The sequence below is a fragment of the Brasilonema octagenarum UFV-OR1 genome, from assembly GCF_963888615.1.
Lineage (GTDB): Bacteria > Cyanobacteriota > Cyanobacteriia > Cyanobacteriales > Nostocaceae > Brasilonema > Brasilonema sennae.
Map to the genome: position 1 here is coordinate 1 of NZ_CAWPKW010000189.1, position 57,671 is coordinate 57,671.

Genomic DNA, 57,671 nt, shown 5'->3' on the forward strand with positions numbered 1-57,671 from the left:
TAGGCATCTGGCGAACCCGATAGCCGTAAGGCGTGGCGTTAGCCATAGGGTGAACAGTGACCAGTGACCAATGACCAGTGGTAACTGGTAACTGGTAACTGGTAACTGATAACTGATTTATTGATGTTTGCTAGCTGAAAATATTGATGTTTCCAACAGCAAACTTGCTTTCATCAAGAGGGCTACTAGGTAAAGCTTGTTGGTCTGCTTTATTACGCATTGACTCGACTCTATCTGCTTCCCGGATAGCAAGCGGGTTAATTTGGCGGCGTTCTTCGAGTAGTGCTTCAATTGTTAATTCTAGAGGCGGGAGTTTGCTTTGTGAGTAAGTATCTTCTATTACTGTCTGACAGAATATGGTGCTAGCAGCACGTTCTACAATTGTCTGAATTTCAGCACCCACACACCTATTGGTGGCTTTAAGAAGTCTGCGCCACTGTTCTTCGTCCCAAGGATCGCCACCATTGCGGAAGCGTTCGTCAAATCGGGCAGCGTGCAGTTTGAAGATAGTATATCTTTCCCCGTTGTTGGGTAGGTCTACCTTGAAGAGGTAGTCAAACCGTCCGGCGCGGGTGAGTTCGGGTGGTAGCCACTCCATTCGGTTGACTGAAGCAATAACTAATACATCAGACTGTCTTTCTTGCATCCAGGTCAAAAGCTTACCAGCTAGGCGTTTAGCTAAATCATCATCTCCGGCAAAAGCTTTATCAAAATCATCAAAATAAAGTATTATTTGTGACAATTTATCAGCGAGTTTTAGCAGGCGTTCAAGCTTAATTTCAGCTTGGTTCCCGAAACTGCGGAAGTTCCCCCAATCTACCATGATGAGGGGAATACCCATGTTTTGGGAACAGGCTTTGGCGGAGTGAGATTTACCTGTTCCTGGTGGTCCCACTAACATGATACCTTTGGGCACCTTGAGGTTATATTGTTTGGCGCGAGGGGTGAGGAGGCGCTTGAATTTTTTAAATGACTCTTGCATGAGTTCTAACCCACCTAGTTGGACTTTGGGTGGAGGTAGAAACTCAATATCGTAGAGGCGGTTGAGCAGTTGGATTTTTTGTTTGAGCAGAGATTGTGCTACGAATTCGGAGTTATTGAAATCGGTGGTTTTTCTAACCTCCTTGAGTAGGTTTATGATGTCAGATATGTACAACCCCATCCCAGCATTCGCCACTGTGAGATAGTCTGTGTTTGTATATTCTGGGAGTAGGAGGCTGGTTTGAGTGAGAGAGTTGATGATTTCGCTAACATCAGGTAAATCTTGTTTCCAGATAGGAATCTCGGCGGAGATATCGCTACTAATATCAGCAGTTGCTCCTAGGAGTAGGGCAACTTTCCCAGTATTTTGGTTATAAAGTTTCAGGTTGAGTAGTGAAGATTTCATCCACTCTGACACCAGTAAATCTTCAGTTTTTTTTGGGCTATTTTCCTGAATCCAGGGATATATATTCTCGATAATTAGTATCCCATTTTCTTGATATTCTTTCCAAAAATTGAGGATATGAAAATAATCTTCTTTATTTTGTCTTGGTTTAGGAATATAGTCTTGAAATTCTCCAATCACTAATTTTGAATTTTCAACTGTCAGTTCCTTGATTGTTTCCTCTCCTAGGTTCCACAGGTAGCACCTTTTTCTGGTGGTTTGGCAGAACTGACTGATATGAGTGAGTAGGCGCAGTCTTTCTTGGAGGGGAGATTCGCAGGCGATGACGGGATATTCTTCTTGAATCAGTCCTGAGAGTATCTGGAAGCTGTACATACCTTGTCCGAAGTGCTTTTAGCGTATTTTCTTCCATGTGACTGACAATTGGCATCCAATTTTAGTTGTAAAAAATATGCAACATCTGTTGGTTTCAATAATATTGGTGTACTTGTAAAACTGGGTGTAATGGGGAACCAGATCATGTTCATTTGATTATCAGCTACCCACCATATGTTGAAGTAAGCAAACTAGTCAATAACCTTAAAACCGTTTCTAGCCGTTTAATCCGCAAGGAGTTTCATGAACACGTCAACCAGTTTTATAACAAACCCGTATTTTGGACAGGTGCGTACTTCGTTGCGTCCTGTGGCAGTGTCACACTTTCTGAACTTAGATCCTACGTTGAGAAACAAAGTAGTCCTGGCAATTGAGGGGGTTCAATACCCTCTTAATTGCCCCGCAATTCCCCATCCCCGCCAACCGTTCCAGTGTGGCGGGAGTACCCAAAGGGAGATCTAGATGGCGAAATCAGCATTACCAGTTCCATCTTTTCCTCAAATATTTGTCCCGCAGTTGGTTCGAGATAAGAAATTTGCTCCCGTGACTGCACCTTCGGGTACGGGTGATGCCCCTGTGGGGGCGAGTGAGAATCTATTTGGGAATGTCTTGAAGCATTATTTTGGTGAAGGGGTTGTTTTACCCCAACAGAAGATGTTACCTCCAGGGCACGATTTACATTACACAGCTGATTTTCTGATTGTGGAACCCACTACTGGGCTACACCTAGATGTTGAAGTGGATGAGCCTATCTCATTTGCAACGGGAAAACCTACCCACTGTATTGGGGAGGATAACTACAGAAACAAGTGCTTTGTTGATGCTAACTGGGTGGTGGTGCGCTTTGCGGAGGAACAGGTTTCTAGCCAACCGGAGCGTTGTGCGCTTGTCATAGCTGGTGCGATCGCAAAACTGACCGGCAATACTACTTATGAACAGAAGTTGCGCCATGCAGGTAGGGTAGACGCTATTAAGCAGTGGACACCTCGTCAGGCTACGAAGCTGAAGAAAAGTAATTACCGTCAGGGGTATTTGGCATCTAGGAACTAGTAAAGTTTTTCAGCTATTTAGCCTAGAGCGCTGGGCTACTACTGGTGGTATTTTCGAGAAAAAATTAGGGAGTTTCTCAAGATGAGCAAGTGTGTTACATATTATACGCAGACGAATCAAATTGACCAACTTGTCGAGTCTTTCGGCACAACACTAGAGAAACTTACCCTAGCTGATAAGCTTGCATTGCGGGTAACATTAACATATTGGTTATTCCACTGCGAAGTTGCTGATTTAGGTGAGTATACTTTAAATCATGCCTTAGAGGATATGATGCAAGGATATTCAGAAGACTGTCAAATTAATCTCAAAGAAGCGATTGCGATTTTAGGAGGTATTGGCAAGGATGAAGCAGAAGGGTTAATTGAATCACTTACAGCTCAACTGCGCTATTTGTAAAAAATATTGAACTAACGGCTTTGGCGCTAAGTAGGAAAGCACAAATAAACACAACTATGTTCAGAAAGATTAAGGTATTGAAATCCTCTTCCCTTGAGCTCCGGCTGCCTTGTCTCAACGACAAATATTTGTGCTGACCTATTTATCATACGGGAATTAGTTTAAGTTCTTTTAATCGTTCCTGAATATCTACTACCTCAACTTCCCAAAATTTTTCAGATGGTTGCACGAAGAGCCGCTATCTGGTGGTTCCCAATAGCTCAATACGCTTGGTGTTAAGACATTTATTCGTTGAGACAGCAGGGGAGATGGGGAGATGGGGAGCGCTTGGGTGATGAAGAGTTAACGTCCATTACCATTAGCGGGACTTAAACATTTTTGAGGCAGAAATAAGCCCCAAACCTATGCAGGACAAGAGAAATACACCAAAGACTCAAAAATGCCTGAAACCCAGATATATCAAGAAACTAGGCAAAACGATGTCAAACTCGCTCTATATATAGATTTGAGGTTAAATTCTTGCTACTTTTTGTCTAAGTCCCATTAGTTCTTTCGCCTCTGCTCCTCTGCTCCTCTGCTCCTCTGCCCCCCTGCCTGCCTCAACAGATTAATTTCCTTAACTGAACTGTATTGCCCAATAGCTAGCTGCTAGAATTATCCCGTGTATGGATGTGCTTGCAATTGAAGCAGCTTTTCGGTTGTGTCACTATGCGAATCCTTTTCCTGCCTTAATACAAACCCACTTGTTAGTATCCTGCCTTTCCCAGATTGCTTCCCATAAAGGCGCTTCCATTATTAATTTCCAATTTCCTGGTTCTTGTTGGGCAATTTCCTCAAACTCAGCAAGTGTTTTTGGTTGACCTACTTCAGTCTCGCCGTCGTAGTAAGTTTGTCTGTTTTTGGTTATCTTAGCCGTTCCAAATCCTACTTGAACTACTATGTCTAGAGGGCAAATACTGCCGATTGGATTGCGAGAAGTACCAGTTGTATTGAGATGATAGCTCATTATAAAGAATCCATAAATATTTCTTTCTAATGAGCATTAGCTATTGATTGTAGTCTAATTATTTTTAGCTTTTCTTTATAACTTTTTAGCCAAACGATACGGATATTACTCATTTTTTTCTCTGACTGGTAGCAGTTGATGACTGAATGATTGAATGTGGTTATGCGCGGTGTAACCTGACATATGGTTGGCGAATGCAGTTTGCATATCTAATATGAATACCAGAATAAACAAGCTGCTAAATCCATAGATAAGGATGTAGAGTAAGTTGTCGATAAAATGAACTAAACTTTCCATTTGCAGTTGCCTTATAAAACTGAATTGTTGTTGCTTTGATGAAGAAATTTAGGCAATTTATTCTAATATTATTCAGCGAAGCTGCTGTGGTGTATATTTTCGGATATTTTTATTCTTTATCCTTATAAGTACAGTATGTAAGAGTTAATAAAAAAATGGTTGAGTAAAATCTCAACCATGATGGTAATATTTCTGATAGGGAATTTGTTTTATCGAGCTTGGCTTCTGCCATCATCTGTGGTTTTTATTGTTGCGATTTTTTCCACTTGATTGTACTTTAAACCGTACCTGCTTACCGATAGTTACCTCAGCAACATTGTTGATATCTTGACCCGATTTGTAAGCTTCGATAATTGCCTTATTATTAGCTTGGTACTTGATAGTTCTAAACTCATTCGGAAAATCTTCATCATCTACTTCTAATAGTAAGTTAGCCACTTTAGGCGGGTTATCTCTAATTTCAATCACCCTTTCCTTACCGATATTTTTGTCATTGATTAATCCAATCTCGTATAAATGGATGAGGGTGCGCTTGATTTGTTCAAGTTGAGTTTTGCGGCGTGAAATTACCTGGTCGTGGAGTTCGACTACTCGTCCTTTTCTTTCCTCCCAGGTTCCAAGGTCAAGATTTAACTGGTCAACTACCCAGGCGATGGCATCGATTTTGGTTTCGATACCATCCTGAATAGTCATAAGTTCTTGTACAAGTTCCTCTACTTTACCCTCAGAGCCTAATTCGCTTGCTTCTTCTATTTGTGACCACAGTTTAGCTGCATCCAGGCTTAACTCCTGGAGGGTAAGTTGGTTAATTTCGCGTTCAATTGCTTGAGTCATGATTTTTTCCTAATATGAAAAACCAGTAGTATTTAGCTACTGGTTGTTGACTATCAAGAGTGATGGTTGGAGGTAAATTGAGCTTAGTAGCTGTACTGTAAGTGAAAATAGTCTGCTTTATCCTCTGTTAAATTAGCAACGGTGTTGTAGTAATCTGCCTCATTCATAGGGGTATTAACCTGTTGAATTTTTGGTATGAGTTTGGCTGATTTATGATGGGTTTTTGAGTTAGAATTAGCAGTAGTAGTTTTCATCTCTATACAACTTCAATTCATGAGCGTGAAGTTTTTGCGTCAGCATTTGTTGTGATGTTGATTTTAAAAGGGGAGATTATTTTATTCTCCTGATGATAATTAATTACTATTGATTTGTCTTAAATTATTGGTTTTGTTACCATAAAGAGAGTTGCCCTGGTGATATGTTTCCCCGTCGCCGCGTATGGAATAGCATGTGGCACGCACTGCATAAAGCCGCAAGATTTTCGTTTCGATTGTCCTCGGGCGTGTAATTCCAGTGGTGGACAACTAATGTTTTGATGCTACGTTCCCTACGAGATAATCCTTCTTTTTTATCAGTTGGTCTCAGACATTGCATCCCGCAGCGCGTACATCGCCAGTCGGATTTTGATTTAATTTCAAGCGCGATAGTATCCCAGTTTGAAGGATACCGACTGCGGTTTTTGCTAGCCATTAATTAGTTCCTTTTGGGTTGCACAAAACTAATTGTGATTATATCGGTAATAATAGTTCTCACGCCTCGCACGTAGTTTTTACCACTGGTTAGTACAACCCGTCACAGAAGTGTATTTTCAGCCAAATCCTATTGGAGCGCGGGAATCTTCTTGATGTTGAACTGCAAATTACCTGATGATATATCTATCCTTACTTGATTGGGTGATGAAAACCTAATTTGCGTAAAAATTATTAATAGACTGCCCCCATCAGCATTTTTCCATGAGCTATTAGTCTTATAATGACCATTACTAGTCGATGAGAACTAGTTCATGGTTAGGCTATATCGATTTGTAAAAAGACTAGCTTCGGTAGAACACGGTCATCCTTTTATAGTCTACGTCGGTTACTCGTTTTGAATGAATAGTGAAAAAAAACCGCAAGCCTGTTCAATTGCTTACGGTTTTTGTGGATTTGTAGATGTAGATTTAGACGTAATAGTGGTAGCCTAACCACCCTTCATATTCCCAGCTATCAGGGTATCCCCGTTTCTCATCGCCTTCGATGTATTTTCCTAGATAGCGAGCAATATGTTCACTGTTCCAGTACCAACTACCATCAGTTCGACGACAAATCTTGGTTTCTAACCAGTTGTTTGTACGAACGAGACAACCTCCATCTTTAAACTGGATAGCTGGTTTGAAACAGTTTCCGGAGGCGTTAGATACCCAGATACCAAAAACTTGAAAGTGGAATTGCATAGTCGAAGCGTGCATGTTAAGTGACTTCTACTTTTCCTGGCGTAAGCCTCCGTTGATTAGACATCTGGTGAAAAATGCCAATACCACTCTCTAATTGGCTTTCAACAGGCGATAAGCCTCTGGCTTGACGCGCGCGTCAAGCCAATTTCAAACATCAGCTAGTCTCCACGCAAAAATAAGACTTTGAGACAGTTACTGTTGATAATAAGGCAAAAATAAGTATCTTTACACATCAATTTTTAGCTGGTTAAGTCGCGCCATCCGGATAGATTTAGTTCAAAGGGATGGGGTTAAGAACTAATGCTCTTTGGTTTTTAGTATATGTACGCATAAAACTTTATATAAAGTTAAGTTAACACATAAACTATGCACGTATTTAATGAGCAGCATTCTCTGCAATTTCTTCTCTATCAGAATCAGTAAGAAGTACTGCAAGTAGTGATTTGAGGGCTTTGCGGTTAGATATAAACTCTTCACCGTATAAATCATCTTGCAAAGCAATAGCTTCGGGCGTAAGGTATTAATTCAGAAGAAGGAGATAGCAACCGCTACGCGCGTTGTGCGCGATAAGCCAGAGGCTTATCGCATGTGCGTATCGCCTAATTACGATCAACATGAATCTGATAACCCGCAACGCCGGGTTAATAGTTGCTGATTGTGCGCTTTATACAGAATCAAATATTAAATCAATGTCTGCTCGGATTGTAAAAACAGATAAAATATTATTAATTACGTCAAATAAATTTTCCATCAATCAAATTGAATGACCCGATTTATTCATGACCAATTCGCCAAGGATTATCTGGAAGAATTATTAAAACCTTATGGAGAAGTACAAGCACCCAGTCGTGTAGCAGGAGAAGTTCGAGAAATCGATGTTTTATTTTCTCCTTCGATAGAACAACAAAGCGCCAATTTAGAAACACTAGGGTTATTAGGAAGATTTGCAGCCAATCCTGCTATCTTTGAACCCTTACGGGTTCGCCAGTCGCTCATGGGGGAAACCAACGCCAGGTCCCTACGGAGGGAAACCCTCCTGCAGGACTGGCTCCCCAAGACCGCGCTGGCGAACCATTCCGCTTCGGCTGCATCTAAAGAAGAAATTTGTGATTGTCTCCTGAAATTATTAGAAGTTAGGGGCGCATTACAACGGGAAGCTAATAAAAATAAAACTCCCATTCAAGAATTAGAAATTCCCAAATTATGGATACTCACGCCAACAGCATCCACAACGCTGTTATCAGGATTTGGTGCTACTCAAGCAGAAGAGTGGTTGCCTGGAGTACACTTTCTGGCAGAGTATTTGCGGACAGCCATCGTAGCCATCCATCAGCTACCGCAAACCTCAGAAACACTGTGGTTGAGAATCCTCGGTAGAGGAAGGATACAAGAGCAGGCAATTAATGAGTTAAAAGCACTACCATCAAATCACCCATTCCAGAAAGCGGCGTTAGAATTAATCTACAACCTGCGCTCCTATCTTGAGAGTAAATCAAGATTTAGAAGAAGATGATAGGGAGTTAATTATGCAGTTAGAACCACTTTACCAGCAAGACCGAGAACAAGCCAAACAAGAAGGGATTCAACAAGGTGAACGTCTTGTAGTGGAAAATTTACTACAAGTTCGTTTTGGTTCATTAGATAAAGAATTAAGCGCAATTCTTGAACCAGTATTAGCATTATCACCTGAAGAATTTACCCCATTACTCATGCAATTGTCACGCGAGGAATTGATTACTAGATTTGGCAGACAATATAGGAGCAACAGATAAATCTCGGAGAATGAGATACTGGTATGGAGAAACGCTTAAAATTGAAGAAATGATGGCGAAATATCCGATGGAAGTTTAAGGTGAATAGTCAACAAGCCAAAGTATCAGAGTGGATTGCTATGTAACGGTCTGCTCATGCTTTATCCTGCTATGTAAGAGTTAATTCGGTTTTCGAGAACAGCGATATCTTCGGGACAGAGTTGGCGAATTCGGCTGTATCGTCGCGCTGCTTCTTCTGCTAGTAACTTTCGTCCTTCACCAGGAGCATCTAAAACATTTCGTTGTGCAGCAAAAGGAAGAAAGTAGGTTTCTTTAGGATTAATTTCATTGCGGATGAATTGCCAATTCCAATCAGCAGGTAAATCATGACCTGCTAAAACCCAAACCTCAATTTCCTGCCAAGCATTCTCTGCTAAAAGTAACCTATTACCAGTTAAAATATTTGCAGCTTGTTGCGAAATATTATCAAGCATCCCTCTTCTTCCTTCTTTTCCATCCCGGTCTACGCAAAGTAGGAATAAGTTAACCATACCTTTGTAACGCTCAATAATTTCTGAAATCCGTTCCCATTTGAGAGCTTCATTAATGCCTCCTAAAAGTGGGTCTTGACAAACTCTGACCTTGGTTTTTGGTTTTCCTAATGCTTCCATCATTGCCGTAATTATCGGCTTAAGCATATATTGGTCTTTACGAAAATCTTCTGGAATCACAAGTACATTCATTCGTTTGTTTCCTCGTCTTCCAGAAATTCCACAGCATCTTCCAACCATCCAGATTCATGGAGACGTGCCAAGTCTTGCTCATTGATAACACGTCGTGCTTCTGGAATGTCAACAATGCGTTTTATATGTGCATCAGGTTTATCCCAAAAGCGATAGGTTAATGAAGCATATTCTAATGATTGCGGACTTAAAAGTCTGAGCAACTGTGGTGAATGAGTAGTTGCTACAATTTGGATTGTTCCTTGAGAAACTTTGCGCTCGATAAGTTCGAGAAGTAGGTGTAAGCGGGTGGGGTGAATGCCGTTGTCCAGTTCTTCAAAAAAATAGAATCTTGCTGGTTCTTGTCCTAGTAAAGCAGCTATCATTGCTAGAAAACGTAACGTCCCATCTGATGCACTAATAACAGATGTTTTTTGACCATTTTCTTCAATTAATTGAAGTAATATTTTTCCAGTAAAATCAGCAGGAAACTCAAAATCTTTAGCATCCATTGGGGTTAGTTCTTGTACCCATTGGAGAAGTGCTTGTTTACTTTCAGGGTTTTCACAAATTTCTTGCAATACAGAAGATAGGTTTTCACCCCTGTCTCCCAGGACTGTTTGTCCTGGCAAGGAAGGTAGTCGCATGGCATCTGGGCTTAAATCTAAAAACCGCATTGAACTTAGGGCGGACATTGCAGCTAGGGCTGTTTCTCTCACTGATGGTGATGGTGCAATCGCTGCAATTTGTGAAAGCACAGGACGAGAATTGGTATAAGATAAAATTGGATCATAAGGAGTTACACCGCCTACTTTCACAGAGAAATTATTCTGCCCTGACTCCTGATGAGATTGCGCTTCAAAAACGCTATCAGATTGCCCTGCAATTGTGAGACTTTCGGCAATAACAGTAGGGGCTTTACCACTTGCACCAGGATTCACCTCAATCCGATAAGTTGCTTCTTGTGAGGAATCATTTTTTGCCAAGGTAAATGAAACTGCTAGTGCAAAAGTTGATTCATTGATAAAAGTGACTTCTCGCGTTCCGCCACGAATACCCCGCCATTGAAGAACGCCTCCTTCAATCCATTTTTCACCAAAAATTTCAGCTAGGTTGTAATTACGAGAAATGCCATGAAGAAAGCGAAAGGCATCCCGAATATTGCTTTTTCCAGAGGCATTTGTCCCTACTAAAAGGGTCAAAGCACCGAGAATGAGTTCGGCATCTTTGAAATTTTTGAATCGTTCCAGACGCAGTTTTGTAAGCATGACTACTGCTCTTGCTGCTGTTGACGTTCTGCTGCTATTTCTCGTTTCACCTCTTGTACAAGGTGAATAATTTTATCCCTGGAATCATAGCCAGCCTCGGTTTTGGGTGCTGAGATAACTCCTTTGGCGCTTGGCAGATTTTTCATATGCCTACGGCACGCCTGACGGCTATCGTTGTGAACCAACCGTCGCAAATTGTGTTGATATGTAACAAGTTTGAGAAATCTGGACACAATTAATACTCAGTCAATTACTGTATTCCGCCAAACCTTTTATAATCAGCTTGTCGATATCAATAATGATATCAAATGCCAGACCAAAAATCCCCACCAAGCGAGATGATTCGTGTGCCCGTTCCACTCATTGGGGTGGTTCGGCGACTATCAAAGTTACACAGGCAGGGTCATACAATTGCCTTGCTGCAAGCCTTAGAGGAATTGCTACTCCGATTTGATATCAAGAATGATATCGATGTAACAGCAGGCAATAAATCAGTCAAACCGTTAGAAGAAAAGCTCTTGAAACTGGAATCCCATCTTGTTGCTCAAGGCTCCTCGGTGGAGACAAAACTAGAAGTTATCACTAAGAAGCTAGAGTTAATCGAACGGGCAATTGCCTCTGGGAGATTAAGTCACAACACTAAACCGCGAAGACTTGCTTACCCGTACCAACAAACACAAGTTGAACTACAGCCTAGGACAAACGAAAGCCTTGCCCAAAGACTTGGTGTCACTTCCCAAGGCCTCGTCGCTGAAAGAGAAAACAAGAGCGCTAAAGAATTTTTGAGTTGGTCCCGGAACCGCGATCCTATGAGTATTGCTTGGGAATGGAAAACTTCGGACGGACTGTACCACCCCCAACGCTAGTAAGCTAATACGCATTTAACTTGGCCTTTATCAATTTTGGAGAAAAAGCGTTAATCCTTCTCCCCTGCCCCTGGAGCCCCTCTGCTCCTCTGCTGTCTAAATGTGTAAATTAGGTGCTTAACAGCTTACTCGACCAACCCAAAATTGCCGGGTTAGGGCAAGCGCTTGGGAGCAGGGGAGCACCCGGTGCAGGGGGAGAAAGAGATTTTTCTGCTGTTAAAGAGTGCAAAGCAACCTTCGGTTCGCTAGCCGTTTCATTAAAACCGGAAAAATCTGCGGTGCCCTATGCCTACGGCACGGCTGCGCCTATCGGGGAGAACCTCCGGTTCCGCTAGCCCCAAAGGGGCGCGGCGCTAACGCGCTCCGGTGGATGGAATCTTTCACCCAGCAGGCAGACTTTGCGCGCCCGGTTGCCCAGATAAAGAGCGAAAAAATGAAACCCCAATAATTACAAAGAAATGCAAACTATTACTTGACTAATAGCAATTTTAATGCATTCAGTTGTGCCAAAAACCAAAGTGAGTGCTACTCGTGGTCAAATTGCTTGTATACTATATTTCCGGAAAATATATCCGCACGTAAAATTTCTTATGTTGCGTCGCTCTTAACAAATTTAATTAGCATATTTTTATAGTACCAAAAAGCGGGACAATAAAAATCAGACATCTTAACATCAGACCAAACTGTAATTTAGTCTTGTTTGTTAGAAAGTAGGAAATATGACCAAATCATGCAGGGGGGCAGAGGAGCAGGGGGGCAGAGGAGCGGAGGAGATGGCAAGAGAACTTATAAAAAGTCACAAACAGTTAGAGGTATATCAAATGGCTTTTGATACAGCTATGAAAATTTTTGAATTTTCAAAAAAGTTTCCTATAGAAGAGAAGTATTCGTTGACTGACCAAATTCGGCGTTCGTCGCGTTCTGTTTGTGCTAATTTGGCGGAAGCTTGGCGTAAACGTCGTTATGAAGCAGCATTTGTCGCGAAATTGAATGATTGTGAATCAGAAGCTGCTGAAACTCAAACTTGGATTGAATTTGCTGTCAAATGCAATTACATGGATGTAGAAGCAGGGCGAGAACTTTACGGCAATTACAACCGAATTTTGGGTGGTTTGGTGAATATGATTGCTAACCCTGAGCCGTGGCTAATGAAACGTTGAAGTTCTTTCCCCATGCCCCCAATACGGTTCAGTTAAGATATTTATTCGTTGAGACACTACTAGGGGATGGGGAGATGGGGAGCAGAGGAGAAAAAGAGTTATTGTCCAATAATTCTTTCCCCTCCGCCCCTCCGCTCCTCTGCCCCTCCGCCCCTACCCCTCTGCCTCATCTATGACTCTTTCTCTCGTCCACGTCCAAAACTACCGTAAGGCTATAGCAGAATTGCCTACTCCTGCTGCTCAGGCGAAGCTCGTGGCGTTATGGTTGGATGGGAAGGCGCAATCGTCGGTGGTGGCATACCGGTGCTATATCAAGCGTTTTTTGGCGTTTTTACGGAAGAAGCCACTCAAAAGTGTGACTTATGAAGATTTGGTTGAGTATAAAACAACGTTTAGCGCCCACAGCGAGAGTACGCGGCGTATTCATCTTGCAGCAGTTAAGAGTTTGATTTCGTTTGCCCATCAAATTGGTTATTTACCGTTTAATGTCGGAATGGCGTTGAAATTGGGCGAAATGCCGGATGCAATTAACTCTCGGTATATTGATGAGGCGGATGTGAAATTATTGGTGCGTGCTGCCCAAAAACTTTGCGAACGTGCAAAAACTCCGAAGCGTCAAGAAATTGCTCGTCGTAATGTGTTGATAATTAAATTGTTGTATGCGGCAGGGTTGCGTGCCAATGAGTTGTGTCACCTGACGTGGGGGGATTTAACCGCCAGGGGTGACAGTGGGCAAGTTTATGTGCGTGAGGGCAAGGGGAATAAAAGTCGCAGTATTTTGCTGAAACCAAAACTGTGGGCTGAGTTGATGGCATTTAAAGGTGATAATGTTAAGTCCTATGATGCTGTTTTTACAAGCCAAAAGGGTGGACATCTAGAACGACAAAATCTTCATCCGATTATTAAGGCGGTTGTTGAAGAAGCAGGGTTAGATGAGAAGATTAGTTGTCATTGGTTACGGCACGCACATGGGAGCCATGCTGCTGAACGTAAGGTGAATCCAGTGTTGATACGCGATACGTTGGGACATAGTGATTTGTCGGTTACGGACAGGTATTTACGGGCGCGTCCACATGAAAGTAGTGCGTTGGAGTTGATGGATTTGTAGACTGTTTAAGAGCTAATTTTTTAATAATGCGTTGTGCGACTTGTTCATTCATTAGGTACTTTTGCAACAAGTAGCTTGAAATGACCAACAACAGAATGCAAACGTCTATCAAGAAAACGGTCGTTTATCTTACCATTAAGTCGCAATTAATCCTGGCTTTTAGCAACTTTTGGTGATGATCGTTTTACAAAAATGTAATTCAAAGTTCATTTCAATGCAGGGCGATCGCCCAAGGGGCGGCTCCCAGAGCATTCGTGACAGGTTAAGATTATGATGCATTTGTCAATATATCTAATTGATGACTCAGGACAAAGCGCCAAAGGCGCACGCTACGCGAACGCCTAATCTTTGTGTTCATCATTCATCTTTGTGCTGAAACATCAGTACAAAGCTTAGCTTGATACCTTAGTTTTTCAGAAATTTTCAGCAGAATTTCTAATTTACAAAACCAATGTTATCTTAACCTGTCACTAATGCTCCCTCTGGGAGCATCGCAAGAAGGTGGGCACTCCGTGCCAATGCCCTTTTTAAAACATCCTCTGAAAGGGCGTCCTAAAATCGCTGATTAATACTGTATAACTATCAAAATATAGTAGTATTTTGAAGAGAAAAAAAGCTGTTTGAATTTGCCTACCTTGGTTCAAAATAGGCAAAGTTTACCGAGATCTATAACGCTTTCTCTATATACATTCTGGGCTTAGTGTACGTTTTTGTTCTATTCCTACCAGAACCCCTTATTTCCCATTTTTATCTAAAAAGTGCATAAGTTTTTTTTACTGACCTCTATTAACAATTAGGGTAGGGCTTCACTGTGATTTCAACTGTGACGCAAACGCTGTGAAATAACATCATTAATAATTTTTACTGTACGTCTGTAGATTTTCATTAGCTCAGGGACTACAATAATAATGACAAAAATTCTGGTAATTGAAAATGTAGCAGCCACTAGAAACTTTTTTCTAGAAGGCATTAAAGCTAAAGGTTTCCAAACTATAGGTGCTGATAATGGCGTTATCGGTGTCCATTTGGCACAGAAAGAGTTACCTGATTTGATAATTAGCGCCATTATGTTACCGAAGCTTGATGGTTACAGCCTGCTAAGGGTGCTGCGCCAAAACCCTACCACAGCAATTATCCCCTTGATTTTTGTCACTGCTAAAGCGACTCGGGATGACATTCGCAAAGGCATGGAATTGGGGGTGGATGACTATCTCACCAAGCCCTGTACAGTAGATGAATTACTCAAGGCGATTGCAGCCCGCTTGAAAAGACAAGCCACCCTGCAGCAGTGCTACTCTGCACAGTGCCAGCTAATTGCAGAACCATTATCTGCTGACATTAAAAAATCGAGTGACCCTAAGTCGGTTTTTCTGTCAAATCCCAAGTTAAGTGAGGTCTTCCGCTTCATCGAGACCAATTTTCACCGAGCTATTACCCTTGCCGATGTGGCTCAAGCAGTTGGTTATTCCCCAGCTTACCTCACTAACTTAATGCGACGTCAAACGGGACAAACTGTGCAAAGTTGGATTATCCAGCGCCGGATAGAAGCAGCACATTCCTTGCTTTTAGAAACTTCAGAGAGTGTGGAGGAGATCGCTGCTAAGGTGGGCTATAAGTGTCCGGTTAATTTCTTCCGCCAGTTTCGCCAACATTATGGGACAACTCCCCATGCCTGGAGAAAGGAGTGTCGCAGTTATATCGCTCTTTCATCACTCTCGCCAGAATAAAAACAAGGCAAGGAGAAGCAGCCAACGGCTGCTTCTCCTTCCCCCCCCTTAACAATCAGGGCTGTTTCATTGCCTAAAAGGTGTAAAATTACAAGCGTCGAGGGGATGAAAAAAATGGGTGCAAATCTGATTGAACAGCTGGGGCAAGTAAAAGATTTTCGCGTCAAAGATGGGCAAAGACATCAACTGTGGATGGTAAGTAGCTGGACAAAAATAAATAAGACTGTGTAAAGAAAGGTTAAGGGGTAAAATTTCAGGCGATCGCTAAGTACTACATTTGATAAATGTGTATCGTAATATGTCATGAGTCGTGTAACGGTAGCGAAATGTAAGCGCAGCTTTGTATGCCTGCGGCATACAAAGCTGCGTGTCCCTTTGAGACTCAGCATCTAGGATTATTGATTGAGTATTCACCCAGTAATAATGACAGACTATAACGCTACTTTCCTTGTGCAATTCTGTACTAAGCACTTATACTAACCAGAAGGAAAGCGAAATCGTTCAACCTGATATCCTTTTTTAGTTGCGCGTTCTTCTATAGCTTGAATGACAGCCATTGCCAAATCGTATTCCGAGTCAAACATCCGTCCAGCAAGGGTGTGGTCAAAACCTGTTGGTAAGTGAGCGATCGCTAAATATATGCAGCTAACTAATAATAATAATCAATTGGAGAGTAGGTGAGCGTAGCTCACCTCCCCTACTGACTAAAACTTTTATTTAATAGGGCAGTCAAAATATTTAGTATTACTTTTACACGATAAGAGTAGATAAATTATAGAAAAGTGAAAAAGTATTCAAGCAAAGCCAGTATTGTCGTTAATTTTTGTTTTTAGTACTATTTGTTTCCAAAAATCCGCCCACCAATGATTAGCCCGAATCACTCGTAAAGCAAGCATTGGGTTAATCATATTTGGATGCCAAGTCGCGCCTGGAATTTTTAGGCGTTTTTGTGGAATATAACGATGGGCACTTTCCACTTCTCCCGAGCCAATTGGTAAACCCAGTGAGCGATATTTGTTATAGTGAACAGCATCTTGAAAGCGTAACAAATATTTGGATAAATTTGAGACACTTTTTTGCCCTTCTCCTTGCCATCGCTTGAGACGACTAATCACTCTTTTAACGTAACCGCTATCAATTGAATCAAGAATGTGTTTTATCCACATAGAACGCATTTCATCACTAAATTCCATTTCTTCAGCTGTCGCATAAACATGCTGTTTAAGATGTGCTCGATCTAGAATAAACTGAAAATGATTAAATTCAGATGATAATGCTTCTCGTAAGCCGTTTCCCCCATCCGCTATCCCATAAACTAATGTATAAGTTGATAATCCTCTATCAATCGCAGCAGTTTTGAGTTGTGACACAACTTCCGGATATTGACCCATTCGAGCAATAAAAGTGCGCTGGTCTTTTTGCTCTACAGAACCTGCCAATCCGACTCTAACTTCACGCCAATCTACCTGACTCACATCTTGCACCAATAAAAGTTGATTTAAATTTTACACACAGTACTAAGCTTCAAATTTATATTTTTACGATAAAAGACAAGAAAAACCGTGTCACTTTTTTGCACTGCTTTTAACTAAGTCCGGGTTTATACGGTTAGGTGCAAGATCTGAGCTGACGTTTACATTTTTTGATTCGGCGTCGTGGTGTAAGTTTTTGTGTTTCAGTAGGTATATTAATCCCAGTACGAATTTGGCAACCGTCTAACTCCACCAAAATTCTGTTCCAACCACATCTTTTTTTAGGTGGCTCTTGATTTTGAAATTGCGTTGCTAATCCAAGCAATCGGTTTTCTACATATTCAAAGGCAAGCATTGCGATATTTTCTACTTCTCGTCTAACACAACTGCGTTCTACTTTCCAACCATAATGTTCTTCAAACGGATCTTCGGAATTGTTTAAGCTTATCAAATGTCATGGTCAAGCTGCTAATTTTTTCTTTTTATCAGCATTGACCATTTAGCGATCAGTTCAACATAACTGACCGCTTTTTCTTTTAAGGGACGTTTCTACTCTCATAATAGTGTAATTTTTTTCTCCGTAATTTTCTAGGCATGATCTAACGATCGCTCACCTTTAGTCTAAACTCCAGAGCACTTTTGACTACTCAAAATTAACCGAAAAAAATCAATTCTAGACTGGTTTTGGTACTGATTTCGTGGATTTCATACAGGTCATTTTTTTGACCCCCCCGTGAACGGTTACGCCGGTATGGTGTTCATGGTGCGTTGGCTCTGTTCTCCACCTTTCGATTTAGGAAACTTAAAACCAATGACATATGACAAAAGACAGTCATAATGAAAATATGGATAATTTATTTAGGATTGCTATAGTTCAGCACAAAGAATAATTGCGAAAGAAACGCTACTTTTTGCAACAAATAGTTTATTGAATCGCATCTTACATACTCTAATATTATTAGTAGAGAGGTTCAGCAGTTCTTAAAAGTCCTTGTAATGCTTCTTTTTTTAACTAGCTATTTTCCATTTGTTCAAAATTTGTTACTATAAGTCAAACAAGTTTGATAATAAAAAAACCATTTGTAATCGACCACGGGGTGATCGCAAATTGCGAGACAACAAAACCCTTCTGTTGATAGGAATTGACATCTTCTCCTAATAATGTCTCTCCACAACAACTACAAGTTTCTGGATGATGGTCTAAAACGCTGTCACACTTGGATACATCGTACAGAAAGGTACTTGTTCACAACAAGTTAACCAATGGAAGATTCACATGCAACTACCAAATACTCTCAAGACTCCGTTTTTTCTACAGACGCTCCAGTTTATTGCTAACCCTGTAAGATTTGTAGAAAAAGTGGCTCAGCAATATCCTGACATATTCACCGCGAAAGTATCTTACACCGGGTCTGCTTTTTGGGAAAATCTGGTATTTATTAACCATCCTCAAGGAATAGAGGAAATTTTAACCAACACAAAGAAGTTTGCAGCCCCCGGTGATGTCAACAAAATCATGAAGCCTTTACTAGGAGAATACTCACTCGTCCTGCTTGAGGGGGAACGCCACAAGCAACGGCGAAAACTCTTAATGCCTTGCTTTTTCGGTGACCAAATGCGGCGAGCCTACGGTCAACTCATCGTTAATATTACAGAAAAAGTATTTGGTCAGTTACCCATAGACACACCCTTTTCTGCTCGTACTGCAATGCAGGATATTGCTTTGCAAGTCATATTAGAAGCTGTCTTCGGCTTGTATGAAGGAGAACGCTACCAACAACTCAAGCGCTTAATAACTGTAATGTTGGAAGATGTGCTTAAGTCTCCTTTAACTTCTAGCTTATTATTTTTCCCTTTCCTGCAAAAGGATTTAGGTTCTTGGAGCCCTTGGGGCTACTTTGTGCGGCTACAGCAACAAATTTATGAATTGCTTTACGCTGAAATTGCTCAACGCCGGGAGCAACCCGATCCAAATCGCGTCGATATCCTCTCATTATTGATGTCTGTCCGTGATGAAGAGGGTAAACCGATGACTGATCAGCAGTTGCGCGATGAGTTATTGACGCTTCTAGTGGGAGGACATGAATCCACAGCAACTGCAATGGCTTGGGGATTATATTGGATTCACAAGAAACCATTCATACCTGAAAAACTGCTCCAAGAACTACATAGCCTTGGTGATTCTCCAGATCCGATAAGCATTTTCCGGCTCCCCTATCTCACCGGTGTCTGTAATGAAAGTCTGCGAATTCATCCCGTTTTTCCTTTTACCTTTACTAGAGTTGTGAAAGAACCAGTTGAACTACTAGGACATCTTTTAGAACCTGGTACTTTAGTAGTAGGCTGTATTCATCTTACGCATCAGCGTGAGGACTTATACCCAAATCCCCAGCAGTTTAAGCCAGAGCGATTTTTAGAACGACAATTTTCTCCCTATGAATTTTTGCCGTTTGGTGGTGGAATCCGTCGTTGTATTGGCGAGGCTTTAGCGCTGTTTGAAATGAAGCTAGTATTGGCAACAGCAATCTCTCGTTACGAACTGGCTCTAGTCGATGAGCGACCAGAACGACCACAGCGCCAACGTCTTACCATGGCACCTGGCAATGGTGTCAAAATGGTAATAACAGGGCAGCGTGCACCTCATCGAGAGTATTCAGTCACATCAATTCAATAGCAGTTGCGCTTGAACATTCAGAAAAATCTTATTCGGTTTGCTCGAAAAGCGAATTTTACGCAGGTTCAGCACCATATCTACTCTCTCAATTAATTGTTGCATTGGTAATAACTGAACTATGGACTTCAGTTGGACGGAGAATCAGAATGAACTGTATGCTAAAGTCCTGGCTTTAGCAAAAGAAAAACTAAATAGTTCGGCTAAAGAACCAGAAATGGCTCAGAACCTTTGGCATCTGTGTGGTGAATTAGGAATTTTAGGCTTATGTGTGCCAAAGCGCTATGGTGGTATGGGTCTAGATGCGTTAACTACAACGCGCGTCATAGAAGCTTACGGGCGTGGATGTGAGGATATGGGTTTCGTCTTTGCCACATTGGCCCACCTATTTGCCTGTACCATGCCAATTTTGGAGTATGGAACTGAGCTACTTAAAGAAGCGATTCTGCCACAGTTATGTTCTGGTGAGTGGAAAGGCGCTAATGCAATCACTGAGAAAGAAGCTGGCTCCGATGTTTTTGCCCTTAGAACCAAGGCAGTTCGTGATGGTAAATCCTATGTATTGACAGGTCATAAGATTTACGTAACTAACGCTCCTCTTGCTGACGTATTTGTCGTATACGCATCGACAAATCCCACTCATGGTTACCTAGGGATTACTGCATTCATTGTTGAGAAAAACACGCCTGGAGTGATTGTCGGGAAACCGTTTAGTAAAATGGGTCTAGACAGCACTTTTGCCAGTTCAGTCTACTTTAAGGACTGCCATGTGCCAGAAGGCAACAAGCTCGGAAATGAGGGACAAGGAGCACAAGTCTTTCAAAGCTCTATGCAATGGGAGCGAGCGTGCTTGTTTGCTGCATATGTGGGGATGATGGAACGTCAACTTGAGCAAACTATCGGTTATACTCGCTCTCGTCGCCAGTTCGGCAGAGCAATTAGTAAGAATCAAGCAATTTCGCATCGCATTGCTGATATGAAGTTACGTCTTGAATCTGCCCGTCTTCTGCTTTACCGCGCTTGTTGGCTATTCGATCAAGGAAAAAATCCCGTGCTGGACGTGTCAATGTCTAAGTTAGCGATCAGCGAAGCCGCAATTCAATCCAGTCTAGATGCTATCCAAATCCACGGTGGGATAGGCTTTCTGACTGAGTTTGGCATTGAACGGGGGTTACGAGATGCTATTCCCAGCACCATTTTTTCAGGTACGTCAGAGATGCAGCGCGAGCTAATCGCTCGAGAGTTAGGTCTGTGAGTACCCCTTTCAAGGAATTTAGTTATGGTATAACCTTCCAAGTGTTGTGTTGCTATTGATAAGCGTACTTGTAATCCTTTTAGAGCAAAGACTTTGAAGATTATCTTATTAACCTTGCAAGGGGGTTGTTTATGAGCCTGCAGAACTTTCTCATCCTTAGTGCAAAACGTACGCCAGATGCGTTGGCTATCAGGGGACCTGACGGCAGTATAACTTATGGTGAGCTAGATAGGTTAGCCAACCGCATTGCTAAAGCACTGACTGCACTTGGTGTTTGTAGGGGAGATCGCGTCGGGATTTGGCTCGATAAATCAGTACGTGCTGTGGCAACAATGCAAGGGGTGTTGCGCCTTGGCGCTGCTTATGTCCCCATCGATCCACTGGGTCCTGCTGTTCGCACCCGCACCATTCTCAAAGATTGTGCAGTCAAGGCACTTATCACCACTGAGAAACGTGCTGAAGCCACGTTGACTAATGATCTTGAGTGCGTGGCTTGCTTATGTACCGATGGCATCTGGAAAGGGCAAACCTGGAATGACCTGGTGGCATTCTCTGACGAGCCAGTAGAAGGATTTTCCCCTGCTGACGATGACTTGGCATACATCCTTTACACGTCTGGTTCAACAGGAAAACCCAAAGGAGTCTGTATCAGCCATCGCAATGCATTGGCATTTATCGAGTGGGCCGCCCAAGAACTCCAAGCAACCCCTGCCGATAGGTTTTCTAACCACGCACCTTTTCACTTCGACCTATCAGTACTAGACCTTTATGTCGCATTTCACGTGGGAGCGTCTGTCTCTCTCGTTCCCGATGGAATGTCTTATGCTCCCAAGCGACTAGTCGATTTCATCACTCAAGAGACAATCACCATCTGGTACTCTGTGCCGTCAGCGTTGATTCTGATGATGGAGCAGGGCGGTTTGTTAGACAGGCAAACCCTCCCATTGCGTGCTATCCTCTTTGCTGGAGAGCCTTTCTCGCTCAAGCACTTAAGGCGGCTTTATGAATACTTGCCGTCAGTGCGATTTCTGAATCTTTATGGTCCAACTGAAACAAATGTCTGTACATTCTACGAAGTACAAGGGATTGAGCCGGACCGCACGAAGCCTGTTCCTATCGGTCGGGCGTGTTCTGGCAATTGCGTCTGGGCGCTGAAAGATGACGGCACAAAGGCTAAGCTCGGTGAAGAGGGAGAGTTAATAGTCTCTGGTCCTACCGTCATGCTCGGTTACTGGGGACATCCACCACAAGGTGACAAACCTTATGCCACAGGGGATATTGTCAGGCTACTCAAAGATGACAATTACCTGTATGTAGGTCGCCGTGACCACCTGGTTAAAGTGCGCGGTCACCGGGTGGAACTTGGCGACATTGAAGCAGCCCTAGCAGAACATCCTGAAATCCATGAGGCAGCGGTTGTTGTGTCCGGTTCGGGAATTGATGCCCGTCTAACCGCGTTTGTAGTTAGCACAGGCGATTTGCCCCTCTTGTCCATTAAACGGCACTGTGCCGAGCGTTTGCCGCGTTATATGATCGTTGATGATGTGCGCTTTATTGCGGCACTGCCTCGCACTAGAAACGGCAAAATTGATCGCCAGAGGCTGACGCAGGAAGCGGTTAATATCACCAGTGCATTATCACGAGTATAGGAAGGAACAAATGCAACAGTCTGAGGTTTTGGAAGCTTTGAAGGCATACATTACCAACGAGGTTCTAGACGGTAAGGACATTGGTTTAGAAACAACAACTCCCTTGCTTGAATGGGGTGTTATCAACTCACTTGAGATTGTTAAAGTACTCAACTTCATTTGGAATCAATTTGGAATTGAAATACCTGCTGAAAAAGTGACTGCTGAACATTTCAAAGATTTAGTTTCTCTCACTCATTTAGTTCTCGGAATCGCTAAGGAAAGTTAGGCATCTGTGAGCTAGTTAAAAATTACAATTGTGTAGCAAGGCAAACTCAAACTAATCGGTTTTAAGCTAGAAAGAATAACTCTTACAGTTATCCTAATGTGTTTAAGAGGAGAAAAACGTGAGTATAGAACAGCCCAACTTTGATGTTGGAATTATTGGTGGTGGACCTGCCGGTTCCGCGATCGCTTCTTATCTGGCTAAAGCAGGTCTAAAATGCATTGTGTTAGAACGGGAGAAGTTTCCCCGTCCTCATGTTGGAGAATCTCTGGTACCATCTTCAACGCGGGTTTTCAAAGAAATTGGTTTTCTTGAGAAGATGGATCGGGCAGGTTTTCCTCGGAAGTATGGTGCTGTATGGACAGCAGCTTCCAATTCAAAAAGTCCGATTTACCAACATGATTGGCAAGGACTGGAAGCAGACTGTCATGCAGATGTTAGGTTTGAAGAACGAGACCAACATGGTGTAGACCGTAGCTATACTTACCATGTTGATCGCGGCAAATTTGACTTACTTTTACTTCAGCATGCTCAAGAGTTAGGTGCAACCGTCTGTGAAGAGGTACGAGTAAAGGAAGTAGATTTCTCGGAGCCATCCCAACCTCAAATTCACTTTTCTACAAACAAACGAGAGATGAGCACGAGTGTTCGGGTGGTTGTCGATGCCAGTGGTCGTCAAACGCTGCTTGGCAATCAACTCAAATTAAGAATTCCCGATCCTGTGTTTGATCAGTGCGCCATACACACCTGGTTTGAAGGCTATGATCGGTCCACACTTTCCAGAAATGAGCGACAGCAAGACTATATTTTTGTTCACTTCTTACCAATCACGAATAGTTGGGTTTGGCAAATCCCGATCTCAGAGACTATCACCAGCATTGGTGTAGTCACACAACGGAAAAATTTTGTAAAATCGCAAGCATCTCGTGAAAAGTTTTTCTGGGATTGTGTAGAGAGCCGTCCAGAACTTTTAGCTGGTTTGAAGGCAGCTAAGCAACTCCGCGCATTCAAAGAGGAAGGCAATTACAGCTACTCTATGAAGCAGATCTGTGGAGATGGCTTTGTGCTGATTGGTGATGCCGCTCGTTTTGTTGACCCCATTTTTTCTAGTGGCGTTAGCATTGCTCTCAACAGTGCCCGCTGTGCCAGTATAGATATTATTAAAGCTGCCGAAAAGGGCATCTTTACTAAAGATAGCTTTGCAACCTATGAAGCTATTCTCCGCCGAGGCGTGAGAAACTGGTATGAGTTCATTTCTCTCTATTATCGTTTAAACGTCCTCTTTACTGCTTTTATCCAAGATTCTCGATATCGGCTCGATATCATCAAGCTGCTCCAGGGGGATGTATACGACGAAGAGGAACCGGAAGTTCTCCGAGCGATGAGGGAGACTGTCACGGCAGTGGAGCAGAACAAAAATCACCTATGGCATCAATTCCTGGGTGATTTGAAAGCTCCTTCACTAGCGCCCTCGTTTTGAAGTAGGGCTGTTTCATTCGTTAAGGAGAGAGAATTTGTCAATACGTAGCGCGATAATTTTTGGGATATAAGTTATAGAAAACCTATATTTAGATCCAGACAATTTAACTTTTATCCAGAAAATTAAGGGCGGTCGCTAACATTAACCCTTGACATTATGAGCCTTTGAGGGAATGAAACAGCCCTGCTCGTTTTGAAGTAGGAGTTGGGGGCAAATTGAGTCATTTCTAATTTTTGTATAATAGATTACCAAGGTGAAAGTGCAGGTGATGCTATGAACGGGATGCAACCAGAGCCTATCGCTATCATCGGGATTGGATGTCGTTTTCCTGGTGCCAAGAATCTCCAAGCGTTCTGGAAACTGTTACGAGATGGTATTGATGCTGTTCGTGAGGTTCCTGAGAATCGCTGGGATGTAAATCAGCTTTATGACCCAGACATAACAAAGTCTGGAAAAATGTCAAGCCGATGGGGTGGTTTCATCGATGATGTAGATAAGTTTGACTGGCGTGCATTTCGTCTCTCTCCCCGTGAAGCAAAGTATATCGATCCCCAGCAGCGCTTGCTTTTGGAGGTTGTTTGGGAAGCACTGGAAGATGCCGGACTTACCCTAGAGAAAGTAGCAGGTAGCCGGACTAGCGTCTTCCAGGGAATTTCATCCAACGACTATCTCAGGTTGCAAACTAGAGATTGGTCTAAGCTTGATAGCTACACTATTACAGGAAATAACCCTGCCTTTACTGCTAACCGGATCTCGTACTTCTTTGACTTAAAAGGACCAAGCATTACTATCACCCAAGCTTGTGCTGCATCATTAGCTGCCGTTCATTATGCCTGTCAAAGCTTGTGGACAGGAGAAGCTACGTTGGCTATTGCGGGTGGGGTGAATCTCATGTTGTCGCCAGACATTAGTATCATGCTGTCTAAAGCTGGAACTCTCTCTCCTGAAGGACGTTGCAAAACTCTTGACGCACGGGCTGATGGCTATGTTCGCGGGGAAGGAGCTGGCAGTGTAGTTCTAAAGCCCCTCTCTCAGGTGACCCGGTCTGATAGAGTTTATGCTCTTATCCTTGGGACTGCGATTAATCACAATGGCCATAATGAATGGATTATGGCAGCTAATCCTACGTCACAGGAATCAGTGATCCGTGACGCTTGTCGTCGATCTGGTGTCGAATTATCAGACATAGATTATGTTGAGCTGAATGGCACGGGGCTTCCAAAAGGCGATCCCATTGAGGCGAAAGTTGTTGGAGCAACAATAGGTACTCAGTGTGGACGCAGTCACCATTGCATTGTCGGATCGGTCAAAACCAATATTGGTCATCTGGAAGCTGCTGCGGGCATTGCTAGCTTAATCAAAGTGGCGCTTTCCCTTTACCATCGGGAAATTCCACCTACTTTGCATCTACAGCAGCCCCACCCAGACATTTGCCTGGAATCTCTCGGCTTAGTAGCCCAACAGAAACTCGGTCCGTGGCCTAATAAGATAGGATCACATTTAGCAGGGGTGACTGTAACCTCAATGACAGGCATTAATGCCCATGTGGTATTAGAAGGTTCTCCTCAGTCCAACAACAAGTTATCTCTTATAGAACAACTTGAAACTGGACAGGTACACTTACTACCTCTGTCAGCACGTAGTCCAGAAGCGCTTGCGGATTTGGCTTGTGCTTTTAAAGATTTCTTGACTATTGAGGAGTCTAATACCCTTTCTTTGCAAGACATTTGTTATACTGCCAGTGTACGACGTAGTCACCACGAGTATCGCCTTGCAATTACAGGTAATTCTCGACAGACCTTAGCTAAGTCACTAGAGTTTTTTTTGGAGGGACAAGCTTCGTCCGGATTATGCCTGGCAACTAAGGTGTCAAACAGTTCACCAAAGATTGTCTTTGTGCTTCCTAGTCAAGTCCCCCAAGGGTGGACTCTAAGAAAAAAGCTTTTAGGAGAAGAAATTCATTTCAAAACGGCTTTGGAGGAGTGCGATCGCCTTTTTCGCCAGCACGCTAACTGGTCTTTGTGGAAAGAAGCAGACGCTAATGAGTCTTGCTCCCCCTTGGCTCAAACTGAGACTTTTCAGCTAGAACTTTTTGCTCTTCAGGTAGCTTTAGCAGCTGTATGGCGTTCTTGGGGGATTGTGCCAAAAGCTGTTATTGGTGACGGTTTGGGGGAAATAACGGCGGCTTACTTGGTCGCAACCCTGAGCCTAGAAGATGCTGTGTTGTCTTTAGTCAACAATCTAAAGTCCGTCGCGAAACAAACCAAGGACAAAGGACAAAAAACAAATGACGAAGAACCGTTTTTCTGTGCAGCAATTCTCGAGCAAATGGTGACGAAGGATTACAATGTGTTTGTAGAACTCGCCCCACACCCTGTTTTGTCCGAATCAATTTTTAAGTGCTTGCACCAAATTGGTAGAGAAGGAACTGTGTTGGCATCTCTGCGTCAACGGGAAGAGGAACGAACAGTTATGCTAAAGTCTCTGTCTGCCCTTTACACCTTAGGATGCAAAGTAAATTGGGAGACACTCTATTCTGATGAATGCCGATGTGTTCAACTACCAACTTATCCTTGGCAGCGCGAGCGACTATGGCTTGATTGGCTCGATGTTAAGACAATAAGTACTGCCCCTGAAATTGCCAATGGGCGTCAAAAACTAAGGGAAGAAACATGGAGTTCAAATATAGCAACACGTACAACCCGCGAGACAATTCTGAGGGTAGAGCCATGTCAACGCCAGCATTTGTTAGAGTCTTACCTTATTAAACAGGTTGCTTCAGCGCTAGGATGTGATCTCCACGAGCTGGATATTCAGCTACCTCTAAATAGACTGGGACTAGATTCTATCTCGGCTCTTGAGGTGAAACATCGAGTAGAGGCTGACCTTGGGGTTACCATACCAATAACTAAGTTATTGGAAGGATATGGAATTCCCCAAATTGTAGCGCAAGTACTAATGAAGCAGCTGACAACTGGGGTTAACACGGCATCATCTGCTCTTACCCCAGATCGGGAACTCGAGATAACTAGGGTGACCAAAGACATACAAACCAGTGATTTCCTGCACAACAGTGACGCAGTTATTCATCAGACTTGGGAAGAATTCAAAATATAAAGGTTAATCTTGTAGGACAACCTCAGCTGCTTCTATAGATTGGCTGCATGACTGGTAGTTGCAGATATTTCTACACAGCAATAGGCTTCTTGCACCAAAAGTGCAGTACACAATCTCATAGGTACAAACCTTTACAATAACAACTGTGAACTAAATATGTCAGAAGTAGACTTTGATATCGGAATCATTGGTGGTGAACCTGCGGGTTCAGCAACCGCTGCTTACCTTGCTAAAGCAGGTCTTAAATGTGTTATTTTTGAAAGCGAAATTTTTCCTCGCCCACATGTAGGAGAATCTCTAGTTCCATCATCAACACGAGTGTTTAAAGAGATTGGATTTCTTGACCAGATGGAACAAGCAGGTTTTCCCAAAAAATACGGTGCTGCCTGGACATCTGCTGAAAAAGCTCCAATCTATGACATGAGCTAAGCTCGACAAAATCCATTTTGTCGAGCTTAGATGGTCTAGAAGCAGAACGACTCAAAGTTATCGGGAAGCCCGCTATTAAATTTATGAATGAGTATAAATTATGAAGGCAACAGAACTATTAACAGAGCTTAGGCAATTGGGCGTTCAGTTGTGGATAGATGGACAGGAGTTGATTTGCCGTGCTCCTAAAGGTACCTTAACGCCTGAACTTCGCACTTTGATGGCTCAGCAAAAATCAGAGCTGTTGGCACTGCTACATTTTCATGACAAGGAAACGCGTAGCTCAACGTTGCCCACAATTGTACCTGCTCTTGACCAGCGACATCTTCCTTTTCCTCTGACAGAAATTCAGCAAGCCTACTGGCTTGGTCGAAATGGAGCATTTGAGCTAGGTAATGTCGGAAACCATTTCTATGTAGAACTTGAATGTGAAGAACTAGATTTAAATCGGTTGAGTTCTGCTTGGCAGAAGGTTATCAGTCGTCATGATATGTTGCGTGCGGTTGTCACAGCAGATGCCCAGCAGCAAATCCTAGAGCAAGTTCCTCCCTATCAAATTGAAATCCAAGACCTGCGCGCTCAGGAACCAGAAACAGTTGCTCAACGACTAGAGGCAGCTCGCGATCGCCTCTCACACCAACTATTTCAGCCAGAACAGTGGCCCTGGTTTGAAGTTCAAGCTTACCTTTTAGATGAGCGACGTATCCGACTTCTAATCAGTATAGAGCTTTTAAACCTGGATGTCACAAGTGCAACCATGATTTTCCGGGAGTGGTGGCAGTTGTACAAGAATCCTGAGCTTTCTCTTCCAGCCTTAGAATTTTCTTTTAGAGACTATATCTTAGCAACCGATGCCTTCCGAAAATCAGAAGCCTACCAGCGTTCCCTAGCTTACTGGAAAGAACGTGTGGCAACACTTCCCCCTGCTCCCGAACTGAGTCTCGCTATCAATCCCAATGTCCTAAACCAGCCTAAATTCAAGTGTCACAAAGCAACCTTAGAAGCTGAAACCTGGTCAAAGTTAAAGAATCGGGCAGTTGAGATGGGGCTGTCACCATCTGGAGTGTTACTGGCAGCCTATGCCGAAATCCTGGCTACTTGGAGCAAGAATTTACGCTTTACCATTAATCTTACACTTTTTAATCGCCTGCCGTTACATCCTAAAATAAACGATATTGCTGGTGACTTTACGTCTCTCATTCTGTTGGCAGTTGACAATTCAGGGCAGTATACTTTTGCAGAGCGGGCAAAGCACATACAGAAGCAGCTTTGGGATGATATGGATCACTGCCATGTTAGTGGTGTCCAAGTTTTGCGAGAACTGTCTCGTCTCCAAAGTAGGGAGCGAGAGGCTGTTATGCCTGTGATATTTACGAGTGCCCTTAACTCCAGCAGTGACGGAATATTTGAATGGTTAAACAAGTTTGGCTCCGTTGTCTACAGTATTTCCCAGACACCCCAGGTTTGGTTAGATTATCAGGCACACGAGCAAGGAGGATCTCTGATTAATGTCTGGGCTACGGTAGAAGGGCTGTTTCCAGAGGGACTTCTGGATGATATGCTCAATGCTTACAATCGTTTGCTTCAGAGATTAGCTAATCACAAAGAAAGTTGGCAGCAAAAAATCTTTCAACTGATTCCAAAAGCACAACTAGAACGGCGAACTGCCATCAACGCCACCCAGGCACCTGTAACATCTCATATGCTGCACACTTTATTTGCCGAACAGGTGCCACAGCGATCGCAACAACCGGCTGTCATCTCATCCAAACGCACTCTCAATTACCTGGAATTGTACCGCCGTGCTCATCAAGTAGGACATCGGCTGCGACAACTCGGTGCCCATCCTAACACATTGGTTGGGGTTGTCATGGAAAAGGGGTGGGAGCAAGTCGTTGCTGTGCTAGGAATCCTTTATTCCGGTGCTGCTTACTTACCTATTGACCCAGCACTTCCTCAGGAGCGACTGTGGCATCTTTTAGAGCAGGGGGAAGTAAAGCTCGTTTTAACGCAATCTTGGCTGAATGAGAAATTGACTTGGTCTAATGGTATTCAGCGGCTAGGTGTTGATGATGAAGATATCCAGGGAGTTGACGATAGTCCCTTAGAGTCAGTGCAGAAACCAGAAGATTTAGCCTATGTTATTTTTACTTCAGGCTCTACGGGAACACCTAAAGGGGTAATGATTGACCATCGGGGTGCTGTCAACACAATTGTTGACATTAACCAGCGTTTTGGCGTTGAACCTACAGATCGAGTGCTAGCCCTGTCTTCTCTCAATTTTGACCTGTCGGTCTACGATATCTTCGGCACACTAGCTGCAGGAGGAACTATCGTCATTCCAGATGCTGAACACACGAAAGACCCAGCTCATTGGGTTGCTTTGATGGCTCAAAACAAAGTGACTGTCTGGAATTCAGTACCTGCCTTAATGCAAATGCTGGTAGAATATAGTAAAAAAAATCAGCACCAAGAGTGGCTTAACGGTTTGCAATTAGTGCTACTGAGTGGAGATTGGATACCGCTAAACTTACCTAATCAGATAAAAGCACTGTTTAAAAACGCACAGGTGATTAGCCTAGGAGGAGCCACTGAAGCTTCTATTTGGTCGATTCTTTATCCAATTGAAGCTGTAGACCTAGCCTGGAAGAGTATTCCATATGGTCAACCAATGTGCAATCAATATTTTCAAATTCTTAATGAAAAGATGGAGCCATGCCCAGTATGGGTACCAGGACAGGTTTATATTGGTGGGATCGGACTGGCTCAAGGTTACTGGCGGGATGAACAAAAGACCAACACTAGCTTCATTATCCATCCTGAAACAGGTGAACGTTTATACAAGACTGGGGATTTAGGTCGTTATCTGCCCGATGGTAATATTGAGTTTTTAGGACGAGAGGATCTCCAAGTCAAAATTAGCGGCTACCGCATCGAGTTGGGCGAGATTGAAAAAGCTTTGGAACAGCATTCTGCGGTTAAATATGCAGTCGTAACAGCAGTAGGAAAAGAGCGAGAAAAGAAATATTTGGTAGCCTATGTTGTTCCCGACTCAGAATGGGTGTCTCTGGAGCTAGATTTCACTAACCCGATAGCTCATGTCTATAAACCCCAGCAACCTGAGGGAGTTATGACTAACCAAGGCGTTAGCGAACAAGTACCTCCTAAAGCAAGTTCTACATTTGCCTCGATTGCTGATGAGTTACACAGTTTCTTGCAAAAGAAACTACCCAATTACATGATACCTTCAGCTTATGTACCACTCCCGACTTTGCCACTGTCAGCAAATGGCAAAGTAGATCGTCGGGCGCTCCCTCAGCTGGAACCTGTGCATTCTGAGTCTGACACGGTCAATTTACCGCCCCAAAGTGAAGTAGAGCGAACCTTAGCAGCTATCGTCAAAAATGTGCTTCAGGTAGAGAGTATAGGTATGCAGAGCAACTTTTTTGACCTAGGTGCCACTTCAGTTCACATTGTGCAGGTTCATAGCAAGGTTAAAGAGGCTTTAGGTATGGATATACCCATTGTGCAAATATTTCGCTATCCAACTATTAGCTTTTTAGCAAAATACTTGAGCCACAATCAGATTGAAAAATCTTTTTCTCATCAAATGGATGAGCAAACTCAGAAGCAAAAAGAATTGAGTCATCGACAAAAACAGTTAATGGCAAAAAGACGCAATAACACGATTGTTAATCTTTAATGCAGAATGTAAGGTCGTAAAGATTATGAATTTTGAGCAGAATGGTCTAGAAATAGCGATTGTTGGAATGTCCGGACGTTTTCCAGGTGCAAAAAATATTGATGAATTTTGGGAGTGTCTCAAAAATGGAAAGGAGCTCATTACGGTTTTCTCTGATTTAGAACAGCAAGGGATACTTGCTAATGGGTCTGGTCAAAACAATAAGATAATCAAAGTTGGCGCTATCCTTGATGATGTCGAAATGTTTGATGCTTCATTTTTCGGCTTCAGTCCCAAAGAAGCTGAAACTATGGACCCACAACACCGCCTGTTTTTAGAATGTGCCTGGGAAGCTCTTGAAAATGCTGGCTATGACTGCCAAACAGAAGAAAAACTCGTAGGAGTTTACGCTAGTGTAAGTCTAAGCACTTACTTACTCTATAACATTTATCCCAATCAGGAATTGATGGAATCCAGAGGATTCTTACAAACCGAAATTGGTGTTGATAAAGATTACATTGCCACACGTGTATCCTACAAATTGAATCTTAAGGGACCTAGTGTCACTGTTCAAACAGCCTGTTCTAGTTCATTAGTTGCTGTTCACTTTGCTTGTCAAAGTTTGCTCAATGGTGAATGCGACATGGCTTTGGCTGCTGGAGTTTCAATTAAAGTTCCCCAAAATGAATTAACCCTCTCACCAGATGCTATTGTTTCTCCTGATGGACATTGCAGAGCCTTTGATGCTAAAGCAAACGGTACAGTTGGCGGTAATGGAGTTGGAGTTGTTGTCCTAAAAAGGCTAAAGGATGCGATCGCAGACAATGATCGTATTTATGCAGTCATCAAAGGCTCTGCTATCAATAATGATGGTTCTTTGAAAATCGGCTACACAGCACCCAGCCAAGATGGTCAAGCGAGGGTGATTCGCACCGCTCAAGCTATGGCGGAAGTGGAGCCAGAAACCATCACTTATATGGAAGCCCACGGAACCGGAACTCCTTTGGGAGATCCGATTGAAATCGCAGCCATGACACAAGCGTTTCGGTGCGGTACGGATAAAAATGGCTACTGTGCAATCGGCTCAGTAAAAACCAATGTTGGGCATTTGAATTCAGCGGCTGGGATCGCAGGCTTAATCAAAACCGTCTTGGCACTTCAACACAAGTTGATACCACCAAGCCTCAACTTTGAGATACCAAATTCTCAAATTGATTTTGAGAATAATCCGTTTTACGTCAATAATAAACTGTCAGAGTGGAAAGTCAATAACATTCCCCGTCGTGCTGGGGTGAGTTCCTTCGGCTTTGGTGGCACAAATGCTCATGTAATTCTTGAGGAAGCTCCTGCTTTAGAAACATCTTCCAATCGTTCCCGATCCCAGCAACTCCTGGTGCTGTCTGCCAAAACCCCTTCAGCCTTAGAAACGGCAACAACTAACCTAGCCAATTACTTAAGGCAGCACCCAGACATCAATCTTCCCGATGTGGCTTATACTCTGCAAGTGGGTCGTCAGGCATTTAATCATCGCCGAATGGTTATAGCCAAAGATATTGAGGATGCGGTCAAAGCTTTAGCGTCAACTACTGACGAAGCATATCTACAAGAGTTTCAACAGCGAGTTTACACCCAGTTTCAGGAATCAAGTGATCGCCCCGTTGTGTTCATGTTTACTGGTCAAGGAGCCCAGTATGTAAATATGACGCGGGAAATTTACCAGAGTGAACCGACATTTCGCCAAGAGTGCGATTCCTGCTGTGAATTACTCAAGCCCTACCTTGGATTAGATTTGCGCTCTTGTCTGTACCCAAAAGAGGAAGAAGTTGAAAAGGCGGCACAGCAATTACAGCAGACTGCTATTACCCAACCAACACTGTTTGTGATTGAGTACGCCCTGGCTAAATTGTGGATGTCTTGGGGAGTGCAACCTGTGGCAATGATTGGTCACAGCATCGGTGAATATGTAGCCGCCACTCTTGCAGGTGTATTCTCTTTGGAAGATGCTTTAGTTTTAGTGACGGCACGGGGTCAACTAATGCAGGAACTGCCATCAGGAAGTATGCTCGCCGTTCCTATGTCTGAAGAAAAGGTGCAACCATTCTTGGCTCAGACACTGTCTTTGGCAGCAATTAACGGATCGTCCTCCTGTGTCGTTTCAGGTACGACAGATACTGTAGAGGCAATACAAAACCAGTTAGCTTCCCAAGGCATAGACAGCCAACGTTTACATACTTCTCATGCCTTCCATTCTCACATGATGGAGCCGATTTTGAAGCGCTTCACTGAGCGGGTGACACAAGTCAGCCTTAAGCCCCCACAAATCCCCTACATTTCTAACGTCACTGGTACTTGGATTACCGCAGAACAAGCAACAGATCCTTCTTATTGGGCTTCTCATATACGGCAAACGGTGCGGTTTGCCCAAGGCTTGCAAGAGTTATTACAAGAACCCTCTCAAATTCTGCTAGAGGTGGGACCGGGTCGGACTTTGAGTAAATTAGCCAAACAGCATCCTGATAAAAAACCCGAACAGATAGTGTTAACTTCGGTACCCCATCCACAAGAGAGGAAATCGGATGTAGCATTCTTGTTACAGACGTTAGGTCAGATCTGGCTCAATGGAGTACAGGTGGATTGGTCAAGATTTTATGCTTCCGAGCAGCGTCATCGTCTCCCCTTGCCTACCTATCCCTTTGAGCGGCAAGGTTACTGGATTGAACCGCCCCAAAAGGGGCAGGGTAATCATACGGCTCAGGCGTTACTGGGCAAAAAACCAGATATCGGCGACTGGTTCTACCTACCTTTTTGGAAGCCATCAGTACCCCCATCGTTGCTTCAGGAAGAACTGGCAAAGCAAAAGTCTTGCATTTTGGTGTTGAGCGATGAGTGCGGCTTGGGCTCCCAATTGGAGAAAAAACTCCGAACACAGAACCAGGATGTGATTACCGTGAAGCTTGGATCGGAGTTTGCAAAGCTGAGCGAATGCCTGTATACTCTTAATCCTCAACAACCTGATGACTACGAGGTTTTGCTCAATGAACTACAGTCACGGGAAAATCTACCAACAAAGATTGTTCATCTATGGAATGTCACACCCCAATGTCATACAGCATCAGAACTGGAATTGCTTCTTGACCAAGCTCAAGACAAAGGATTCTACAGTCTACTGTTCCTCGCCAAAGTACTAGGAAAACTAAATCTTACGCATGAGTTTCAAATCACGGTCGTTTCTAATAATCTTCAGAAAATAAACCCCACAGAAATACTCTGTCCAGAAAAGGCGACCTTACTGGGTCCAGTGAAGGTAATTCCCCAAGAATATCCGAATATTACCTGTCGTAGCATTGATGTTGTTCTTCCTTCAGCAGGAATTTGGCAAGAGAAACTCGTAAACTACTTAATAACGGAACTCATAGTCCCCTCCTCAGAGCGATTTATTGCCTACCGTGGTAATCATCGCTGGGTGCAAACCTTTGAGCCAGTCTACTTGGATAAAGCAAAGGAAGCGACTCCACGATTAAGGGAAGGGGGAGTCTATCTAATCACGGGTGGACTCGGAAGCATTGGACTTGTTTTGGCTGAGTATCTGGCAAAGACTGTACGAGCCAAACTAGTTCTGACAGGACGTTTAGGTTTGCCCAACCGAGATAGGTGGTGCGAGTGGTTGAGTACTCACAGTAAAACCGATGGCACGAGCCGCAAGATTCGCAAAGTGCAAGAACTTGAGGAACTCGGTGCTGAGGTTTTGGTAGCTAGTGCCGATGCTGTCAATCTTGAACAAATGCGAGAAGTAATTGCTCAGACTCTAGAGCGGTTTGGTCAGATCAACGGTGTAATCCATGCTGCAGGAGTTGTGACAGAAAAAACGTTTTGTGATATTGAACAGATAACTAAAACTGAGTGTGAGCAGCAATTTCAACCAAAAATATATGGACTTTTGGTGTTGAAAAAGGTTTTGCAGGACAAAGAGCTTGATTTTTGTTTGTTGCTATCTTCTTTGTCATCAGTTTTAGGAGGATTAGGATATGTTGCATATTCAGCAGCAAATCTGTTTATGGACGCTTTTGTTCACCATTACAATCAGACCAATCCTGTCTCCTGGCTCAGCGTCAACTGGGATGGCTGGCAACTAGAGCAAGATAACAAGCAAGGTAAGTTTGTGGGAGATGTATCGACTGAATTAGCGATCGCAAAAGAAGAAGGTGTAGAGGCATTTACTAGGATCTTGTCCAAGGATATTGAACCTCAGGTAGTGGTTTCAACGGGAAATTTACAAGCCAGGATTGACCAATGGATCAAACTGGAATTTTTACGAGAAAAACCAGCTTCCCAAAAAATTACTTCATTTTCGCTTCATTCCAGACCGAATTTACCAAATGGCTATGTCGCTCCCAAGAATGAAACTGAGCAAAAGCTTGTCAATATGTGGCAGGATTTTCTTGGAGTTGAACTAATAGGAATTCACGATAATTTCTTTGAATTGGGGGGACATTCCTTAATGGCTACCCAAATCGTCACCAAGGTGCGCGAAGTATTCCAGATAGGAATGTCCTTGGGCAGGTTATTTGAGGAACCTACCGTGGCTGGCATGGCACAGTGTATTGAAACGATTCGTACAACTGCTCAGCAACTCCAAGCTTACACCAGTGACAATTTGAATGACAGAGAAGAAATAGTACTATAAACATCTCCCAGAAAAAGAAGGAAGCAGTCATCTAGAGGAACAAAAAACTCTACATCAAACTATCACTTCATAAGTCATCATTTTTTCAGGTGGTTTGAAGGCGATATATAGCACTGTTTCAATCTGCTTCCTAGCTTTCTCGTCACTCTGTCACAATTAAAAGTCTAGTTTTGTAGGAATTTGCTTTTTCAGTAAATTTTGCATTTGCACCAATTTTTGCAGGAGTTAGATATGAATACTCAGATGAAATCCATTCAAGAGTTTTTGTCCTACCTCAGCGATTTAGATATAAAGCTCTCTGCTGATGGCGATCGCCTTTGCTGTAATGGTCCCAAGGGAATATTGACGCCAACCCTACGTAATCAGATAGCTGAGCGCAAAGCAGAGATTTTGGAATTTATAAATAAGTATAATTTTCTTTTTCAAGCTAATCTTTGTAAAGACCTAAGCGAACAAGAACTTGCTGAAATCCAAGAACAGATAGATTCATTTCCCTTTCTTAATTACAATAGTTCAAATCTTTCTTCCAATAAAGCTAAAGAACTTTGGGAGAAGCTTTATAATTATTTTTCCCAAAAACTTAACTCAACAGTTGGTAGTTATGCAACTTTTTTGAACTACGGTTATGTTGCCAACGATTCTCCACAAGAGGCATTGGTTGATTTACCAAATTACACTCCTAATAAAAATCGCATTAAATTAGTACTCGAACTTATTGGAGATTGCGACCTTACAGATCGTACAATTTTAGATGTGGGTTGTGGCAGAGGTGGAACAGTTAATGTTATTGCCACATCTTTTCATGTTAAAGAAATATTTGGAATTGATTTATCAACAACAGCTATTTCATTTTGTCAAACAAATTATAATCATAGTCATGCTCATTTTATGCAGGGAGATGCAGAAACACTACCTTTTGAAGAACACAAATTCGATATTGTAACTAATATTGAATCATCTAATGCTTACCCTAATATCTTTGCTTTTTATAGAGAAGTATATAGAGTATTAAAACTCGGAGGGTACTTTTTGTACACAGATTTCTTTCCCGTAGATAAATTAGATGATTATTTATCAGATTTACAAGAGATAGGTTTTGTTATTGAAAAGGATAGAGATATTACAGCTAATGTCTTGTTATCCTGCGATGAAGCGGCAACCATAGGTAGCCAAGCTTATGGAAATGCACCTGAAATCCTAATAAGTAATTTTTTGGGGTTACCTGGTTCCACAACCTACACCAATTTCAAAAATAGAAGCTGGCTCTATAAGATATTCAGATTCAAAAAAGTATGATTGCAAGCGGAGAAACTTCAGGCTTTTAAAGTAACGCATAAACAATAAGTAGATAGACTTATGAAATCTATTCAAGAGTTTTTGTCCTACCTCAGCGACTTAGATATAAAGTTCTCTGCTGATGGCGATCGCCTTTGCTGTAATGGTCCTAAGGGAACATTGACGCCAACCCTACGTAATCAGATAGCTGAGCGCAAAGCAGACATTTTGGCATTTCTACATAATGCTTATAATACTGAAAACTTAAGCACTGATTACCAACCGCTACCCACAATAGTACCCAATCCAGACGAACGGCATCAACCTTTTCCACTCACTGACGTTCAACAGGCTTACTGGATTGGTCGCAGTGGTGCTGTTGAACTGAGTAACGTAGCAACTCACGTATATGTGGAAATTGACATTGTCGATTTAGACCTAGAAAGATTTGAAAAAGCTTGGCAGTGGCTGATAGAACGCCACGATATGCTACGGACGATTGTGCGACCAGATGGACAACAGCAGATTTTGGAGAAAGTGCCTCCTTATAAAATTAAAAGTTTAGACTTGTGCGGGAAAGAGCCAGAAATAATTGCTTACCAGTTGAACCACATTCGTGAGCAAATGTCTCACCAAGTGCTACCCCCTCACCAGTGGCCTCTGTTTGAAATTCAAGCGTCTTTATTAAACGAGAATAAAACCAGAATTCACTTAAGTTTTGACTTATTGACGGCAGACTATTGGAGTATAGACTTAATTCTAAGAGAACTGGTAGAATTTATACACAATGCTGAGATTGTCTTTCCTGCTTTAGAACTCTCATTTCGGGATTATGTCTTAGCAGAAATTGGCTTACATGATTCACAACTATACCGTCGCTCACAAGAGTATTGGTTACATCGAATTCGCACCTTACCACCGTCTCCTGAACTACCTCTAGAAAAGAGCTTAACTACTGTCAAACACCCCCGTTTTGTAAGTCGTCGTGGAACACTAGATTCAGATACATGGGGTCGCCTCAAAAACAGGGCTAGCAAAGTGAATTTGACTCCTTCTGGACTGTTGTTAGCTGCTTTTGCCGAAATCTTAACCGTATGGAGTAAGAATCCTCAATTTACCATCAATTTAACGCTGTTCAATCGCCTGCCCCTGCATCCACAGGTAAATCAAATTTCTGGGGACTTTACTTCTTTGACTTTACTGTCAGTAGACAACTCCGGACAAGATTCTTTTGAAGTGCGAGCGCGGCGCATCCAAAAGCAGCTCTGGGATGACTTTGACCATCGTTATTTCAGTGGCGTGCAAGTTTTGCGCGAATTAGCTCGCACTCAAGAGCGGTTTTTAGGGGCGCTCATGCCAATTGTCTTTACCAGCACCCTAGTTCATAATGACTTAACCCGCGATACACCAAGTAAAAAACCTTCATCAATGGCTTGCCTGGGAGAAGTTGTTTACAGCGTCAGCCAAACACCGCAGGTTTATCTAGATCATCAGGTTTTTGAACATGACGGAGCTTTGGTTTTCAACTGGGATGCTGTAGAAGAACTCTTCCCAACGGGGCTCTTGGATGATATGTTTGCTGCTTACTCCAATTTCTTGGAGCGTCTATCCAATTCTCACGAACTGTGGCAAGTAACGACAAGAGAACTGCTACCACCAACACAGTTCAAGCAAATAGCAGCCATTAATGCTACCGAAACACCAGTCCTAGAAACTGTCCTATTGCATACCTTGTTTTTTGAGCGAGTGCTTTTGCACCCAGAACAAGCTGCTGTCATTACTTCCTGTCGCACGCTCACCTATCAAGAATTAAGTACTCGTGCTTGCCATATCGGGTATCAACTGCGACAATTGGGCGCTTGCCCCAACCAGCTGGTAGCTATTGTCATGGAAAAAGGGTGGGAGCAAGTTGTCGCAACCTTGGGCATCCTCGCCGCTGGAGCCGCTTATGTGCCTATCGATCCCGACCTGCCCAGCGAGCGTCTATCTTATCTTTTAAAACAAACGAAAGTTCAGTGGGTAATCACGCAATCGAAGCTAGACACTTCTCTAGAATGGCCAGAAAACGTCCTCCGTCTCTCAGTAGATATCTTAGAACCCCCTAACTCCTGTGAACCTCTGGAACCTGTACAGCAAGTTTCAGATTTAGCCTATGTCATTTTTACTTCTGGTTCCACTGGTTTGCCAAAAGGAGTGATGATTGACCATCGGGGTGCTGTTAATACTATCTTAGATATTAACCAGCGTTTTCATGTGCAACCAGAAGATCGGGTCATTGCCCTGTCGTCTCTCAGTTTTGATCTGTCTGTGTATGACATTTTTGGCACCTTGGCAGCCGGAGGAACGCTAATCGTTCCTGATGCATCAGCCACAAGAGATCCATCTTACTGGATGCAGTTGCTGGTAGAATATCAAATCACTATCTGGAACTCAGTACCAGCTTTGATGCAAATGCTGGTAGAGTATGCAAAAGGTCAGAAAATACTACCTAAATCGCTACGGTTGGTTATGTTAAGTGGGGATTGGCTACCTTTAACCTTACCTGGTCAAATTCAAAACTTATTTGGAAAGGTACAAGTTGTTAGTCTAGGAGGTGCCACAGAGGCATCGATCTGGTCAATTCTCTACCCCATTAACACAGTTGATCCTGCTTGGAAAAGTATTCCCTACGGTTGCCCGATGACCAACCAGCGCTTTTATGTGTTAAATAAAGCGCTAGAACCTTGCCCGGTATGGGTGCCAGGACAACTTTATATTGGTGGAATAGGACTCGCTAAAGGTTACTGGCAAGATGATTTGAAGACCCAAAGCAGCTTTATTATTCATCCTCGCACAGGAGAGCGGCTGTACAAGACAGGTGACTTGGGTCGTTATCTGCCTGATAGCAACATAGAGTTTCTGGGACGAGAAGACTTCCAGGTCAAAATCAATGGTTACCGCATTGAGCTAGGCGAGATTGAGGCGATGCTTGAGCAGCATCCCTTAGTTAATCATACCGTGGTAATGGCGGTGGGAGAGACACGAGAAAATAAACAATTGGTAGCATATATTGTTTCTGACTCACTCTCAAGCTCTCAAGCTCAGCCAGCTCCCGCTCAGCAGACAGCAGCGGTTTACGGTCTTCACCAAACGGATGGAGTGTTGAATGACCCAGTCAAGCGACTGGAATTTATGCTCAAGCAGCCTGGATTGCGATCGCTCGAACCCAATAGACTCTCTATCGAGTTGATTAAGCCGCAAATTGACGAGGCTTTGATCGAAACTTATGTGAAACGCCAAAGCCATCGACAATTTTTGGATACCCCAATTTCTCTTACCCAGCTCAGTGAACTTTTGAACTGTCTGCTACAAATCAAGCTCAATGGTTCCCCGTTGCCCAAGTACCGCTATCCATCTGCTGGCAGTCTTTACCCAGTGCAAACTTACATCTACATCAAACCTGGGCGAGTTGAAGGACTGGAAGCAGGTATTTACTATTACCATCCCGCAGACCACCGTTTAGTCTTACTTTCTCCTGAGGCTGAAATTGAACGTCGCATTTACACTGGGGTTAATCAAGCGATTTTCGATAAATCCGCCTTTTCGCTGTTTTTAATTGGACAACTGAGCGCAATTACCCCCATGTACGGGGAGTTAGCTAGAGACTTTTGTCTTTTGGAAGCAGGTTATATGAGCCAGTTGCTCATGAGCGCAGCATCGGCTAGCCAAATTGGACTTTGTCCCGTGGGCACTCTGGATTTTGCAGCGATCCAAAATTTCTTTGGGCTAGATTCCAATCAGATTCTGCTGCACAGCTTTTTAGGTGGGGGAATCGATCCTGAAAAAACCGCACAAGCGTTGCAGCCCAAAGCGACTCTGTCAATGGCTACCATTGACGATGAACTGCGGAGCTTTTTGCAAGGGAAATTACCAGATTACATGGTACCTGGGATTTATGTACCTCTTGATACCTTGCCGTTGACAGTAAATGGCAAAGTAGATCGTCGGGCTCTCCCTGCACCAACGCTGGTGCAGTCAAAGCTTGATTTGCTCGATGCGCCACCCCAAACTGAAGTGGAGCGCACCATAGCAGATATTGTACAAGCAGTGCTGCAAGTTGAGACAATCGGCATCCATAGCAACTTCTTTGAGTTGGGGGCAAATTCTATTCATATGGTTCAGATCCATAGCCAGATCAAAGAGACTTTGGGAAGAGACATCGCCATTGTGAAAATGTTCCAACACCCAACTATCAACTTTTTGGCTACGCACTTAAGTCAGGAAAATGTTGAGAAATCATATACGCAAATTCATGACCGAGCTTTGAAACAAAAAGAGGTCATAAGGCAACAAAGGCAGCTGATGGAGAAGAGAAAAAATGGATAGTGCAGTTAACTTTGATGCAATTGGAAGCATTGCCATCATTGGCATGAGTGGTCGATTTCCTGGAGCCAAAAATCTGGATGAGTTTTGGCAGAATCTGCGAGACGGGGTTGAATCTATTTCCTTTTTCTCTGAGCAAGAACTTATTGATGCTGGAATCGATCCGGCTATGGTCTGTCACCCTAACTATGTTAAAGCAGGAGCGGTTCTGGAAGACGTAGATTTGTTTGATGCTTCCTTCTTCGGTCTTAGCAACAGGGAAGCTTCTGTCATGGACCCTCAACACCGCCTGTTCATGGAGTGTGCTTGGGAAGCTTTAGAAAGTGCAGGCTACACCTCAGAAACCTATGATGGTAAAATTGGCGTTTACGCTGGTACAGTGATGAGCAGTTATTTGCTGTCCAATCTGTATCTAAACTTTGACCTGACAGGCGGAAACGACATTCTCCAAACCGTGATTGGGAATGATAAAGATTACTTGGCAACCCGCCTTTCCTATAAATTAAACTTAAAGGGACCGAGTATTACAGTTCAATCTTCTTGTTCTACATCATTAGTTGCCATTTGTCAAGCTTATCAAAGCTTACTAAATTACCAATGTGATATGGCTTTGGCGGGTGGCGTTTCCATCAGGGTACCTCTCAAGGCAGGCTATTTTTCTGAAAAAGGCAGTATATTTTCTCCCGACGGACATTGCCGAACATTTGATGCTCGCGCCCAAGGAACTATTTTTGGCAGCGGGCTTGGTGTTGTCGTGCTCAAACGGTTGGCAGATGCGATCGCTGATGGCGATGACATTCATGCTGTGATCAAAGGCTGCGCGATCAATAATGATGGAGCTTTGAAAGTTGGGTACACTGCACCTGGGTTAGATGGTCAGGCTGAGGTGATTGCAATGGCCCAGGCTCTGGCGGGGGTTGAGCCTGAGACCATTACTTATGTAGAAACCCACGGTACGGGAACTCCCATCGGTGACCCAATTGAGGTGGCAGCGCTCACCCAGGTGTTTAGAGCTAGTACCGAGAAAAAAGGCTTCTGTGCTCTTGGCTCTGTCAAAAGCAACTTTGGTCATTTGGAGGCGGCTGCGGGAGTGACAGGATTAATCAAGACTGTCTTAGCACTCAAACACAAGCTTATTCCCCCCAGCATAAATTTTGAAGAGCCTAATCCTCAGATTGATTTCGCAAGCAGTCCTTTCTATGTCAATACTAAACTAAAACAATGGCAGACAGATGGATTTCCCTGTCGAGCCGGAGTCAGCTCCTTTGGAATTGGAGGCACCAACGCCCATGTCGTGCTGGAAGAGGCACCCAAGCGGAACCCAAAACCCGTGGAGGTAGAGCGTCCTGTTCATCTTCTTTGCCTGTCAGCGAAAAACGAAAAGGCTTTGACAGAACTTGCTCAACGGTTTGAGAGCCACCTGGTGGCGAATCAATCCATATCACTGGGTGACCTCTGTTTTACGGCAAATACAGGGCGATCGCATTTTACCCACCGTCTAGCTGTAGTGGCTGAGTCTCCAGCAAAAATGCGCGAGCGGCTAGCTGCTTTTACTGCCCGTCAAGAAACATCTGGGGTGTTCAGTCAGCAAGTGCTGAGTTCGAGTCAGCCGAAAATAGCTTTCTTGTTCACAGGTCAAGGTTCCCAGTACGTAAACATGGGGCGTCAACTTTATGATACCCAAGCGACTTTCCGCAATATTCTTGACAAGTGTGATATAATACTACGACCTCTTCTGAAGCAGTCGCTGTTGTCAGTACTCTATCCAAAATCGGGTGTTACCTCGCTCCTAGATCAGACAGCGTACACTCAACCTGCACTATTTGCTTTGGAGTATGCTTTGGTCGAGTTGCTGCGGTCATGGGGTATAAAACCATCTGTCGTGATGGGTCACAGTTTAGGGGAATACGTCGCTGCTTGTGTAGCTGGGGTGTTCAGCTTGGAAGATGCGCTCAAGCTCGTCGTCGAACGCAGTTGCCTAATGCAGTCTTTACCACAGGATGGCGAGATGGCAGTGGTGTTTGCCTCCCATGCACAGGTGCTAGCAGCCGTTCAACCCTATGTTCAAGATGTAGCGATAGCAGCTGTTAACGGGCCACAAAATATCGTGATTTCTGGCAAGCGTGAGGCAGTCAATGAAGCGATCGCTACCCTACAAGCTCAAGGAGTCAAGACAAAAAATTTGAAGGTTTCTCATGCTTTCCATTCGCCCCTGATGCAGCCAATTCTGCCGACTTTTGAGCAGTTCACCAAGAAAATTACTTACTCATGCCCACATATAGACATCATTTCTAATCTCAGTGGGGAGATAGCCAGAAGGGAAATAGCCACGCCTGAATACTGGTGTAGTCATATACTGCAGACGGTGAAATTTGCTGATAGCATGGAAACTCTTGATCAACAAGGTTGTGAAATTTTCATAGAAATAGGTCCAAAACCAACTTTATTGGGAATGGGTCGTCAATGTTTACCAGAAGGAGTAGGAGTTTGGCTACCTAGTTTGCGTCAAGGACATTCGGATTGGCAGCAGATCCTGCAGAGTCTGGCAGAGCTATATGTACAGGGGGTAAAAGTTGATTGGTTTGGCTTTGAGCGGGACTATTCACGTTACCGTTTCCAACTGCCAACTTATCCGTGGCAGCGCTCCCGTTACTGGTTGGAAAAGGTTCATGAGAAACAGCAAGATCAAAAGTTAGACGTCTTGTACCTTTGGAAATCTGCATTATCAGCTGGTCATTATCAAAGCCAGCAGGGACCATTAGATTTAGCACTCCACACATACTCAACTAAACGACAATATTTAGAGCACTTGGCAACTGCATATATCACAGAAGCGCTTTTCCAGCTTGGTGCCTACAAACAACCTGGAGAAAGCCATTCTGCAGACAGTTTGATTCATCACTTCAAGATTTTATCAACTTACAGCCAACTTTTGTCCCGATGGCTGCATCAATTGGCAAATACTGGTATCTTGAAGCATCGGGGAGAGGAAATCTATGTTTGTGATTGCCCCCTGCCCAATTCTCAAGTGGATTTTCTTTTGAGTGAAGCTAGGAAGTTCTTCACAGACGATACCTTCTTACTCAATCATTTACAAAACTGTGGTCAACAGTTAGCAGACATCTTAACAGGTAAACAGGCCCCTTCAGAAACCCTGTTTCCTGGGGGTTCTTTCGACGTGGCTGAAAACTTTTATCAAAAATGGGCTGCAGCTCGTTACTTCAATGGTATTACCAGAAGTATTATTGAGTCGGTGTTAAAAGCTCTGTCACTACATAAGCACCTACGTATTCTAGAAATCGGGGCTGGAGTAGGGGGAACAACCGCATCCGTGCTGCCAATTCTGTCACCAGAAAAAACCATTTATCATTTCACTGATGTTTCAAAATTTTTGTTGATTCAAGCTAAGGAAAAATTCAAATCATACCCGTTTGTTCACTATGGTTTATTAGACATTGAGCAAAATCCCCAAAACTTTGGTTATGAATACCAAAGCTTTGACGTGGTTGTAGTCACCAATGTCCTATATGGTACACGTAACCTAGGAAAGACCATAGAGCATATTCTCTCTCTCCTTGCTCCTGGTGGCTTGCTCCTGCTTAATGAAGTCACGCACCATAGCTTTTGGTTGGAAATTTGCACGGGGCTGATGGAAAGTTGGCAGGGGTTTGACGATCCACTGCGACAAGGAAAACCACTACTTTCAGAAAAGCAGTGGGAAGAAGCTCTTTTATCTCATGGGTTTGAGAAGGTTAAAGCTTTTCCTGAACCTGGTTCTGTTGCAGAAATTTTGGGACAACATATACTGGTGGCTCAGGTACCAGTATATGTTGCACACCCAAACAACTCCACCATCCCTGCTATGGCAGATCAAAAATCCTCTACTTCATATACTGCCCTACATACACCCGAACCGAGCTTAATACGCAAGGAGCTGTTAGACGCATCGTCACAGGAGCGCCAACGTCTACTCAAATTTTATCTGGACAAACAGCTTGCCAAAGTGTTGGGACTGTCTGATTCTGCGCTGGATAAAAAACACTCTCTCAAAAATTTAGGATTAGACTCCCTCATGGCAATTGTTCTTAAGAACCGGATCGAAACCGATCTGGGGATAACTGTGCCCATAGAAAATTTCTTACAAGATATCAGCTTTGGTCAGCTAGCAATACAGATACTTGAGCAACTGACAGCGACACCTTCTACCTCTAACGCTGCTGAAAGTTCGGTACTAGAAACAGCCTTTAAGCATTCTGTTTTACTGTCCAAGTCACCACTAGTAGAGATTCAACCTATCGGTTCAAAATTACCTTTTGTCTGTGTACATCCGGGCGGTTTAGATGTTTCTATCTATGCCAATTTAGCACGTCACTTAACTCACGAACAACCGTTTTATACACTGCAACCACCAGAACTTGATAATTATCGAGACCTAAACAAGGAACTGCTTTCTTCTATTACTATTGAAGAGATAGCCGATCAGTGCATTGAAGCTTTAAAGAGTTTTCAGCCAAAAGGTCCTTATTTATTAGGAGGTTGGTCGCTGGGAGGTTGTGTAGCTTTCGAGATGGCTTATCAGCTATGCAAGCAAGGTGATGAAGTAGCTCTGCTTGCCTTGCTCGATGTTACCAATATAACTGACTTCCCCTTAGATGAGGATTGTGCATTGATATCCGGGTTTGCCAGTTACCTGGGAGCTCGCTATAATAGGGCGTTAACGCTTAGCAACGACAACCTTCAGAGGCTCGATTTAAATGAGCAATTGAGGCACGTCTTAAAGCAGTCCATCATGGCGGGCGTTTTGTCTCCAAATACCGATCTTTCTGAGATTCGTCATATTTTCCAAATTTACAAAGCCGGTGCTCAAACCTCCTTACGACGAGTGCAGAACTACAGACCACAGATATACCCAAACCGCATCACCCTATTTCAAGCTAGTGAAGCATTAGACGGGTTAAGTGGAGTTGTCCGCGAATCCATACTGAATCGGAGAAATTGGAGTCAACTTTCTACCAAACCGCTAGATTTACATGTTGTCCCTGGCAATCATTACACGATGTTAGTCGAACCCCACGTTCAGATTCTGGCACAAAAGTTAAAATTCTGCCTCGATCAAGTTGAGGCATCTGAAAAAAAATGAACGCAAATTTTCGGTATGTGCTATGCTAAACAATCAACTGATAGGAACTTGGCGACTAGTATCTTGTGAATACAGAGATACTGATGAGCAGGTAAGTTACCCATACGGTAAAGATGCAATTGGCTACCTCATTTACACTTCTGACGGATATATGTCTGCAACTCTCATGAGAGCCAACCGCTTCAAGTTTACATCTCAAGATATTGCAGCAGTAAGCATAGAGGAACAGGCAACAGCAGTTCAGACTTACCTCGCCTATTGCGGTAAGTATGAAATCCAGGCTAACAAAGTGATTCATCACATTGAAGCCAGCCTGTATCCTAACTTAGTTGGTGTAGACCAAGAACGCTTTTTTAAATTTAAAGGCAATAGGCTATTGTTCAGTACGCCTTCCTTTCCAATGAACGGTAAGCAGCAAGTTGCCCATATTGTTTGGGAGCGTCTCTCAAACGGTCAGTGTTAGGTTAATTGAGGAGTTGGCATTAGTGCATTTTCTGGAGGTAATGCTCCATTTTCTTCTTAAATTTCACAGGCTTGCGTCCCGACTCCCAGTTCCTGAGTTCTTCCAACAATTGGGCTGCAAGTTGTTCCCTTGTGCGATCGCTGCTCAGTGATATCCTGACATATTCAGTGCGAAGTTACTTGGTTTTTGGAAAAACCTGGTAGATGATCTCAGGCAGAAAATAACGCTATTTGAAGGGATGTTTGGAGTCAAGCAACGTAGACGTGCTCGTGATAGTTACACAACCCTAATGCGACTTAGATAAAAAGTAGCCGTAAAATAACCTCAAATCTATATATAGGGGGAGTTTGACATCGTTTTACCTAGTTTCTTGATATATCTGGGTTTCAGACATTTTTGAGTCTTTGGTGTATTTCCCTTGTCCTGCATAGGTTTGGGGCTTATTTCTGCCTCAAAAATGTTTAAGTCCCACTAAGAACTTTTACCAGACCGAAGTCAGTTTTTGCAACACAACCATTTCGAGGTATTATGGCACTTTCATACGTAAAAACCCCTTGGATCGTTTCTTCCAAGTACAATCCTCAAGCGGAACTACGTTTATTCTGTTTTCCCTATGCAGGCAGCAACGCTCTAATTTTTCGTTCCTGGGAAGATAATTTACCAATTATGGTTGAAGTCTGTCCTATCGAACTCCCTGGACGGGGTTCTCGATTGATGGAGGCTCCTTTCACTCAAGTTGTTCCCCTCGTTCAAGCATGCGCTCAAGCTCTTCTTCCATACTTGGACAAGCCATTCGCCTTTTTTGGTCACAGCTTGGGTGCACTGATCTGCTTTGAACTCGCTCACTTTCTCCGTAGAGAGTATGGTAAAACTCCAGTTCGCTTATTTGTATCTGCTCGCCAAGCACCTCATATTCCCGATCTATCACCCATGCACGCTTTGCCAGAATCAGCGTTTTTGCAGGAACTGCACCGTCTTAATGGTACGCCTAAGGAAATTCTGGAAAACCCTGAAATGATGCAGTTGTTTATTCCCATCCTGCGGGCAGATTTAATGCTTGATGAAGCCTATGTTTACACTACTAAACCAGCCTTAGAACTCCCAATTACTGTGTTCGGTGGCTTGCAGGACCCGGAAACTAGCCTTGATGACCTTAAAGCATGGCGCGAACATACGAATGCTTCTTTCTCAATAAAAATGTTTTCTGGCGACCACTTTTTCATCAACACAGCACAGCCGCTTTTACTTCAAGCTATTTCTCAAGAGCTTTAAAACTTAAACATTAACAAAAAGCTGATAGCGGGACTTAAACATTTTTGAAGCAGAAATAAGCCCCAAACCCATGCAGGACAAGGGAAATACACCAAAGGCTCAAAAATGCCTGAAACCCAAATATATCAACAAACTAGGTAAAACGATGTCAAATTCCCTCTATATATACATTTGAGGTTATTTTCTGGCTACTTTTTGTCTAAGTCCCAATAGGAAAACTAGGGTGTAAGTAAGTAGGCATGAAAAAACGGAAGTATGTAAAGAAAAGTAAAATTAATCAAAACCCTCTTCCCTTCTGCCCTCTGCCCTCTGCCTTGCCATAACGACAAATTTCTCCACCCACCTACTTATCTATAAAGATCTTAAACTTAGTTTTATTCATTATTGTCTTAAATCAATGAAAATGGGCAACGAGAGAATAGGACGTTGGGACAGCAATTTCGCAGATGATGCACTTGCTAAAAGACTTCATATATTCATTGTAAAGTAGCAAATTATATGAGTAAAACTAAAGTCGCTTTTTTATTCACTGGTCAAGGTTCCCAGTACATCGGCATGGGACGCCAACTCTATGAAACCCAACCGATATTTCGTCAAGCTTTAGATCTCTGTGACGAACTGCTGTACCCTGAATTGAAACAGCCGCTTTTATCGGTAATCTATCCAGATCCAGGAGTCACCTCACCCCTAGATGAGACTGCTTATACTCAGCCAGCTTTATTTGCCTTAGAGTATGCCCTAGCTCAGTTATGGCGTTCATGGGGAATAGAACCTGCTGTAGTCATGGGTCACAGCGTTGGAGAGTATGTAGCAGCTTGCATCGCTGGAGTTTTCAGCTTGGAAGATGGGCTGAAGCTGATAGCCCAACGAGGGCGACTGATGCAGACTTTGCCTCAAAGTGGCCAAATGGTGGCAGTATTTGCATCCGAGGCACAGGTAGCAACCGCTGTAGCTGCTTATAACGGACAGGTTTCAATTTCTGCAATTAACAGCCCAGAGAATATTGTGATTTCGGGTAGGCGCGAAGCGGTACAGTCAGTAGTATTAGCATTAGAAGCAGAGGGAATCGAAACTCGACGGTTGAAGGTATCACACGCTTTTCACTCTCCCTTGATGGAGCCAATACTGGATATTTTTGAGCAAATAGCAGCCAAAATTTTGGCCCAAACTGCAATCAAGGTAAATTATTCATCTCCGAATATTGGTCTGATTTCCAGCTTGACTGGGAAGCTGGTGACTGGAAAAGAGGTTGCTCAAGCAGAGTACTGGTGTCGTCATATCCGTGAGCCAGTCAGATTTTTAGCAGGTGTACAAGTTTTGCATGAGCAAAGGTATGAAATATTTGTAGAGATAGGTCCAGATCCTATGCTGTCAGAGATGGGTCGTCGATGTTTACCGTCAGGCAAGGGAATTTGGCTAGCTTCGTTACGGAAGGGGATCTCTGATTGGCAACAGCTTCTCCAAAGTTTAGGTGAGTTGTATATTCATGGTGTCGAGGTGGACTGGTGTGTATTCGACCGAGACTTCCCTCGCTGCTGTTTGGAAGTGACCGAAGAAAGAACTCAGGACTCAGAAGTCAGTAGTCAGAATAGGAATAAGTAAAAGGATGCAAGCCCCTAAATTTATTTATGGAAAGAAGAAAAAGAATTGTTTCAAGACACGTAGTGAGTCCAGCACTGCGGGAGGGTCTCCCTCCGCAGGTGACTGGCGAACCCGGAGGGTGCGATGAAACAAGGCGTCCGCACTTTAAATCCCCTAAATTTATTTATAGGGATGTATTCTGAGTTCTTCTTAAGCTATTTGAACAGGTGTTTAAGAGGATGTCTAAATTGCCGTATAACTACAGATTATGAAGCTTTACCTGTCAGTTCGGAAGCATTCATATATAAAGTTTCATGATACTAATTTTCCAGATGACTCGTTAAATTTTTTTACACCATGTACTTTAACACAATATCGAGATAAAATTATGTCCCAAATCAAAACTTTGATTCAGCCCCACGGGGGCAAACTCATCGACTGTCGTTTGCACGGACAAGAGGGTCAAATGAGCGTGTCGATGCTTGTCCATAACAATGTAAAATGATACTATGACTCAGACTGCCCCGAAATCTACAGAAGGTCATACTCCTGCTCCAGCGCAGCCCTCTAAGCAGCAGCGTCGCAAGAAACCGATTTCTTTGCTGTTGCCGATGCTGGTTTTTGCAAGCGGTGTTGGCTTTGCAGTCTGGCGTTTACAGCCGCAACCTGTAGCAGATGTCCTTAAGGTAAGCGGACGGATTGAGGGTTACGAAACGGAGATTGGAGTGAAGCGTTCGGGAAGAATTGAGTCAATTGCTGTGCGGGAAGGAGCAGCAGTGAAGAAGGGGCAAGAGTTAATCAGGTTGGATGACAGTAACGACCAACTGCTGCAAGAGCAACTGCGCGGAGCACAGGCAAGGGTAGTCTCTGCTCAGTCAGATGAACAGCAGGTACGCTCAGATGTAGAGGGAGTACAACGCGAAATTGAGCAAGTCGAAAGCCAAATTCGCGAAGCACAGCTAAATTTGCAGCAGTCGCAAGGCGATGCTCAAGGTCGGATTGACCAGGCTCGATCTAACGTAGCAGCTGCGAGGGCACAACTGTTACAGGCAGAGGCACAAGCAAAGCAGGCGGCGGCAGAAGTGAAGCTAGCAGGCATGAATCGCGAGCGCTACGCCAAACTGGTTAAAGAAGGAGCTATTAATCAACAGCAATTCGACCAGTCACAAACCACCTTCGATACAGCAGTAGCAACCCTAGAGGCACGACAGGCAGCTGTAAATGCCGCTCGCGAGCAGTTAAGCGCAGCAGTTGGGGGTTTGACCCAAGCAGAAACGACAGGTTTCAACCCCAGCATTCGCAACGCCCAGTTAGAAGGGCTCATGAGAAAGAAACAGCACAGCTATGCCCAACTAAAATCTGCTCAGGCGAAAGTGAAATCAGTCTCCGCGATGGTTAAAGATGCCACAGCATCAAAGCAGCAAATTATCACCCAGATTAAAGACTCAAAGAAAGACTTGAATGTCGTCAGTCCCCTAAATGGAGTTGTGACTGCTCGCAGTGTGGAACCGGGGGCGGTAGTCAGCAGCCAAACCAAGATTATGACGGTGGTTGACCCCAAGACAGTTTATCTTAGAGGTTTTATTCCTGAAGGGGATATTGGCAAAGTGCGCTTGGGACAGACAGTGAAAATCGCTCTGGATTCTGCTCCCAACAAACCCCTTAATGGCAAAGTAATTTCCATTGATCCGCAAGCCTCGTTTACGCCCGAAAATATTTACTTTCAAAAAGATAGGGTGAGACAAGTCGTCGGTATTCGCATCAATGTTGAGAATCCTGTTGGCTGTTTTAACCCTGATAATCCCTACGCAGGGGGAGATCTGGCCTGTGCCAAGATTGGTATGCCGGCGGATGCGGAAATATTGTTGAAGGGCGAAGTGGGAAGGGTAAAGGTAGAAAGCAGAAGGTAGAAGGGATGAAAGAACAAGTAACAATCAACACCCCAAACCTGCCCTCAACCCCTAGTTTTCCAACTGAAGCTATCCATGTTCGCGGCTTGCGCAAGCACTATGGTCGCTTAGCGGCTGTCCGCTTAATTGACTTCACAGTGCATAAAGGAGAGTTGTTTGGGCTGATTGGTCCCGACGGTGCCGGTAAGACCACCACCTTTCACATTTTGGGTGGTGTGATGGAGGCAACAGCTGGAGAAGTGCAAATATTTGGTCAGCTTCCACGCGATGCTCGCTCGATGACGGGGTATCTGACGCAGCAGTTTTCTTTATACTTGGATTTGAGCATTGATGAAAATTTGCGCTATGCGGCGGGATTGCGGCAAGTGTCAGAGGATTTACTGATGAAACGCCGCAATAAATACCTGCGCTTGATGAACCTGGAGCAGTTTGGCGATCGCTTAGCTGGGCAACTCTCAGGCGGTATGAAACAGAAGCTGGCACTTTGCTGTGCCCTCGTTTCTCAACCCCAAATCCTGTTACTAGATGAACCCACCATAGGTGTTGACCCAATTTCACGACGGGAGTTTTGGGATGTGCTAGCCGCACTGTCAGCAGAGGGCATGACAATTGTCGTCGCTACGCCCTACTTGGACGAAGCTGAACGCTGCCATCGTGTGGCATTGATGTATGATGGTCAAATTCAAGAGATAGGTACCCCTGCTTCCTTACGTGCCAGCTTAGGTTTACATCGCCTGGAAGTCCGCACAGCAAACCTGGAAATGACTGAACAAGTCCTATCAAGGAGCGCTCAAGCAAACATCGTCGATGTGCAAACATTTGGCGATCGCCTTGATGTCCTGGTCAAAAATGTTGCAGCAGGAGAAACCCAAGTACGCGAACTGCTGCAACAGCATCAGTTACCATCCCCCAGTATCGAGCGTACCGAACCCACCCTTGAAAACGTCTTTGTCAGCCGTCTGCGGCAGCAGGGGTCAGCACCGCAATTTTTCCAATTTCCGCGCTACAGAGGAGGGAGAGGGGGAAAAAGAGAGAGGGGGGAAGGGGGGGAAATGTTACAGCAACTCCCTCAGTCTCCCACTCCTCCACTCCCCCGCTCTTCCTCATCCATTGCCATCTATGCCCACAACCTTAGCCGCTCCTTTGGTAAATTCCAAGCCGTCAAAAGCGTCAATGTCGAAGTGCGTTACGGGGAAATTTTTGGACTTTTAGGCGCTAATGGGGCGGGAAAAACCACTACAATCAAAATGCTGTGTGGATTACTTCGAGCTAGTGGTGGTGAAATTTCCCTGGGCGGGGAAACAAGAAACCTACGTAACGCTGACTTACGGCGACGTATCGGCTACATGAGCCAGAAATTTACTCTTTACGATGACTTGACAATTCTAGAAAACCTAGAGTTTTACAGCGGTGTTTACGGTGTACCCCGCAAGCTACGCCGCGAAAAGATTGATTGGGTGATTGCCACCTGTGGGCTGTTAGGACAAGAACATATGCTCACTGGACAGCTACCTGGTGGTTGGAAGCAACGGGTTGCTTTTGGTGCTTCGGTAATGCACGAACCAGATATTTTGTTTCTTGATGAGCCAACATCAGGGGTAGACCCGCTTGCCCGTCGCCAGTTCTGGAAGTTGATTAATGACTTCGCCCGTAATGGTACGGCTATTTTAGTCACAACCCATTACCTCGAAGAAGCCGAACAGTGTAACTGCATGAGCTTTATGGTAGCGGGGGAAACCGTCGCCGAAGGCTCACCCAGTTTCATCAAAGCCTCGCAACCAGGACAACTCATAGAAATGATCGTTAACCAGAACCAAGCTGCCTCCAACCTGCTCAAACAATACCTCGAACCTTGGCGCGTCTCCATCTTTGCCAATAGCTTACACGTTGTCCTCGATAACTCCAATGAACAACTTCCCCAAATACTTAAGCTGCTAGAATCAACCAACCTCATCGTTCACTCCCTCCGCCCCATTCCTTTCTCCCTAGAAGATGCCTTCATCGGTATCGTACAACGCACATAAGATTAAGACAATTTTGGATTTTGGATTTTAGTTGTTAGTTGTCAAATTCTCTTCCCATCTCCCCACTTCCCCATGAAACGGATTCTTGCCCAGTGTGCCAAAGAATTAGTACAGTTTCGCCGCGATGGTCTGACATTGGCGTTAGCGTTTCTGTTGCCATTCATGACGCTGTTGATTTTTGGGTTTGCTATCCGGTTGGAAAGTAAAAATATTCCATTAATTGTGCAGGATTTTGACCGCACAAATCTCAGTGGCAGCTATATCGAGCGGTTGTATGCGACTAATCAGTTTGTGCCCAAGCAATGGTCAGGAGTAGATCCGGTGCGGGATGCCATCGACAAGGGCATTGCCAAGGCAGCGGTGATTATTCCTCCTCAATTCAGCCGGGATGTGCAAGCTCGTAGAAGTACTGTAGTACAAGTGCTAATCGATGCCACTGATGTTAACAATGCCCGTGTTATTAAGAACAGCATCCGAAGAGTGACAAATTTCTTTATGCAGGTGCAAGGGCTTCTGCCAACTACTAACAGCATTACACCTCGGATTCGCTTGTGGTTTAACCCCGGTCGGTTAGAAGCGCTTTACATTGTACCTGGAGTATATGGTGTGGTATTGTGGATTTTTCCGTCCTTGCTGACAGCGATCGCAATGGTGCGGGAAAAGGAGAAAGGCACCATCTTGCAAGTCTACGCTTCCAGTATCAGTGCGACCGAGCTGTTACTCGGCAAAGGACTGGCTTACCTACTGATTGCTATCAGCGAGGCATTAGTGGTCATGGGACTGGGGTCATTGATTTTTCAAGTTGGCTTGGTAGGCGACCCCACTACCTTATTGCTTGGTACGCTGCTGTTTCTCACAGATAGTGTTCTGTTTGGTTTGCTGATAGGGGTACGAAGCAGTAACCAGAACGCAGCTGTACAAGGGATTTCTCTTGTCGGTTTTATTACTTCCGTATTGCTGTCTGGTTTTATTTATCCGCTCAACAATATTCCCTTTCCCCTTTCACTTGTACCTAACGTGGTTCCCACCCGATATTACATTGACATTACCCGTGATGCATTGGTGCGGGGTACGGGGTGGACAGGGGTTTGGTTGGATTTGGTAATGCTAATGGTGTTGGGATTAGTGTTTTTCAATGCATCGCGTAGGGTTTTAAGCCAAATGCAATTGCCTTCCTAAGTGGTTAGTTTTTTGTTACTAGCAATTACCACTCACTACTAATCGCTAACCATTAACCATTAACTACTAATCTCTCACCAGTATGAAAATTTTTCTCCGATTATTTGATAGTTCATTTTGGGCATTAGTTACTAAGGAATTCAATCAAATTCTGCGAAATAAGCAGTTGATTGTTTTGCTGATTGTGCCGCCAACATTACAATTATTGCTCTACGGCTTTGCACTCAATCCTGATATACATAATTTGAAATTAGGTATTATTGACTATGCCAACGTGGCGACAAGTAGGGAACTACTGACAGCAATGACCTCCAATCGAATTTTTACCCTAGAGTCCGTATCTACTAGCGAGAAAGAGTTGAGCCGGTTGGTAGAAGAAGGCAAGCTGGATGTGGGGGTGATAATTCCGCCAGAGTTTCCGCGTCAGGTGGCACAAGAATCGGCAGAAATTCAGGTATTCATTGATGGGGTGAATGCGAATACGGCAGGTATTGCTAGCGGCTACATGACCCAGATTATCCAACAATATAATCGCCGCTTGGCAGAGAATCAGGCAAGTCTTCCAGTGTCACCCCAAATGGTGTTTCTTTATAATCCAGGACTGATAAGTAGCTGGTTTTTTGTGCCGGGAGTGATGGGTCTAGTACTAACGCTGATTGGGACGCTGGTTTCAGCGGTGACTGTTGTGCGGGAGAAGGATACAGGAACTCTTGAGCAATTACTGATGACTCCGGCGGCAAACTGGGAAATTTTGCTGGCTAAAATTGTGCCCTTGGTGTTCCTACTGATGGGAGATGTCATGCTGGCGCTGGCTTTAGGACGGTTGGTCTTTAATTTGCCATTTCGTGGCAGTTTCGTGCTGTTTTTCGGACTATCGAGTATATATCTGTTTGTAGGAATCAGTTTAGGCATTATGTTGGCGACAATTTGCCGCTCTCAACAGCAAGTCGTACTCACGTCTTTTTTCATCAATCTGCCGATGGTACAGACTTCTGGAGCGATCGCCCCCGTCGAAGCCATGCCCCCCTTTTTTCAAGTTCTGTCTCTACTTAATCCCCTACGTCATTACATCGCTATTGTCCGGGGAATTCTACTCAAAGGGGTTGGTTTGGATGTACTGTGGATACATACTCTGGCATTAGTTGGCTTTACCGTTGTGTTATTGACTATCAGCATTAACAGGTTTCGCAGTCAATTGAGCTAGAGCCTCAAGCCAACAAATAACACTTTACAGTCTCCTCGGTTCATCAATAATATACCCTCCGATTGCCTCCGGCACTGCGCTCCGCGCAATCGCCTCCTCTTTCAGGATATAACGAGTTTGAAAACACGCCCTAGGGCGTGTTTTCAAACTACAACCACACTTGAAAAACTTAAAGCTACTTAGCCAGATGCACAAGTGGAACTTTGGTGCGTAGACGCGTTCGCGAACGCGAACGCGTGCGCTTTGCGACTCAGCGGCTTCCCGAAGGGTAGATGAGCAACGCCACCGGACTCAAGCCAGTTAAACGACTACGTTTATGTTCCTGAAGGCGAAACACCAATCGCCAATGTTAACTGGAGATATAAGTGGTTATGGTTGTATGCATTTGTACATCCCAAGACCGGAGAAACTTATTGGTGGATTCTTCCTTATGTAAATACAGAACTTTTTAACCAGGTTTTATGCGATCGCTGACTACCACAATCTTGCGGTAGCCAGCGAATAGCGAATACAGTGACTGACTTACGCCATTGCCCCAGCCATCTGACGGCAGGAATCAGCACAACGGCGGCAAGATGCAGCACAGCGTTTACAGTGGTCGCTATCGTGCTTCTCACACTCAGCCGCACAGCGATCGCAAGCTTCGGCACAGACACTGCACATCTGAGCATGGAGAGCTGAATTGCGAGACATGAAACGGGCGCACAGATCACAAGTGTCAGCGCAATCCCGGCACAGCTTGATACATTGAGCCATCATCTGCACCATATTGCTACTTAAGCAGGCATCGGCACAGTTTTCGCAATCACGTAGACAATCAAGACAATTCTGAATGCAAGTTTCCAGCAGGGATTGATGAGATTGGGCTGTCGTCATAATTCCTCTCAATCATGTGAAGTTATCAATTCTATAGAAGGCAGCATTTATGCTCCTTAGCCCTCACGTTAAAAAATTGCTAATGTGTTTGCGTCTTCCTAATGGAATGTTTAATATTTCTAGCTAATGAAATAAGATGATTTCATCTTAATTTCATTTCTATATGTATAAAGTTTTTTGAGTTGAGATTGTAAAGATTTCATGCTGATTTCATCTTTCTATGAAAAGCTGAAGATATAGGAAACCCTAGCGTTGTTAAAAGCTGGGTCAGTAATTATGAGCTTTGATTACGATCTCTT

The 57,671-nt window shown here is 43.7% G+C and carries 41 protein-coding genes and 2 pseudogenes (1 of these 43 running past the window's edge); 30 read left to right on the forward strand and 13 right to left on the reverse strand.

The window, feature by feature from the left end; translation table 11 throughout:
- Positions 1-130: 130 nt before the first annotated feature.
- A complete protein-coding gene (locus tag AC5590_RS13290) occupies positions 131-1,762 on the reverse strand; it encodes an ATP-binding protein (protein WP_169264143.1) in 1,632 nt (543 codons plus the stop codon).
- Positions 1,763-1,890: 128 nt separating this feature from the next.
- Between AC5590_RS13290 and tnpA the strand changes: the two are divergent.
- The 3 genes and pseudogenes from tnpA to AC5590_RS13305 all read left to right on the forward strand — a co-directional run.
- A pseudogene (gene tnpA / locus AC5590_RS13295) lies at positions 1,891-2,136 on the forward strand (IS200/IS605 family transposase); the annotation flags it as partial.
- Between the two features lie 88 nt (positions 2,137-2,224).
- Positions 2,225-2,812 (forward strand): putative endonuclease domain-containing protein, encoded by a 588-nt coding sequence (locus tag AC5590_RS13300; RefSeq protein ID WP_169264144.1) that lies wholly within the window; start codon positions 2,225-2,227, stop codon positions 2,810-2,812.
- A gap of 81 nt (positions 2,813-2,893) precedes the next feature.
- Entirely contained in the window at positions 2,894-3,211 is a 318-nt protein-coding gene (locus AC5590_RS13305) for a hypothetical protein (RefSeq protein ID WP_169264145.1), read from the forward strand.
- A 706-nt stretch (positions 3,212-3,917) separates the two neighbouring features.
- On the opposite strand, the gene AC5590_RS13310 is transcribed toward AC5590_RS13305, so the two are convergent.
- From AC5590_RS13310 to AC5590_RS13335, 6 genes are all read right to left on the reverse strand, one after another.
- Positions 3,918-4,217, reverse strand: a complete 300-nt coding sequence (locus tag AC5590_RS13310) for a hypothetical protein (RefSeq protein ID WP_169157930.1) — start codon at positions 4,215-4,217, stop codon at positions 3,918-3,920.
- A gap of 105 nt (positions 4,218-4,322) precedes the next feature.
- The gene (locus tag AC5590_RS13315; RefSeq protein WP_169264146.1) at positions 4,323-4,514 is read right to left on the reverse strand and encodes a hypothetical protein; all 192 of its coding nucleotides are present in this window, start codon (positions 4,512-4,514) and stop codon (positions 4,323-4,325) included.
- 231 nt (positions 4,515-4,745) lie between these two features.
- The gene (locus AC5590_RS13320) at positions 4,746-5,348 is read right to left on the reverse strand and encodes a siphovirus Gp157 family protein (RefSeq protein ID WP_169264147.1); all 603 of its coding nucleotides are present in this window, start codon (positions 5,346-5,348) and stop codon (positions 4,746-4,748) included.
- Positions 5,349-5,431: 83 nt separating this feature from the next.
- Positions 5,432-5,602, reverse strand: coding sequence for a hypothetical protein (locus tag AC5590_RS13325; protein ID WP_169264148.1), 171 nt, complete (start codon positions 5,600-5,602; stop codon positions 5,432-5,434).
- A 136-nt stretch (positions 5,603-5,738) separates the two neighbouring features.
- Positions 5,739-6,038 (reverse strand): HNH endonuclease, encoded by a 300-nt coding sequence (locus AC5590_RS13330; RefSeq protein ID WP_169264149.1) that lies wholly within the window; start codon positions 6,036-6,038, stop codon positions 5,739-5,741.
- A 469-nt stretch (positions 6,039-6,507) separates the two neighbouring features.
- The gene (locus AC5590_RS13335) at positions 6,508-6,795 is read right to left on the reverse strand and encodes a hypothetical protein (protein ID WP_169264150.1); all 288 of its coding nucleotides are present in this window, start codon (positions 6,793-6,795) and stop codon (positions 6,508-6,510) included.
- 748 nt (positions 6,796-7,543) lie between these two features.
- Between AC5590_RS13335 and AC5590_RS13340 the strand changes: the two genes are divergently transcribed.
- Together AC5590_RS13340 and AC5590_RS13345 are read left to right on the forward strand one after the other, a co-directional pair.
- On the forward strand, positions 7,544-8,293 hold the full coding sequence (locus AC5590_RS13340) for a hypothetical protein (protein ID WP_246163614.1): 750 nt from the start codon (positions 7,544-7,546) through the stop codon (positions 8,291-8,293).
- Positions 8,294-8,306: 13 nt separating this feature from the next.
- Positions 8,307-8,552, forward strand: coding sequence for a hypothetical protein (locus tag AC5590_RS13345; protein WP_246163613.1), 246 nt, complete (start codon positions 8,307-8,309; stop codon positions 8,550-8,552).
- A 140-nt stretch (positions 8,553-8,692) separates the two neighbouring features.
- Here the strand turns inward: AC5590_RS13345 and AC5590_RS13350 are convergent, their stop codons facing one another.
- Genes AC5590_RS13350 through AC5590_RS13360 form a run of 3 tightly spaced genes read right to left on the reverse strand, consistent with a single transcriptional unit; the run spans position 8,693 to position 10,754 of the window.
- Positions 8,693-9,274: a hypothetical protein gene (locus AC5590_RS13350; RefSeq protein ID WP_169264151.1), complete on the reverse strand. Its 582-nt coding sequence runs from the start codon at positions 9,272-9,274 to the stop codon at positions 8,693-8,695.
- Entirely contained in the window at positions 9,271-10,521 is a 1,251-nt protein-coding gene (locus AC5590_RS13355) for an AAA family ATPase (RefSeq protein ID WP_169264152.1), read from the reverse strand. The genes AC5590_RS13350 and AC5590_RS13355 overlap by 4 nt, the downstream gene beginning before the upstream one ends.
- 2 nt (positions 10,522-10,523) lie before the next feature.
- On the reverse strand, positions 10,524-10,754 hold the full coding sequence (locus AC5590_RS13360) for a hypothetical protein (protein WP_169264142.1): 231 nt from the start codon (positions 10,752-10,754) through the stop codon (positions 10,524-10,526).
- 75 nt (positions 10,755-10,829) lie between these two features.
- On the opposite strand from AC5590_RS13360, the gene AC5590_RS13365 reads away from it, so the two are divergent.
- The 4 genes from AC5590_RS13365 to AC5590_RS13380 all read left to right on the forward strand — a co-directional run bounded on the left by AC5590_RS13365 (position 10,830) and on the right by AC5590_RS13380 (position 15,382).
- Positions 10,830-11,387: a hypothetical protein gene (locus tag AC5590_RS13365; protein ID WP_169264153.1), complete on the forward strand. Its 558-nt coding sequence runs from the start codon at positions 10,830-10,832 to the stop codon at positions 11,385-11,387.
- A gap of 773 nt (positions 11,388-12,160) precedes the next feature.
- Positions 12,161-12,547, forward strand: coding sequence for a four helix bundle protein (locus tag AC5590_RS13370; RefSeq protein ID WP_169264154.1), 387 nt, complete (start codon positions 12,161-12,163; stop codon positions 12,545-12,547).
- Between the two features lie 172 nt (positions 12,548-12,719).
- Positions 12,720-13,655, forward strand: coding sequence for a tyrosine-type recombinase/integrase (locus AC5590_RS13375; RefSeq protein WP_169264155.1), 936 nt, complete (start codon positions 12,720-12,722; stop codon positions 13,653-13,655).
- A 908-nt stretch (positions 13,656-14,563) separates the two neighbouring features.
- Positions 14,564-15,382 carry a response regulator transcription factor gene (locus AC5590_RS13380; protein WP_169264156.1) on the forward strand — a complete coding sequence of 273 codons (819 nt, stop codon included), beginning with the start codon at positions 14,564-14,566 and terminating at the stop codon, positions 15,380-15,382.
- Positions 15,383-16,176: 794 nt separating this feature from the next.
- Here the strand turns inward: AC5590_RS13380 and AC5590_RS13385 are convergent.
- Complete coding sequence (locus tag AC5590_RS13385; RefSeq protein WP_169264157.1) at positions 16,177-16,857, reverse strand: hypothetical protein; 681 nt, start codon at positions 16,855-16,857, stop codon at positions 16,177-16,179.
- Between the two features lie 133 nt (positions 16,858-16,990).
- Positions 16,991-17,305: a hypothetical protein gene (locus AC5590_RS13390; RefSeq protein ID WP_169264158.1), complete on the reverse strand. Its 315-nt coding sequence runs from the start codon at positions 17,303-17,305 to the stop codon at positions 16,991-16,993.
- An 825-nt stretch (positions 17,306-18,130) separates the two neighbouring features.
- Between AC5590_RS13390 and AC5590_RS13395 the strand changes: the two genes are divergently transcribed.
- From AC5590_RS13395 to AC5590_RS13490, 20 genes and pseudogenes are all read left to right on the forward strand, one after another.
- Complete coding sequence (locus AC5590_RS13395) at positions 18,131-19,528, forward strand: cytochrome P450 (RefSeq protein ID WP_169264159.1); 1,398 nt, start codon at positions 18,131-18,133, stop codon at positions 19,526-19,528.
- A 118-nt stretch (positions 19,529-19,646) separates the two neighbouring features.
- Complete coding sequence (locus AC5590_RS13400) at positions 19,647-20,780, forward strand: acyl-CoA dehydrogenase family protein (RefSeq protein ID WP_169264160.1); 1,134 nt, start codon at positions 19,647-19,649, stop codon at positions 20,778-20,780.
- A gap of 131 nt (positions 20,781-20,911) precedes the next feature.
- Positions 20,912-22,429, forward strand: coding sequence for an amino acid adenylation domain-containing protein (locus AC5590_RS13405; protein WP_169264161.1), 1,518 nt, complete (start codon positions 20,912-20,914; stop codon positions 22,427-22,429).
- A 10-nt stretch (positions 22,430-22,439) separates the two neighbouring features.
- Entirely contained in the window at positions 22,440-22,697 is a 258-nt protein-coding gene (locus tag AC5590_RS13410) for an acyl carrier protein (RefSeq protein WP_169264162.1), read from the forward strand.
- A gap of 118 nt (positions 22,698-22,815) precedes the next feature.
- Complete coding sequence (locus AC5590_RS13415) at positions 22,816-24,174, forward strand: NAD(P)/FAD-dependent oxidoreductase (protein WP_211178355.1); 1,359 nt, start codon at positions 22,816-22,818, stop codon at positions 24,172-24,174.
- A gap of 273 nt (positions 24,175-24,447) precedes the next feature.
- Entirely contained in the window at positions 24,448-27,291 is a 2,844-nt protein-coding gene (locus AC5590_RS13420) for a type I polyketide synthase (RefSeq protein ID WP_169264163.1), read from the forward strand.
- A 156-nt stretch (positions 27,292-27,447) separates the two neighbouring features.
- Positions 27,448-27,720: an FAD-dependent oxidoreductase gene (locus AC5590_RS13425; protein ID WP_169264164.1), complete on the forward strand. Its 273-nt coding sequence runs from the start codon at positions 27,448-27,450 to the stop codon at positions 27,718-27,720.
- 100 nt (positions 27,721-27,820) lie between these two features.
- Complete coding sequence (locus tag AC5590_RS13430; protein WP_169264165.1) at positions 27,821-31,423, forward strand: non-ribosomal peptide synthetase; 3,603 nt, start codon at positions 27,821-27,823, stop codon at positions 31,421-31,423.
- 25 nt (positions 31,424-31,448) lie between these two features.
- The gene (locus AC5590_RS13435) at positions 31,449-36,086 is read left to right on the forward strand and encodes a type I polyketide synthase (RefSeq protein WP_169264166.1); all 4,638 of its coding nucleotides are present in this window, start codon (positions 31,449-31,451) and stop codon (positions 36,084-36,086) included.
- A gap of 231 nt (positions 36,087-36,317) precedes the next feature.
- Complete coding sequence (locus AC5590_RS13440; protein ID WP_169264167.1) at positions 36,318-37,382, forward strand: methyltransferase domain-containing protein; 1,065 nt, start codon at positions 36,318-36,320, stop codon at positions 37,380-37,382.
- A 60-nt stretch (positions 37,383-37,442) separates the two neighbouring features.
- Positions 37,443-41,726, forward strand: coding sequence for a non-ribosomal peptide synthetase (locus AC5590_RS13445; protein WP_169264168.1), 4,284 nt, complete (start codon positions 37,443-37,445; stop codon positions 41,724-41,726).
- A complete protein-coding gene (locus tag AC5590_RS13450; RefSeq protein ID WP_169264169.1) occupies positions 41,719-46,863 on the forward strand; it encodes a type I polyketide synthase in 5,145 nt (1,714 codons plus the stop codon). The genes AC5590_RS13445 and AC5590_RS13450 overlap by 8 nt, the downstream gene beginning before the upstream one ends.
- 22 nt (positions 46,864-46,885) lie before the next feature.
- Positions 46,886-47,326, forward strand: a complete 441-nt coding sequence (locus tag AC5590_RS13455; RefSeq protein WP_169264170.1) for a lipocalin-like domain-containing protein — start codon at positions 46,886-46,888, stop codon at positions 47,324-47,326.
- A 528-nt stretch (positions 47,327-47,854) separates the two neighbouring features.
- Positions 47,855-48,598 carry a thioesterase II family protein gene (locus tag AC5590_RS13460; RefSeq protein WP_169264171.1) on the forward strand — a complete coding sequence of 248 codons (744 nt, stop codon included), beginning with the start codon at positions 47,855-47,857 and terminating at the stop codon, positions 48,596-48,598.
- A gap of 498 nt (positions 48,599-49,096) precedes the next feature.
- Positions 49,097-50,200: an acyltransferase domain-containing protein gene (locus tag AC5590_RS13465; RefSeq protein ID WP_169264172.1), complete on the forward strand. Its 1,104-nt coding sequence runs from the start codon at positions 49,097-49,099 to the stop codon at positions 50,198-50,200.
- Between the two features lie 488 nt (positions 50,201-50,688).
- Entirely contained in the window at positions 50,689-52,089 is a 1,401-nt protein-coding gene (locus AC5590_RS13470; RefSeq protein WP_169264173.1) for an HlyD family secretion protein, read from the forward strand.
- Between the two features lie 5 nt (positions 52,090-52,094).
- Positions 52,095-54,113: an ATP-binding cassette domain-containing protein gene (locus AC5590_RS13475; protein WP_169264174.1), complete on the forward strand. Its 2,019-nt coding sequence runs from the start codon at positions 52,095-52,097 to the stop codon at positions 54,111-54,113.
- Between the two features lie 72 nt (positions 54,114-54,185).
- Complete coding sequence (locus AC5590_RS13480) at positions 54,186-55,292, forward strand: ABC transporter permease (protein ID WP_169264175.1); 1,107 nt, start codon at positions 54,186-54,188, stop codon at positions 55,290-55,292.
- Positions 55,293-55,374: 82 nt separating this feature from the next.
- Entirely contained in the window at positions 55,375-56,496 is a 1,122-nt protein-coding gene (locus tag AC5590_RS13485) for an ABC transporter permease (RefSeq protein ID WP_169264176.1), read from the forward strand.
- Between the two features lie 287 nt (positions 56,497-56,783).
- A pseudogene (locus AC5590_RS13490) lies at positions 56,784-56,958 on the forward strand (IS630 family transposase); the annotation flags it as partial.
- Between the two features lie 60 nt (positions 56,959-57,018).
- On the opposite strand, the gene AC5590_RS13495 reads toward AC5590_RS13490, so the two are convergent.
- Positions 57,019-57,372, reverse strand: a complete 354-nt coding sequence (locus tag AC5590_RS13495; protein WP_169264177.1) for a four-helix bundle copper-binding protein — start codon at positions 57,370-57,372, stop codon at positions 57,019-57,021.
- A 276-nt stretch (positions 57,373-57,648) separates the two neighbouring features.
- Here AC5590_RS13495 and gorA point away from each other — a divergent pair, with 276 nt between their 5' ends.
- A protein-coding gene (gene gorA / locus AC5590_RS13500; protein ID WP_169264178.1) for a glutathione-disulfide reductase crosses the window boundary here: on the forward strand, positions 57,649-57,671 show its 5' end (the start). Its footprint extends 1,321 nt past the window's final position; 23 of the gene's 1,344 nt are visible here — the first part of the coding sequence; its start codon is at positions 57,649-57,651; its stop codon lies off the right edge, out of view.

Coding starts and splice junctions, on each gene's coding strand:
- AC5590_RS13290 (WP_169264143.1), bottom strand. CDS start 1,762: ATGTACAGCTTCCAGATACTCTCAGGACTGATTCAAGAAGAATATCCC.
- AC5590_RS13355 (WP_169264152.1), bottom strand. CDS start 10,521: ATGCTTACAAAACTGCGTCTGGAACGATTCAAAAATTTCAAAGATGCC.
- AC5590_RS13440 (WP_169264167.1), top strand. CDS start 36,318: ATGAATACTCAGATGAAATCCATTCAAGAGTTTTTGTCCTACCTCAGC.
- AC5590_RS13305 (WP_169264145.1), top strand. CDS start 2,894: ATGAGCAAGTGTGTTACATATTATACGCAGACGAATCAAATTGACCAA.
- AC5590_RS13400 (WP_169264160.1), top strand. CDS start 19,647: ATGGACTTCAGTTGGACGGAGAATCAGAATGAACTGTATGCTAAAGTC.
- AC5590_RS13430 (WP_169264165.1), top strand. CDS start 27,821: ATGAAGGCAACAGAACTATTAACAGAGCTTAGGCAATTGGGCGTTCAG.
- AC5590_RS13375 (WP_169264155.1), top strand. CDS start 12,720: ATGACTCTTTCTCTCGTCCACGTCCAAAACTACCGTAAGGCTATAGCA.
- AC5590_RS13320 (WP_169264147.1), bottom strand. CDS start 5,348: ATGACTCAAGCAATTGAACGCGAAATTAACCAACTTACCCTCCAGGAG.
- AC5590_RS13350 (WP_169264151.1), bottom strand. CDS start 9,274: ATGAATGTACTTGTGATTCCAGAAGATTTTCGTAAAGACCAATATATG.
- AC5590_RS13325 (WP_169264148.1), bottom strand. CDS start 5,602: ATGAAAACTACTACTGCTAATTCTAACTCAAAAACCCATCATAAATCA.
- AC5590_RS13485 (WP_169264176.1), top strand. CDS start 55,375: ATGAAAATTTTTCTCCGATTATTTGATAGTTCATTTTGGGCATTAGTT.
- AC5590_RS13425 (WP_169264164.1), top strand. CDS start 27,448: ATGTCAGAAGTAGACTTTGATATCGGAATCATTGGTGGTGAACCTGCG.
- AC5590_RS13465 (WP_169264172.1), top strand. CDS start 49,097: ATGAGTAAAACTAAAGTCGCTTTTTTATTCACTGGTCAAGGTTCCCAG.
- AC5590_RS13330 (WP_169264149.1), bottom strand. CDS start 6,038: ATGGCTAGCAAAAACCGCAGTCGGTATCCTTCAAACTGGGATACTATC.
- AC5590_RS13480 (WP_169264175.1), top strand. CDS start 54,186: ATGAAACGGATTCTTGCCCAGTGTGCCAAAGAATTAGTACAGTTTCGC.
- AC5590_RS13380 (WP_169264156.1), top strand. CDS start 14,564: ATGACAAAAATTCTGGTAATTGAAAATGTAGCAGCCACTAGAAACTTT.
- AC5590_RS13310 (WP_169157930.1), bottom strand. CDS start 4,217: ATGAGCTATCATCTCAATACAACTGGTACTTCTCGCAATCCAATCGGC.
- AC5590_RS13300 (WP_169264144.1), top strand. CDS start 2,225: ATGGCGAAATCAGCATTACCAGTTCCATCTTTTCCTCAAATATTTGTC.
- AC5590_RS13365 (WP_169264153.1), top strand. CDS start 10,830: ATGCCAGACCAAAAATCCCCACCAAGCGAGATGATTCGTGTGCCCGTT.
- AC5590_RS13435 (WP_169264166.1), top strand. CDS start 31,449: ATGAATTTTGAGCAGAATGGTCTAGAAATAGCGATTGTTGGAATGTCC.
- AC5590_RS13335 (WP_169264150.1), bottom strand. CDS start 6,795: ATGCACGCTTCGACTATGCAATTCCACTTTCAAGTTTTTGGTATCTGG.
- AC5590_RS13340 (WP_246163614.1), top strand. CDS start 7,544: ATGACCCGATTTATTCATGACCAATTCGCCAAGGATTATCTGGAAGAA.
- AC5590_RS13315 (WP_169264146.1), bottom strand. CDS start 4,514: ATGGAAAGTTTAGTTCATTTTATCGACAACTTACTCTACATCCTTATC.
- AC5590_RS13395 (WP_169264159.1), top strand. CDS start 18,131: ATGCAACTACCAAATACTCTCAAGACTCCGTTTTTTCTACAGACGCTC.
- AC5590_RS13450 (WP_169264169.1), top strand. CDS start 41,719: ATGGATAGTGCAGTTAACTTTGATGCAATTGGAAGCATTGCCATCATT.
- AC5590_RS13405 (WP_169264161.1), top strand. CDS start 20,912: ATGAGCCTGCAGAACTTTCTCATCCTTAGTGCAAAACGTACGCCAGAT.
- AC5590_RS13410 (WP_169264162.1), top strand. CDS start 22,440: ATGCAACAGTCTGAGGTTTTGGAAGCTTTGAAGGCATACATTACCAAC.
- AC5590_RS13475 (WP_169264174.1), top strand. CDS start 52,095: ATGAAAGAACAAGTAACAATCAACACCCCAAACCTGCCCTCAACCCCT.
- AC5590_RS13470 (WP_169264173.1), top strand. CDS start 50,689: ATGACTCAGACTGCCCCGAAATCTACAGAAGGTCATACTCCTGCTCCA.
- AC5590_RS13460 (WP_169264171.1), top strand. CDS start 47,855: ATGGCACTTTCATACGTAAAAACCCCTTGGATCGTTTCTTCCAAGTAC.
- AC5590_RS13455 (WP_169264170.1), top strand. CDS start 46,886: ATGCTAAACAATCAACTGATAGGAACTTGGCGACTAGTATCTTGTGAA.
- AC5590_RS13445 (WP_169264168.1), top strand. CDS start 37,443: ATGAAATCTATTCAAGAGTTTTTGTCCTACCTCAGCGACTTAGATATA.
- AC5590_RS13370 (WP_169264154.1), top strand. CDS start 12,161: ATGGCAAGAGAACTTATAAAAAGTCACAAACAGTTAGAGGTATATCAA.
- AC5590_RS13495 (WP_169264177.1), bottom strand. CDS start 57,372: ATGACGACAGCCCAATCTCATCAATCCCTGCTGGAAACTTGCATTCAG.
- AC5590_RS13345 (WP_246163613.1), top strand. CDS start 8,307: ATGCAGTTAGAACCACTTTACCAGCAAGACCGAGAACAAGCCAAACAA.
- AC5590_RS13420 (WP_169264163.1), top strand. CDS start 24,448: ATGAACGGGATGCAACCAGAGCCTATCGCTATCATCGGGATTGGATGT.